The sequence below is a fragment of the Porphyromonas uenonis 60-3 genome (assembly GCF_000174775.1).
GTDB classification, from domain to species: Bacteria; Bacteroidota; Bacteroidia; order Bacteroidales; family Porphyromonadaceae; genus Porphyromonas; species Porphyromonas uenonis_A.
Map to the genome: position 1 here is coordinate 57,672 of NZ_ACLR01000123.1, position 57,671 is coordinate 115,342.

At 52.7% G+C, this 57,671-nt stretch carries 47 protein-coding genes and 8 tRNA genes (2 of these 55 cut by a window edge); 45 read left to right on the forward strand and 10 right to left on the reverse strand.

Annotation, left to right across the window (positions count from 1 at the left end):
• The 3 genes from secG to smpB form a co-directional block, all read left to right on the forward strand.
• On the forward strand, positions 1-243 hold the 3' portion of the coding sequence (gene secG / locus PORUE0001_RS04300; RefSeq protein ID WP_007365254.1) for a preprotein translocase subunit SecG. 153 nt of this gene lie to the left of the window's left edge; the window shows 243 of its 396 coding nt (coding positions 154-396); its start codon lies off the left edge, out of view; the stop codon is at positions 241-243.
• Between the two features lie 178 nt (positions 244-421).
• A complete protein-coding gene (serS, locus tag PORUE0001_RS04305) occupies positions 422-1,696 on the forward strand; it encodes a serine--tRNA ligase (RefSeq protein WP_007365285.1) in 1,275 nt (424 codons plus the stop codon).
• Positions 1,697-1,722: 26 nt separating this feature from the next.
• Positions 1,723-2,193, forward strand: a complete 471-nt coding sequence (gene smpB / locus PORUE0001_RS04310) for an SsrA-binding protein SmpB (RefSeq protein WP_007365298.1) — start codon at positions 1,723-1,725, stop codon at positions 2,191-2,193.
• A gap of 1,010 nt (positions 2,194-3,203) precedes the next feature.
• Here smpB and nadA read toward each other — a convergent pair.
• The 4 genes from nadA to PORUE0001_RS04335 form a co-directional block, all read right to left on the reverse strand.
• A complete protein-coding gene (gene nadA / locus PORUE0001_RS04320; protein ID WP_007365296.1) occupies positions 3,204-4,136 on the reverse strand; it encodes a quinolinate synthase NadA in 933 nt (310 codons plus the stop codon).
• 46 nt (positions 4,137-4,182) lie between these two features.
• Positions 4,183-5,040: a carboxylating nicotinate-nucleotide diphosphorylase gene (gene nadC / locus PORUE0001_RS04325; protein WP_007365229.1), complete on the reverse strand. Its 858-nt coding sequence runs from the start codon at positions 5,038-5,040 to the stop codon at positions 4,183-4,185.
• A gap of 12 nt (positions 5,041-5,052) precedes the next feature.
• On the reverse strand, positions 5,053-6,672 hold the full coding sequence (gene nadB / locus PORUE0001_RS04330) for an L-aspartate oxidase (RefSeq protein ID WP_007365217.1): 1,620 nt from the start codon (positions 6,670-6,672) through the stop codon (positions 5,053-5,055).
• A 396-nt stretch (positions 6,673-7,068) separates the two neighbouring features.
• Positions 7,069-8,064 carry a hypothetical protein gene (locus PORUE0001_RS04335; protein ID WP_039865591.1) on the reverse strand — a complete coding sequence of 332 codons (996 nt, stop codon included), beginning with the start codon at positions 8,062-8,064 and terminating at the stop codon, positions 7,069-7,071.
• A 409-nt stretch (positions 8,065-8,473) separates the two neighbouring features.
• Here PORUE0001_RS04335 and PORUE0001_RS04340 point away from each other — a divergent pair, with 409 nt between their 5' ends.
• The 16 genes from PORUE0001_RS04340 (at position 8,474) to rpoC (ending at position 26,380) form a co-directional block, all read left to right on the forward strand.
• Complete coding sequence (locus PORUE0001_RS04340; protein WP_007365222.1) at positions 8,474-9,133, forward strand: hypothetical protein; 660 nt, start codon at positions 8,474-8,476, stop codon at positions 9,131-9,133.
• Between the two features lie 22 nt (positions 9,134-9,155).
• Entirely contained in the window at positions 9,156-10,019 is an 864-nt protein-coding gene (gene yhdJ / locus PORUE0001_RS04345; protein WP_039865592.1) for an adenine-specific DNA-methyltransferase, read from the forward strand.
• The gene (locus PORUE0001_RS04350) at positions 10,016-11,128 is read left to right on the forward strand and encodes a hypothetical protein (RefSeq protein ID WP_007365226.1); all 1,113 of its coding nucleotides are present in this window, start codon (positions 10,016-10,018) and stop codon (positions 11,126-11,128) included. The genes yhdJ and PORUE0001_RS04350 overlap by 4 nt, the downstream gene beginning before the upstream one ends.
• 67 nt (positions 11,129-11,195) lie before the next feature.
• A complete protein-coding gene (gene hpf, locus PORUE0001_RS04355; protein ID WP_007365235.1) occupies positions 11,196-12,407 on the forward strand; it encodes a ribosome hibernation-promoting factor, HPF/YfiA family in 1,212 nt (403 codons plus the stop codon).
• Between the two features lie 269 nt (positions 12,408-12,676).
• Positions 12,677-12,759, forward strand: a tRNA-Tyr gene (locus PORUE0001_RS04360).
• A gap of 11 nt (positions 12,760-12,770) precedes the next feature.
• Positions 12,771-12,842 (forward strand) — tRNA-Thr (locus tag PORUE0001_RS04365).
• A gap of 104 nt (positions 12,843-12,946) precedes the next feature.
• Positions 12,947-14,134, forward strand: coding sequence for an elongation factor Tu (tuf, locus tag PORUE0001_RS04370; RefSeq protein WP_007365204.1), 1,188 nt, complete (start codon positions 12,947-12,949; stop codon positions 14,132-14,134).
• Positions 14,135-14,402: 268 nt separating this feature from the next.
• Positions 14,403-14,475, forward strand: a tRNA-Trp gene (locus tag PORUE0001_RS04375).
• 19 nt (positions 14,476-14,494) lie between these two features.
• Positions 14,495-14,695, forward strand: coding sequence for a preprotein translocase subunit SecE (secE, locus tag PORUE0001_RS04380; protein ID WP_007365267.1), 201 nt, complete (start codon positions 14,495-14,497; stop codon positions 14,693-14,695).
• 224 nt (positions 14,696-14,919) lie between these two features.
• Positions 14,920-15,462, forward strand: a complete 543-nt coding sequence (gene nusG / locus PORUE0001_RS04385) for a transcription termination/antitermination protein NusG (RefSeq protein ID WP_007365290.1) — start codon at positions 14,920-14,922, stop codon at positions 15,460-15,462.
• A gap of 197 nt (positions 15,463-15,659) precedes the next feature.
• Entirely contained in the window at positions 15,660-16,103 is a 444-nt protein-coding gene (gene rplK / locus PORUE0001_RS04390) for a 50S ribosomal protein L11 (RefSeq protein WP_007365287.1), read from the forward strand.
• A 15-nt stretch (positions 16,104-16,118) separates the two neighbouring features.
• Positions 16,119-16,823: a 50S ribosomal protein L1 gene (gene rplA, locus PORUE0001_RS04395; protein WP_007365237.1), complete on the forward strand. Its 705-nt coding sequence runs from the start codon at positions 16,119-16,121 to the stop codon at positions 16,821-16,823.
• 28 nt (positions 16,824-16,851) lie between these two features.
• Positions 16,852-17,382 (forward strand): 50S ribosomal protein L10, encoded by a 531-nt coding sequence (rplJ, locus tag PORUE0001_RS04400; protein ID WP_007365247.1) that lies wholly within the window; start codon positions 16,852-16,854, stop codon positions 17,380-17,382.
• A gap of 50 nt (positions 17,383-17,432) precedes the next feature.
• Complete coding sequence (gene rplL, locus PORUE0001_RS04405; protein WP_007365232.1) at positions 17,433-17,807, forward strand: 50S ribosomal protein L7/L12; 375 nt, start codon at positions 17,433-17,435, stop codon at positions 17,805-17,807.
• 337 nt (positions 17,808-18,144) lie between these two features.
• Complete coding sequence (rpoB, locus tag PORUE0001_RS04410; protein WP_007365278.1) at positions 18,145-21,987, forward strand: DNA-directed RNA polymerase subunit beta; 3,843 nt, start codon at positions 18,145-18,147, stop codon at positions 21,985-21,987.
• Between the two features lie 43 nt (positions 21,988-22,030).
• The gene (gene rpoC, locus PORUE0001_RS04415; protein ID WP_007365281.1) at positions 22,031-26,380 is read left to right on the forward strand and encodes a DNA-directed RNA polymerase subunit beta'; all 4,350 of its coding nucleotides are present in this window, start codon (positions 22,031-22,033) and stop codon (positions 26,378-26,380) included.
• 415 nt (positions 26,381-26,795) lie between these two features.
• On the opposite strand, the gene PORUE0001_RS04420 is transcribed toward rpoC, so the two are convergent.
• The gene (locus PORUE0001_RS04420; RefSeq protein WP_039865596.1) at positions 26,796-28,205 is read right to left on the reverse strand and encodes a CotH kinase family protein; all 1,410 of its coding nucleotides are present in this window, start codon (positions 28,203-28,205) and stop codon (positions 26,796-26,798) included.
• Positions 28,206-28,886: 681 nt separating this feature from the next.
• Here PORUE0001_RS04420 and PORUE0001_RS04425 point away from each other — a divergent pair.
• The 17 genes from PORUE0001_RS04425 (at position 28,887) to PORUE0001_RS04500 (ending at position 45,872) form a co-directional block, all read left to right on the forward strand.
• Entirely contained in the window at positions 28,887-30,032 is a 1,146-nt protein-coding gene (locus tag PORUE0001_RS04425) for a leucine-rich repeat domain-containing protein (RefSeq protein WP_007365252.1), read from the forward strand.
• A gap of 43 nt (positions 30,033-30,075) precedes the next feature.
• Entirely contained in the window at positions 30,076-32,001 is a 1,926-nt protein-coding gene (locus PORUE0001_RS04430) for an Omp28-related outer membrane protein (RefSeq protein WP_007365301.1), read from the forward strand.
• Positions 32,002-32,039: 38 nt separating this feature from the next.
• Positions 32,040-33,740, forward strand: coding sequence for a T9SS type A sorting domain-containing protein (locus tag PORUE0001_RS04435; protein WP_007365312.1), 1,701 nt, complete (start codon positions 32,040-32,042; stop codon positions 33,738-33,740).
• 634 nt (positions 33,741-34,374) lie between these two features.
• Positions 34,375-34,446 (forward strand) — tRNA-Gln (locus PORUE0001_RS04440).
• Positions 34,438-34,566: a hypothetical protein gene (locus tag PORUE0001_RS11055; RefSeq protein WP_007365269.1), complete on the forward strand. Its 129-nt coding sequence runs from the start codon at positions 34,438-34,440 to the stop codon at positions 34,564-34,566. Before PORUE0001_RS04440 ends, PORUE0001_RS11055 begins: the two co-directional genes overlap by 9 nt.
• Positions 34,567-34,588: 22 nt before the next feature.
• Positions 34,589-34,659 (forward strand) — tRNA-Gln (locus PORUE0001_RS04445).
• Positions 34,660-34,716: 57 nt separating this feature from the next.
• Positions 34,717-34,791, forward strand: a tRNA-Val gene (locus tag PORUE0001_RS04450).
• 282 nt (positions 34,792-35,073) lie between these two features.
• Positions 35,074-36,573, forward strand: coding sequence for a monomeric [FeFe] hydrogenase (locus PORUE0001_RS04455; protein ID WP_039865597.1), 1,500 nt, complete (start codon positions 35,074-35,076; stop codon positions 36,571-36,573).
• On the forward strand, positions 36,548-37,597 hold the full coding sequence (gene hydE / locus PORUE0001_RS04460; RefSeq protein WP_007365311.1) for a [FeFe] hydrogenase H-cluster radical SAM maturase HydE: 1,050 nt from the start codon (positions 36,548-36,550) through the stop codon (positions 37,595-37,597). Before PORUE0001_RS04455 ends, hydE begins: the two co-directional genes overlap by 26 nt.
• 12 nt (positions 37,598-37,609) lie before the next feature.
• Complete coding sequence (gene hydG, locus PORUE0001_RS04465) at positions 37,610-39,028, forward strand: [FeFe] hydrogenase H-cluster radical SAM maturase HydG (RefSeq protein WP_007365215.1); 1,419 nt, start codon at positions 37,610-37,612, stop codon at positions 39,026-39,028.
• Positions 39,029-39,042: 14 nt separating this feature from the next.
• On the forward strand, positions 39,043-40,239 hold the full coding sequence (hydF, locus tag PORUE0001_RS04470) for a [FeFe] hydrogenase H-cluster maturation GTPase HydF (protein ID WP_007365257.1): 1,197 nt from the start codon (positions 39,043-39,045) through the stop codon (positions 40,237-40,239).
• 316 nt (positions 40,240-40,555) lie between these two features.
• Positions 40,556-41,548 carry a glycosyltransferase gene (locus PORUE0001_RS04475; protein ID WP_007365211.1) on the forward strand — a complete coding sequence of 331 codons (993 nt, stop codon included), beginning with the start codon at positions 40,556-40,558 and terminating at the stop codon, positions 41,546-41,548.
• On the forward strand, positions 41,545-42,066 hold the full coding sequence (locus PORUE0001_RS04480; protein ID WP_007365261.1) for a nitroreductase family protein: 522 nt from the start codon (positions 41,545-41,547) through the stop codon (positions 42,064-42,066). Before PORUE0001_RS04475 ends, PORUE0001_RS04480 begins: the two co-directional genes overlap by 4 nt.
• A 15-nt stretch (positions 42,067-42,081) precedes the next feature.
• Entirely contained in the window at positions 42,082-43,083 is a 1,002-nt protein-coding gene (locus tag PORUE0001_RS04485; RefSeq protein WP_007365262.1) for an FAD:protein FMN transferase, read from the forward strand.
• Positions 43,084-43,150: 67 nt separating this feature from the next.
• On the forward strand, positions 43,151-44,782 hold the full coding sequence (locus tag PORUE0001_RS04490) for a hypothetical protein (protein WP_007365310.1): 1,632 nt from the start codon (positions 43,151-43,153) through the stop codon (positions 44,780-44,782).
• Positions 44,783-44,818: 36 nt separating this feature from the next.
• Positions 44,819-45,496 (forward strand): nicotinate (nicotinamide) nucleotide adenylyltransferase, encoded by a 678-nt coding sequence (gene nadD / locus PORUE0001_RS04495; RefSeq protein ID WP_039865614.1) that lies wholly within the window; start codon positions 44,819-44,821, stop codon positions 45,494-45,496.
• Positions 45,489-45,872 (forward strand): hypothetical protein, encoded by a 384-nt coding sequence (locus PORUE0001_RS04500; RefSeq protein WP_100067372.1) that lies wholly within the window; start codon positions 45,489-45,491, stop codon positions 45,870-45,872. Before nadD ends, PORUE0001_RS04500 begins: the two co-directional genes overlap by 8 nt.
• A gap of 156 nt (positions 45,873-46,028) precedes the next feature.
• Here PORUE0001_RS04500 and PORUE0001_RS04505 read toward each other — a convergent pair.
• Positions 46,029-46,102: transfer RNA gene (locus PORUE0001_RS04505), tRNA-Asn, on the reverse strand.
• A gap of 39 nt (positions 46,103-46,141) precedes the next feature.
• Positions 46,142-46,215, reverse strand: a tRNA-Asn gene (locus PORUE0001_RS04510).
• A 280-nt stretch (positions 46,216-46,495) separates the two neighbouring features.
• Here PORUE0001_RS04510 and PORUE0001_RS04515 point away from each other — a divergent pair.
• The 9 genes from PORUE0001_RS04515 to PORUE0001_RS04555 all read left to right on the forward strand — a co-directional run bounded on the left by PORUE0001_RS04515 (position 46,496) and on the right by PORUE0001_RS04555 (position 54,843).
• Positions 46,496-47,017, forward strand: coding sequence for a dihydrofolate reductase (locus PORUE0001_RS04515; RefSeq protein WP_007365205.1), 522 nt, complete (start codon positions 46,496-46,498; stop codon positions 47,015-47,017).
• The gene (gene hisS / locus PORUE0001_RS04520) at positions 47,010-48,389 is read left to right on the forward strand and encodes a histidine--tRNA ligase (RefSeq protein ID WP_007365272.1); all 1,380 of its coding nucleotides are present in this window, start codon (positions 47,010-47,012) and stop codon (positions 48,387-48,389) included. The genes PORUE0001_RS04515 and hisS overlap by 8 nt, the downstream gene beginning before the upstream one ends.
• Positions 48,390-48,466: 77 nt before the next feature.
• Positions 48,467-49,057 carry an FKBP-type peptidyl-prolyl cis-trans isomerase gene (locus PORUE0001_RS04525; protein ID WP_007365230.1) on the forward strand — a complete coding sequence of 197 codons (591 nt, stop codon included), beginning with the start codon at positions 48,467-48,469 and terminating at the stop codon, positions 49,055-49,057.
• A gap of 15 nt (positions 49,058-49,072) precedes the next feature.
• Complete coding sequence (locus tag PORUE0001_RS04530; RefSeq protein ID WP_007365293.1) at positions 49,073-49,798, forward strand: FKBP-type peptidyl-prolyl cis-trans isomerase; 726 nt, start codon at positions 49,073-49,075, stop codon at positions 49,796-49,798.
• Positions 49,799-49,842: 44 nt separating this feature from the next.
• Complete coding sequence (locus PORUE0001_RS04535; RefSeq protein ID WP_039865599.1) at positions 49,843-50,700, forward strand: FKBP-type peptidyl-prolyl cis-trans isomerase; 858 nt, start codon at positions 49,843-49,845, stop codon at positions 50,698-50,700.
• Positions 50,701-51,073: 373 nt separating this feature from the next.
• Positions 51,074-52,282, forward strand: coding sequence for an aminotransferase class I/II-fold pyridoxal phosphate-dependent enzyme (locus tag PORUE0001_RS04540; protein WP_007365277.1), 1,209 nt, complete (start codon positions 51,074-51,076; stop codon positions 52,280-52,282).
• A 5-nt stretch (positions 52,283-52,287) separates the two neighbouring features.
• Positions 52,288-53,001, forward strand: a complete 714-nt coding sequence (locus PORUE0001_RS04545) for a DUF452 family protein (protein WP_007365305.1) — start codon at positions 52,288-52,290, stop codon at positions 52,999-53,001.
• Positions 52,937-53,815 carry a methyltransferase domain-containing protein gene (locus PORUE0001_RS04550; RefSeq protein ID WP_232501416.1) on the forward strand — a complete coding sequence of 293 codons (879 nt, stop codon included), beginning with the start codon at positions 52,937-52,939 and terminating at the stop codon, positions 53,813-53,815. The genes PORUE0001_RS04545 and PORUE0001_RS04550 overlap by 65 nt, the downstream gene beginning before the upstream one ends.
• Positions 53,812-54,843 (forward strand): TlpA disulfide reductase family protein, encoded by a 1,032-nt coding sequence (locus PORUE0001_RS04555; RefSeq protein WP_007365231.1) that lies wholly within the window; start codon positions 53,812-53,814, stop codon positions 54,841-54,843. The genes PORUE0001_RS04550 and PORUE0001_RS04555 overlap by 4 nt, the downstream gene beginning before the upstream one ends.
• Before the next feature lie 453 nt (positions 54,844-55,296).
• Here PORUE0001_RS04555 and PORUE0001_RS04560 read toward each other — a convergent pair whose 3' ends face one another.
• The 3 genes from PORUE0001_RS04560 to PORUE0001_RS04570 form a co-directional block, all read right to left on the reverse strand.
• Positions 55,297-56,106: an MBL fold metallo-hydrolase gene (locus PORUE0001_RS04560; protein ID WP_007365203.1), complete on the reverse strand. Its 810-nt coding sequence runs from the start codon at positions 56,104-56,106 to the stop codon at positions 55,297-55,299.
• Complete coding sequence (locus PORUE0001_RS04565) at positions 56,103-57,158, reverse strand: asparaginase (protein WP_007365209.1); 1,056 nt, start codon at positions 57,156-57,158, stop codon at positions 56,103-56,105. Before PORUE0001_RS04565 ends, PORUE0001_RS04560 begins: the two co-directional genes overlap by 4 nt.
• Before the next feature lie 166 nt (positions 57,159-57,324).
• Positions 57,325-57,671 carry the 3' portion of a rhodanese-like domain-containing protein gene (locus PORUE0001_RS04570; RefSeq protein ID WP_050771559.1) on the reverse strand. The gene runs 46 nt beyond the window's last position, so only the last 347 of its 393 coding nucleotides appear in the window; its start codon lies off the right edge, out of view; its stop codon occupies positions 57,325-57,327.

The window sequence follows — 57,671 nt, forward strand, 5'->3', positions numbered from 1 at the left end:
AAGGCAACATGGACGCTTGCAGGAGCTATGGTCGTGCTCAGCATTGCCAGCTCATTCTTCATCAAGCCCCAAGTACAGGGTAATCAGGGCGAGAGCTTCATTGAGAAGTCTCAGCAGAGTGAGCCCCTGCTACCACAGCAACCAGAGGCTACGCTACCACTCCCAGGTGCTAGCACTCCAGCTCCCGCAGCTGAGACTCCTGCTCCTGAGGCACAGCCCGAGGCTACGCAGCCCGCTGAGTAAAGCCTGTCCAGGCATCGCCAGCTAGGTAGCTCGTCAGATATTGATGAGGGGAGGACTCACTCTTGTGTGGGTTCTTCCCTTGGTTGTGCCTATAAATGCAGAAGAAACTGTACCTTTGTAGCATAGCTTGTCGCTAGACGTGACAAGCACCTCACACGTAATCACTAAAGAATAGGTAATGCTTACCATCAAACAAATATTGGATGACCCTCAGGGAGTCATCGAGCGGCTCGCCGTCAAGCACTTTCCCGCTGAAGAGCCCATAGCAGCTATCATCGCTCAGGACAAGCTGAGACGCGACGCACAGCACAAGAAGGACGACAGTCTAGCTCAGCAGAAGCTCCTCTCACGCTCCATAGGTGAGAAGATGAAAGCAGGTGCCCGCGAAGAGGCTGAGCAGCTCAAAGCTGAGGTACAAACGCTCAAGGAGATCTCTAAGCAGGCCGAAGAGACCATGCGACAGGCTGAGGAGACTATGCGACAACTCCTCCTGTCCGTACCTAATCTGCCACACCCCGATGTGCCTCACGGCACCTCTGCCGAGGACAACCTATGCGTAGCTACGGGTGGTGAGATGCCTCACCTAGAGGGTACAGCCAAGCTACCACACTGGGAGCTGGCTAAGCAGTACGATCTCATAGACTTCGAGCTGGGAGTCAAGATCACGGGTGCAGGCTTCCCTGTCTACAGAGGCAAGGGAGCGAGACTACAGCGTGCCTTGATCAACTTCTTCCTCGACAGAGCCACCGCAGCGGGCTTTATGGAGGTGGAGCCACCTATCATGGTCAATGAGGCTTCTGGCATCGGCACTGGTCAGCTCCCCGACAAGGAGGGGCAGATGTACCACGCACAGCTGGACAACCTCTACCTCATCCCGACGGCCGAGGTACCTGTGACAAACATCTTCCGTGATGTCATCCTTGAGGCAGACCAGCTCCCTATCTGCTGCACCGCCTACACGCCTTGCTTCCGTCGTGAGGCGGGTTCCTACGGCAAGGATGTGCGCGGGCTCAACCGCTTGCATCAGTTTGACAAGGTAGAGATCGTCTCCATTGATCGCCCCGACCACTCGTGGCAGCAGCTCGACAAGATGATTGCACATGTCAAGAGCCTCGTCGAGGAGCTTGAGCTCCCCTATCGTATCCTTCGCCTCTGTGGTGGCGACCTGAGCTTTACGAGTGCGATGACTTACGACTTTGAGGTCTTCTCAGCTGCGCAGGAGCGTTGGCTTGAGGTGAGCTCCGTGTCCAACTTTGAGAGCTATCAGGCTAACCGCTTGATGTGTCGTTACCGTGACCCTGAGGAGGGGATCACCCTTTGCCACACGCTCAACGGTAGCGCCCTCGCTCTGCCACGCATTGTCGCTGCGCTTCTGGAGAACAATCAGACCCCCGAGGGCATTATCATCCCCAAGGCTCTGAGACCCTACACAGGCTTTGACAAGATAGACTAAGCATTCGCCCTTAACCCACAACTCCTATGGCTAAGAAAGGCAAGCAATCCGCCCGAGCGATCAACATACGCAACAAGCGCGCTACCTATGACTATGAGCTCCTCGACCAGTACACCGCAGGTATCGTACTCGTCGGCAGCGAGATCAAGTCTATACGTGCGGGCAAAGCGGCTCTCGTGGATAGCTACTGCTACTTCTCGCATGGGGAGCTGTGGATCAAGAATATGTATATAGCGGAGTACAGCTACGCTTCCTACAACAACCATGTGGAGCGACGGGAGCGTAAGCTGCTACTCAACCGCAAGGAACTACGCAAGCTCGAGGAGGAGATGAAGAACCCCGGGCAAACGATCATCCCCGTGCGTCTCTTCATCAATGAGCGCGGACTCGCTAAGCTAGTCGTTGCACTCGCTCGAGGTAAGAAGCAGTACGACAAGCGCGCCTCCATACGAGACCGCGAGGACAAGCGACGTCTGGAGCGTGCGATGCGCTTCTGACCGGCCATAACGAACAGATTCTAGCGAGGAGCGTCATCGCAAGCAAATAGGATAGTTCAACTAACGAAAGTGTGTTCTCTCAGACTGTATATGAGGCGTATTAAGTTTGCATTTACAATTATCGCTTGTCTCTTGACAGCGTGTGCTCCTGTTGCGACCAATTTAGATCATCAGAGCAAGCCCGTCTCGGAGGTCACACGATTGGATAGTATTGCGATAACACTAGCTGAAATTAGAGCACTAGATCAAGGGATTAGAGACAACTCCAACCTTTACCGGACAAACAGTCGGGCTTTCAAGCTCCATACTGATAGCCTCTGCTTTTCAAAGGCAATTTGGCTCATCGAGCATTATGGGTACATCAACGATTTGGGGAAGTACAACGATTCTTTCGGATACCTATTTGAAGCCCTGCCTGCCGTTTTACTACATAATCCTCAGAGGTTGATAGAGCCTCATACTTACGACCTATTGAAGCGAGAGGTAAAAGCTGGTAGACTATCTGCCGAGTTTGCAGCTACCTTGCTTGATAAGTATTATGTGATGAAAGAGAAACGCACGCTGTACTTTTCGGAGTTTCGAAAGTGGTTACAACCGCCCTATCCTCAAAAGAGAGATCAAGCATTGTCTGATAGTCTCAGACAAGACTTAGGACTACCTGTGCTTCCAGACAGCCTATTCGTGTATTAGTGCTGTACATCCAGCTATACATGACTCCCCTTTCAGACTTTTATCGGACAGCAGTAAGTCAAAAGGGTATTCCCCAGCCACTTCCAGTAAGCGCTTTGCGTTTTAGATTTCGCTAGTCTTGCTCCTCGTGTGAGCGTAGCGACTTCGGTCACAACGCACCATAAATGTTCCGATCGCGCTGGCTATCTAGCTGGAGTTTAGCCGTTTTGCTCGGAACAACCTTTGGGGGTAAATAAGAAACGGATTAACCGCCTTCTCTAGGGAAGACGACTAATCCGTTTCTTCTGTTTTTTGGGGGAGCTGGACTCCAGTACAGTCTTTTAGAACTGGAGCATCCGCTCAATCGAGCGCCACGCCTTCTGACGGAGCTCTTCGTCGACATGCACCTCGTACTGCTCGTAGAGGAGTGCGTCGCGTAGTCCCTCGAGGGTGATCATCTTCATATATTCGCAAGTCTGATCGGGGAGGATCGGGATCAGCTCCGTGTCAGGATAGCGTCGGGTCATCTCGGCTAGGATCTCAGGCTCGGTAGCTATGACATACTGCTTGAGGTGAGATACACTGGGCTGCTTGATGATCGTGGTGGTAGAACCGATGATGCAGCGAGGATTGTCGACGATCGACTGGTCGCTAGCCGCTACCGACTCAGGGTGTATCAATATCTCCGCCTCGGGATAGCGATCCAGCATCGTATGAACCAGCTCGGAGGTGATCTCAGCGTGCACGTAGCAAGCGCCCTGCCATAGATCCATCTCCCGTCCCGTCACATTCATAATGTACTGTCCGAGATTCTTGTCAGGACCAAAGAGGATAGGCTGCCCCGTAGGTAGAGCACGTACGATCTTCAGCGCATTAGCACTAGTCACACAGTAGTCGGTGACAGCCTTGACAGCCGCTGTCGTATTGACATAGCTAACCACAATGCCGTCGGGGTGCTTGACGCGCCAAGTGTTGATCCCCTCAGCGGTAGCTCCCTCAGCGAGAGTACAGCCCGCATGTGGTACGGGGCAGAGCACCTTCTTATTTGGAGAAATGATCTTTGCGGTCTCGCCCATGAAGCTTACCCCGCAAAAGACAATCATATCTGCGTCCGTCTGACCAGCAATCTGAGAGAGCGCCAGTGAATCACCTAGGTGGTCTGCGATGCGCTGTATCTCGGGGCGAGCGTAGTAGTGAGCTAGGATGACCGCATTCTTTTGCTCCTTGAGCGTACGGATCTCTGCGTAGAGAGCCTCTATCTGTTGTTGTGTCATGTGTAAATAGTCAGTTAGTGTGTAGTTGGTAGTGTGTCAAGTCTTTTTACTGAATCGGCTTGATCTTCATACTAATGTCGAAAGCACGTACCGAGTGAGTCAATGCTCCTATACTAATGTAGTCCACGCCGATAGCAGCAACGGCAGCTAGGCGCTCGGCCGTCATATTGCCCGAAGCCTCCACTTCGGCTTGACCATCGATGAGATCGACAGCACGACGCATCGTCTCCAGGTCCATATTGTCCAGCATGATGATGTCAGCACCCGCGTCTATAGCCTCCTGTACCTCCTCCAGTGTAGAGGTCTCCACCTCAATACGTATAGAGATAGGTAGATGAGGACGCACCTCCTCCACGGCAGGCAAGATACCACCCGCCATGGCGATGTGATTGTCCTTGAGCATCACCATATCAGAGAGCGAAGCACGGTGATTCGTACCACCGCCGTGGCGTACCGCCATCTTGTCCGTGAGTCGATGTCCAGGTACAGTCTTGCGCGTGTCTAGGATACGCGTCTTGGTCCCTGCCACGCATTGCACACATTGGTACGTATAGGTAGCGATACCACTCATACGCTGGAGGAAGTTGAGCATGATACGCTCAGCCCGTAGCAGGTCCGCATAAGGTGCCTCGATGGTGGCCAATATATCGCCCTTGCGCACCTCGTCGCCATCCTCATACTCTGAGGTAAAGGTCATCTCCTCCTCCGGAGTGCACCGACAGAGAACCATATAAGCGACATCTAGACCAGAGATGATACCGTCGTCCTTTGCTATCAACGTGGCGATAGCTCGGTCGCTCTCGCTCAGTAGGTAACGTGTCGATAGGTCTCCCGTTGGAGCATCTTCACGATAAGCTAGCTCTATGAGGGTGGCAAACTCCTCGCTGTTGTATATATCAGTCATACCTCTTGTGTACTAATTGATTGGTTGATGTGTTATCTGCCCATTGAGGAGCCTCGTTCGATAAGCTTCACTCTCAGGCAATGTCTCTGTGTAGTCGCTTCGGTAGTGACCTCCACGGCTCTCCTCACGCAGTAGTGCAGCGTGAGCCATCATGTGCGCCACCTCTACACGTCTGCGGGTCATGTAGGCGTGGATACTATGCTGCGCATCCTCTGCCAGCATATCAGAGAGATGCTGTAGCGCTTGTAGTGCTTCGGTCAGCCCCGCCTTAGAGCGGATGATCCCCACCTTGCTCATCAAGATGTCTCCTATCTGTCGATTGATCTTTGCCTGCTGCTCTAGCGCATAGAGCTGCTCTTTGTCTAGGCTCCACGACAGGTCGGGGAGGTTCGTCGGAGTCGCAAGCGCGGCAGTCTCAGTAGGCGTGGTCGGGTGTGCGATCGCATAGTCAGCGATCCGCTTGCCGAAGACGATGCACTCAATGAGCGAATTGGAAGCCAAGCGATTGGCACCCATGACTCCAGTCGAGGAGACCTCACCAACAGCATATAGTCCAGGTAGGCGAGTGCAACCATTGAGATCCACGCCGATGCCCCCCACCGTGTAGTGTGCTGCGGGGGCCACTGGTATCTCGTCCGTTATGTCTAGACCCAGCTGGCGGCAGTGCTCCGTGATAGTGGGGAAGCGCTGTAGTAGTCGCTTCGGGTCAATGTGTCTCAGCCTCAGCCGTACGTGGTCACTACCCTCCTCCTGCATCTTGAGGAAAATGCTACGCGCCACCACATCTCTCGGCGCTAGCTCCGCAAGAGGATGTAGCGCAGGCATAAAGCGCTCGCCACGTTTGTCCACAAGGTAAGCCCCTTCGCCACGTACCGCCTCACTAATAAGAAAAGAGGCATACCCTGGCAGATAAAGAGCTGTGGGGTGAAACTGGATAAACTCCAAGTCCATCAGCTCGGCACCCACTTCGCTGGCCAACCACAAGCCATCGCCCAGAGCCGTAGGAGGGTTGGTCGTGGGATAGTAAAGCGCCGCCGCCCCGCCTGTGGCTAGTACGACAGCCGATGCGAGGATCGTGTCGTAGTGGTGTGCGCGCTCATCATAGGTCACTAGTCCCTGACAGTGCGACCCATCAGCCGAGCGTAGTACCTGCACGGCACTGTGATGGTCAAAGATCGTGATGTGCTGCGCCTTCCTGACCTGCTCTATCATAAAGGTAGTCACCATCCGTCCCGTAGCATCTCCACCAGCGTGGAGTATGCGACGATGGTGATGCCCTCCCTCTAGACCGAGGGCTAGATGTCCATCCTCGCTGTCGAAGGTCATACCCATCTGGATCAACTCATTGATCCGATCGGGTGCTTCGTCCGTCAGCACCTTGACTGCCTCGGGGATACAGAGCCCACGCCCCGCTACGATTGTGTCCTCGTAGTGATCCGTCGGCGAGTCCTGCTGGTCGGTGACAGCAGCCATCCCTCCCTGAGCGTAGTAGGAGTTGCTCTCCTCGATGGTACGTCGAGCGATGAGGGCTACCGACCCATGCTGCGCCAGAAAGTAAGCACAGTAGAGCCCTGCTAGGCCACCACCTATGATGATGTAATCATATCGCTGAGGAGATTGTTGCAGTTTCATATTCCCATTATTGCCCGTTAAGTCGTACCGCGCAGAGTCTGTAGCTATATCCCGCAGAGTACTATTGCGGTGGCAAATGTAGTGAAATAATTCTTACCAACGAGCGACTACGGCACCACTAGCATATATTTCGCCACGAAAGCATTCGAATTTGCAAACCTCACAAAGCAATTGAATATATATAACAGCTTTTCTGGCATCCATGCAGAGCATTTCGCAAAGTCCGAAGGATTAGCAGATAGCTTCGCCTCTGGGAGTCCCTCCAGAGCTACACTCGATCACCAATCAAACCGAGTAGAGACCTTGATAAGTAATCCATGCAGTGGTCTCAGATGTAGCTTGGTATGGGGACTCACCAGAAGGAAGTCTATCCTAGGGGCAAATGAATTGCTGTAGCTAAGCCCCCTTCTTGGCGTGACGCTTGTGATGCCATGCGAGATAGCCACCGATCAGGAGGAAGGTGACGAGGATAGCGATCATCTCGCCCACATGGTCCAGCGGAGCGATCCAGATCTCGTTAAAGAGGTTGTTGCGCCCCAGTATCTCGACAGGTGTCCAGAGGACGATGACCGCAGGGATCGCCATACGTATGTTAGCGCCCCACTGCTTGCGAGCGAGCTGCTTGCGAAAGATGAAGAAGAAGCCGATGAAGCACCCCACCCCCACAGCGATAGTCACCGGATGGCTCTGCCCGAGGAAGCGCGGATCATAGCAAAACATCAGTAGCAAGTAGCAAGTCCACAGGAGCATCATCGTCTCCATAAAGGTCACCATAGCAGGGTGACGTGTCATGCCCGAGCGCACCACGAGGTCACGCTTCTTGCCAAGGAGCACCCGCTGACACCAGAGCATAAAGTTGCACCCCGTACGTACATTAAATATATAGAGTAGCAAGATAGACACCCAGAAGCCAAACGACGCTGGCATCAGTAGGTACTCAGGTCTGGTCACGACGATATCCTTGATATCATGCATGTGCTGTACAGGTACACCATCAATAGATAAGACAGGGTTTGCCGCGATCCCCTGCACATAGGTCGTCGTAGTGGTTATGACCCCATTGAGTATCTCTGGGTGTGCGCCAAAGCGCTGAGCGTAGTACATGAAGAGGAACTCGACCCAGCCAGTCCACAGGAGCAGCCCCCCGATGAGTCCGCAGAGCGTCTGAGGAGTATCTTTCTTAGCAAAGACGCCACACACAGCGATCACCAGTCCTAGTAGTCCCAGCCCGAAAGCACTATAAGGCAGTACGGCAGGCGCTATCAGGAGCTCCATAAGGATCATAAATGCGTGTCCTAGAGGCATCAAGCATAAGACTAGAAGGAAGGAGAGCAGCGACTGCCTCCAGGCAAGCTTAGAATGCAAATTTAATGATTGCGTAGAGGTGTTCATATGATTGTACACTAGTTTAATGTGAATAACGACACGAAGGTACGAAAACATTTCGATCTAAACCAATTTATGTACTGAAACGGCGTTTTCTTCGCAAGAATTACTCTTCGGCGAAGAGGGTGCGTGTTGTGACCTCTAAGCAAATCAAAGGATTCCTCCGTGGAGATCTTCGAACATCCAGCGAGGAAACGAAAAATTCATCGGAACTTCGAAATCTTTCTTCCGAAGTTTCATTTCATTCTTCCGAACTTTTATTTCCCGGTTCCGTGGAGAATTTTCGTTTCCTCCCTGGAGATTCCCAGATTCTCACCGAGGAAGCTGTCTCGGACACGAAAAGATGACCGTCCTCTCTCCCATCCGTTGACTTGATTTTACTACCTTTGCGTATGACATCTAGAGCGCTACGACTATGCAACACCTTACCATAAGAGCCATCCTACTGCCCCTCCTGCTACTCCTAGGGGCGATCTGTGCGACAGCACAAGTGCGCGCCATCACCAGCGATGGGGATCAGGTCATACTCTACCCCAATGGCACCTGGGAGAACCTCAATAGTCGCCACTCCCCCCACCAAGAGCCCTCGACAACTATCGGTGCCGGGGCTTCGGGCAAGCGTGTCGGCATATTACTCAATAGGCAGCTACTCTTTGTGCTCAGAGAGGGACAGCTAGAGGACCTCTTCATCTACGACTCGAGAGGACAGCTCGTCTACTCCTACCGTGAGGGCATCTACCAGATCCCCTACGGGTGGCGAGTAGAGTACGAGCCACTCTCCGAGCGTGTGCGCCAATTCGGCCCCTACCGCTTTAAATACCAGCTACTCTCGGAGCGCCTAGAGCAGGTCGGATCCTACCAAGTAGAGTACGAGCTCCTCTCGGAGCGTATCAGGAAGATCGGAGACTACAGCATCAGATACGACCTTCTCTCCAACCGCATCACCGAGATCGGCAACATACGGATCGAGTACGACCCCTTCACAGAGCGCATCAGAGGGGTCCGTGGCACAGCGCCAGGCGTTGACATCCGACTCATGCGTGATGGCGGTGGACGTCCACAACCCTTTCTGTAGCACCTAGAATAGAGACTAATATATGAGATTGTTCGGAAGTAGTGACAATAAGATAATACACGGAGACGCTCTGCAGGCTCTCTCTGAGTGTATCTCGGATAACTCTGTTGATTTAGTTTTTGCAGATCCTCCATATAATATAGGCAAGAACTTCGCAGGATGTCTAGACAAATGGGATAGTGACGAGTCTTACCTTCGCTGGTGCTATAGTTGGCTCGACTTATGCATCCAAAAGCTAAAGCCAACGGGAGCTCTCTATGTGATGACCTCAACTCAGTTTATGCCTTACTTTGACCTATACTTGCGTGAGCGACTAGACATACTGTCGAGAATAGTTTGGTCTTATGACAGCTCTGGAGTACAAGCCAAGCGATATTTTGGATCTCTATATGAGCCAATCCTCTTTTGTGTCAAAGACAAGAGACAATACACTTTCAACGCGTCAGATATCCTTGTGGAAGCTAAGACTGGTGCCAAGAGAGGCTTAATAGACTACCGTAAGAACCCGCCACAACCCTACAGCACAACGAAAGTTCCAGGCAATGTATGGGAATTTACCCGAGTAAGGTATCGTATGCCCGAGTATGAGAACCACCCTACTCAAAAGCCCATAGAACTCCTAGAGCGAATTATCAAGGCTAGCTCCAATGAGGGGGATGTCGTATTGGATCCATTCTCTGGCACCTTTACGACATCATACGTTGCCAGTCTGCTGCACCGCAAGTCTATCGGCATCGAGCTTCAAGAAGAGTATGTGAAGATAGGCTTGAGGCGATTAGGGCTCTCCTACTTCCCTACAGACTTGCCCATAAAAAGCCCTGACACATCGCTCCAATCAAGGCCTATGAGCGAAGCCGTCCATCCTTGTTTCAGATATAACGAATGAAAGAATACGCTTTTACATCCTCAATCAAGGAGATTCTAAAGAGTCATTTCGGGGACGAGGGGGAGGACATTTATGACAAAAGCCTTCTGCTCCAGTATGTAAATGAAAAGACGAAGTCTGCCAATAGAGGATCCAAATCACGCTCAAGCTTTGCCAATCTATATGCTATCTATGTTCTTGTCGAGGACTATCTCAATCAAACCATAAACAAGGAGATCGAATACAGCAAATACGAAGGGGCGCTATTTTCCGCCCTGAGTAAACGGCAGAGAGAACTTCCGTTTGGAGAGAAGCTACAAAACCATGCTCTAAACAATCGGGTAAATGCTGAGTTTCAGAAGTTTTTTCCGACTACAAACTTAATGCCTATCGTAAGGGATCTGAAAACCAATCGATATTGGGTTAATGAAAACCTTCTGAGAGTCAGGGTCGGTCGTCATACCTACAACATCGCAGAGAGCCTCATTGACATTCTAGATAAATACATTGAGGTGAAACAGCAGACGCTCAAACAGTTTATAGAGCAGTGCTCTCAACTACAAGCGATGGAGCGTCTAGGAGCAGAGGACATCTACACTTTTATCTCAAATCTACTGTCTCCAAAGCTTGATGCTCGACTGTTTGAAATCGTAAGCTATGCAATCCTCAAGTACTCTTACAAGGGGCAGACAATCATCTGGGGATATGACATGAAGAGTTTAACCAAGGAGCCTCTAACCCTATATAAGACTGGTAGGACCAACGCCAACGATGGCGGAATAGACTTTGTCATGAAGCCTCTTGGTCGATTCTTTCAAGTAACAGAAGATCTAGACTTTAGAAAGTTCTTTCTTGACATAGAAAAGGTGAGACACTATCCACTATCTTTTGTGGTCAAGACAGAAAAAGCAATCCCAGGGATTCTATCAGATTTAAGAGAAAAAGCGCTAGACACCTATGGCGTAGAACGAGTCGTAGAAGAGTTTATGGCCTGCATTGAGGAAGTGATAAACATCCCCACACTTCTAGACCGCCTCACTCAGATCATTGACAAAGATGGAGGGAGAAGTCTTTTGGAAGAGATTATCCTACAGAGTAAAGTCGAATTTAATTATAGTGACGACGATTAGCCCAGAATCACTAACCGAGGGACAAACAAAGTGGCCTCCGATGTAAATAAATTGGATACCTAGAGCCATGCTGACCCAAGAACTGGAACAGACACTGGATGCCTTCATGGAGTACCTGCGACTAGAGCGCAACGCCTCTCCGCTCACGCTCACTACCTACCGTCCTGCCATCGAGTCCTATATGGAGAGCGCCTTAGAGCTGGCTACCGATGAGTGGAGACCCAGTGATGCGGACCGAGACCTCGTGCGCAACTGGATCATGCAGCAGATGGACGATGAACTATCCAGCACGACGGTCAATAAGAATCTGAGTGCCGTGCGCTCATTCTATAAGTATCTCCAGCTACGAGGCCACGTCACCAGCAACCCCACACGCTACCTAAAGGGACCCAAGCGAGAGCACACGCTACCCTCCTTCCTCACGCAGGCGCAGATCGAAGAGGCTCTTGCGACGATCCCCATAGAGACAGACAACTTCCTCTCTGTGCGTGACCGACTAATCATAGAGACCATCTACCAGACAGGCTTGCGTCGTGCTGAGGTGGCTAGCCTGAAGACCCAGCAAGTAGACCTCACAGCCATGTCGCTACGTGTCGTAGGCAAGGGGCGCAAGGAGCGAATAGTGCCCTTCGGCACGGATCTTAGAGAGAAAATGCAAGATTATATCACCTTGCGGGACCAAAAGGTTGGCACATCTCAATATTTTTTTGTTACTTTGGAGTGCAGACCGCTCTCAGGAGCTGATGTCTATCAAGTGGTGCACAAAGCACTCAGCGTAGTGCCTGGATTGCCACGCAGAGGAGCACACACGCTGAGACACTCCTTTGCCACTGAGATGCTCAATGCTGGAGCCCCTATCACCTCCATCAAAGAGCTCTTAGGTCATAGCAATCTAGAGACGACCACAAGATATACCCACACCTCCTTCGAGCAGCTCAAACAATTGTATCACGCTCACCCTAGAGCACAAAGTCAAGTATCATCTATGATTAACGTACACATCCAGTCTCTACAGTTTGATGCCAGCGAGGCACTCAAAGATTTTGCAAAGAAAAAGATTGATCGTCTTGCACGCTTTGACGATACCATCAGCAAGGCTGAGATAACCCTACGGCTAGACAAGTCTGATGCTACGCGTGGCAAGATAGCCGCCATCCGACTCTTTGTCCCAGGGCATGACCACTACGCAGAGAAGGGTGCGACCACCTTTGAGGAGGCTATCGATGAGGCTATCGATGCACTCAAGCGTCAGATAGACCGAGCCAAAGAAAACAAATAGTAGAAAGGTGAGTAAGTAGATAGTGGACCACGACTAGTTTTCGGTGGTTAGTGGCTAGTCTGCGCGTGGTGAGGGCCACGCCATCCACTATCTACGCCTCTCTTCAGTTACCGATACCCCCACACGGAGGAGTCACTTCGGAGAAGATAATTCGCCCAAAAGTTTTGGTGTTTCCAAAATAGTTCGTATATTTGCACCCAGTTTGTGATGCCATCTACCCGTCTGAGGGTTCTCAAGGGGGAGTAGCAGTGCAAGCAAAGGACTCAAAAGGGCAGTTACCAGAGTGGCCAAATGGGGCTGACTGTAACTCAGCTGGCGTAAGCCTACGGTGGTTCGAATCCATCACTGCCCACGCAACAATATGCCTATGTAGCTCAGTGGTAGAGCACTTCCTTGGTAAGGAAGAGGTCCCGGGTTCAAATCCCGGCATCGGCTCTAAAATACTAACGTAGCAGCGCCAAACCCACAGTTCACTGAGACTGTGGCGGGGGGTTGCTCTTGTGACGAAATAAGACTAAGACAAACATAAGAACAAGGTTATGGCTAAAGAACATTTTCAAAGGACGAAACCACACGTCAACATTGGTACCATCGGTCACGTAGACCACGGTAAGACAACTCTTACAGCTGCTATTACCAAGGTATTGGCTGACGCAGGCTTCACAGAGGCTCGCTCATTTGACTCTATCGACAACGCACCTGAGGAGAAGGAGCGTGGTATCACCATCAACTCTTCACACGTTGAGTACGAGACCGCAAATCGTCACTACGCACACGTAGACTGCCCGGGCCACGCCGACTATGTCAAGAACATGGTTACTGGTGCTGCTCAGATGGACGGTGCTATCATCGTAGTTGCTGCAACTGACGGTCCTATGCCTCAGACTCGTGAGCACATCCTACTAGCACGTCAGGTCAACGTACCTCGTCTAGTTGTCTTTATGAACAAGTGCGACCTTGTTGATGACGAGGAGATGCTTGAGCTCGTAGAGATGGATATGCGTGAGCTACTAAGCTTCTATGAGTTCGACGGCGACAATACGCCTGTCATCCGTGGCTCTGCTCTTGGTGCTCTCAATGGTGAGCCCAAGTGGTGCGAGAAGATCATGGAGCTCATGCAGGCTGTAGATGAGTGGATCCCACTACCTGAGCGCGACATCGACAAGCCCTTCCTAATGCCTGTAGAGGACGTATTCTCTATCACAGGTCGTGGTACAGTGGCTACGGGTCGTATCGAGACTGGTGTCGTTAAGGTCAACGACGAGGTCCAGATCATCGGTCTAGGTGCTGAGGGCAAGAAGAGCGTCGTAACTGGCGTGGAGATGTTCCGCAAGATCCTTGATGAGGGTGAGGCAGGTGATAACGTAGGTCTTCTACTCCGTGGTATCGACAAGGACGAGATCAAGCGCGGTATGGTCCTAGCACACCCAGGACAGGTTAAGCCTCACGATCACTTCAAGGCTGAGGTCTATATCCTGAAGAAGGAAGAGGGTGGTCGTCACACACCATTCCACAACAAGTATCGTCCTCAGTTCTACATCCGTACGCTAGACGTAACTGGTGAGATCACACTACCAGAGGGTATCGATATGGTTATGCCTGGTGATAACGTCACCATCGATGTCAAGCTCATCTCTCCAGTAGCTTGTAGCGTAGGTCTACGCTTCGCTATCCGCGAGGGTGGTCGTACCGTCGGTGCTGGTCAGATCACCTCACTAGAGGACTAATTCTCTCCGCTGACCTAGCCTCTCACGCACTCTGAGTACGCTAGAGGCTAGACAGCTACTAGACTTCTCCTAACTCCCTCCCCCACTAAATATAGACGCACCTTCCAATCGGTGCAACGCTCATAGTGGGAGGGGGAGTTCCGAGGAGTTTTAATCACCACCGTCTTCATCTCAGACTGATTAAGTCGCTAGACGAGGAGGAAGGAACCTTCACTAGGTCTCACCTCCTATCTAGACTAGTCAGACAAATTCGAGACGGCACAAACATACGGGTTTAGCTCAGTTGGTAGAGCACAGGTCTCCAAAACCTGGTGTCGGGAGTTCGAGCCTCTCAACCCGTGCAAACTATAAGATGCTCTCATGAAATTTTTCAAGCGTACAGGTTCCTACATTAAGAACTGCTACAACGAGTTAGTACACAAGGTTAGCTGGCCCACTCGTAGCGAACTGATCAATAGCACGGTGGTCGTCATGATCGCTTCGGTGATTATTGCCATCTTTGTCGCAGGGGTAGACTTTGTCTTCCAGCAGCTGATGCAGCTTGTGTACGGTCTAGCCTAAGCTGGACCACCAAGCTCTAAGAGCATCCACACATTTTACATAAGCCCTAAGAGATAGACAGAGTCTAGAAACAAGTATCCTAGACATAGCTCCTGAAGCTGTCCTATCGCGACATCGTCTATCTTCAATCTTAGAGGGCTATATTGAGTAGTAACAAACGGATCAGCCGTATTCTATAGTCGAATCTAATCTAAAACAAAGACATGAGTCAAGATTCACAACCCATGAGATTTTACGTCCTTCGTGTCCTCAGTGGACAGGAAAAGAAAGTCTGTGAGTATATAGAAGCGGCAAAGTCCAACGGCACTTTAGGTTCGTACGTACGACGTGTCCTAGTCCCCACCGAGCAGGTGGTCTCTCAGCGCAATGGCAAGAAGGTGGTCAAAGAGCGCCCCTACATGCCAGGCTATGTGCTGGTAGAGGCAGCACTCGTGGGAGACACTGAGCACACGCTATGCACGATACCTAACGTAATAGGTTTTTTGACCTCTCGTATGAGCGATGGTCAGCTAGCTCCCGAGCCCCTACGCACGCAAGAAGTGCAGGATCTCTTAGGGCAGGCAGACCGCGATGCAGAGGGTGCTGGGCGCTTTGACATTGAGTATAGCGTCGGCGAGTCTGTACGGATCATAGATGGTCCGTTCTCAGACTTCTCAGCAACCATCGATGAGGTCAAGAGTGATAAGAGAAAGCTCAAGGTGATGGTGAAGATCTTCGGAAGGAAGACTCCACTGGAGCTTGATTACACACAGGTCGAGAAGGAATAGGAGATTGTTACGGATCGAGCATGCCGACTCATAGTTGCTCGCGATAGGTGTAGTGCTAATACTCTCGGACAGTGTGGAGATACAGTCTAGCTTCCAACCCTAAAGACCTACTCTCTCCACCCACCTCCACAAGGATGCTACCCTAGATGCAGTGATGACTCCGTGTGTATCTGTTTATAATATAATCGAATAACAAGATGGCAAAAGAAGTTGCAGGGCAGCTTAAGCTGCAAATCAAAGGAGGGGCCGCTAACCCCTCGCCTCCTGTGGGCCCAGCACTTGGTGCTAAGGGTATCAACATCATGGAGTTTTGTAAGCAATTTAATGCCAGGACTCAGGATCGCGCTGGTAAGGTATTGCCAGTCGTGATAACCTACTATGCTGACAAGTCCTTTGACTTTATCGTCAAGACACCTCCCGTAGCAATCCAGCTACTAGAGGCTAGTAAGGCAAAGGGTGGCTCAGCAGAACCCAACCGAATCAAAGTCGCTAAAGTCACTTGGGATCAAGTACGGACTATAGCAGAAGATAAGATGTCTGACCTCAACTGCTTTACTGTCGAGTCGGCCATGAAGATGGTCGCTGGTACAGCTCGTAGTATGGGGATTAGTGTGACGGGTACGAAACCTGAGAATCTCTAATCGCAATCAACTGAAATGAGTAAACTAACAAAAAATCAGAAGATAGCTGCGAGTAAGGTCGAAGCAGGCAAGTCCTATTCACTAGATGAGGCTTCCAAGCTTCTGAAGGAGATTACCTTCACTAAGTTTGATGCCTCAGTAGACATAGACATTCGTCTGGGTGTCGATCCTCGCAAGGCTAATCAGATGGTGCGTGGCACTGTCTCACTGCCTCACGGTATCGGTAAGGAGGTACGTGTCCTAGCACTCTGTACTCCAGACAAGGAGGCAGAGGCGCAAGAGGCTGGAGCTGACTATGTCGGCCTCGATGAGTACATCAACAAGATCAAGTCTGGATGGACAGACATTGATGTGATCATCACCATGCCTAGCGTCATGGGCAAGATCGGAGCCTTGGGTCGTGTACTAGGACCTCGTGGTCTGATGCCTAACCCCAAGAGTGGTACCGTGACAAACGATCTCGGTGCTGCAATCAAGGAGGTAAAGGCTGGTAAGATCGACTTCAAGGTAGACAAGGCAGGTATCATACATACCTCTGTGGGTAAGATTTCTTTTGATCCTAAGCAAATCAGAGAAAACGCTAAGGAGTTCATCGATACGGTGCTACGCCTGAAGCCTTCATCTGCTAAGGGAACCTATATCAAGAGCATCTACCTCTCTACAACAATGAGTGCAGGGATCAAGATTGATCCCAAGTCAGTCGTATCCGCAGTAGAATAACGTCTCACCAACTAAGAAGCACAGTTCTATGAAAAAGGAAACGAAATCAACTGTCATCGAGCAGTTGCACGCATATATAGAGAGTTACCCCAACTTCTACTTGACCAACATTGAGGCACTCAATGCAGAGAAGACGAGCGAGCTACGCCGTCTATGCAACAAGAGTGGCGTCAAGATGGTCGTAGTCAAGAACACACTGATGCGTCGCGCCCTCAGCGAGATCGACTCTGTCGACTTCGCAGAGCTCTACGAGTCTCTCAAGGGGAACACGGCCGTCATGTTCTCAGAGGTTGCTAATGCTCCTGCTAAAGCGATTAAGGCTTTTCGCTCTGACAATAAGGAACTCGGACGTCCAGACCTAAAGGCTGCGTACGTACAGGAGGGCTTTTACATCGGAGCTGACCAACTCGAGGCTCTCGTCAATATTAAGAGTCGCGAGGAGCTCATTGCTGATATCGTTGCTATGCTGGAGGGCCCAATCCAGGGTGTACTCGGGCAGCTTGACTCAGCAGCTGGCACTATCCATGGGGTCTTAGATACCCTAGCCGAGAGGCAATAAATATCTAAGCATTCACTTCAATTAGAAACAAACAAAACATCAATACAGACATGGCAGATATAAAGGCTATTGCAGAGACTCTTGTTAATCTCACAGTAAAGGAAGTAAGCGAGCTCAAGGAGCTCCTCAAGGAGGAGTATGGTATCGAGCCTGCAGCTGCAGCAGTTGCTGTAGCAGGTCCTGCAGCTGGTGCTGCAGCAGAGGCAGAGGAGAAGAACTCTTTTGACGTTGTACTCAAGAGCTTTGGCTCTGCTAAGCTTGCAGTCGTTAAGGCTGTTAAGGAGCATGCAGGTCTTGGTCTCAAGGAGGCTAAGGAGCTTGTTGATGCAGCACCTGCTAACATCAAGGAGGGTGTTGACAAGGCTACAGCTGAGGCTCTCAAGGCTGCTCTTGAGGAGGCTGGTGCTGAGGTTGAACTAAAGTAAACCCGCTTGACACCTGTCTGAAACAGGTCATATTGGTTAAGGATTCCCCCCTTGATACGTATGGGGGGAGTTCTTAGCCTTTTCGCATCTTTGCTCTATAGAGGCACCACTCACAGACGAAGCTGTCGCCATGCTGTGTGGCATGTCGCTGATACGCTGTGGAGGTGTCTTGGACCGTCAGATAGGATCAAATAAATACAAGCCTCTAGAGCTAGACACACTAGCTCAACTTTTGAGTAGTAGCTTACCTCTTGGGTGAGCCCCTACTCTATCCGCCTCTCTCTTTGAGAGTAGCTCCTCTCCCCCCTACATTTACCATTTCTCTCTGAAGCATACGATGGCATCCAAACCAACTAATACTAGAAAGAGCTTCGCATCTATTGCTCATCCAATGGAGTACCCTGACTTCTTGGAGGTGCAGCTCAAATCTTTTCAGGATTTCTTTCAACTCGATACTCCGGCCGAGAGTAGAAAGAAAGAGGGATTATTTAAAGTCTTCTCTGAGAACTTCCCCATCGAAGACACTCGTAACAACTTCAAGCTCCTGTTTGAAGACTACTTCGTTGATCCTCCCAAATACTCTATAGAGGAGTGTCTGCGTCGTGGTCTCACCTACAGTGTCCCCCTAAGGGCTAAGCTCAAACTAACCTGCGAAGATCCCGAGCACGAAGACTTTGAGTCCACCGTGCAGGACGTTTTCCTGGGATCTATCCCCTATATGACACCCGCAGGGACATTCGTCATCAATGGCGCAGAGAGAGTAGTCGTATCTCAACTACACCGCTCTCCAGGTGTCTTCTTTGGATCCAGCCTACACAACAACGGGACGAGACTTTACTCGGCTCGTATCATCCCATTCAAGGGGTCTTGGATTGAGTTCGCTACCGATACGAACAACGAGCTATACGCTTACATCGATCGTAAGAAGAAGCTACCCATCACAACGCTCCTACGTGCCATCGGCTATGAGACGGACAAGGACATACTTGATCTCTTTGGTATCGCCGAGGAGGTCCCCGTCACACTAGAGACTCTACAGGCTAACTATGGACGACAGCTAGCCGCCTCCGTCATCTTAAAGTACTACGATGAGGAGAGCGAAGAGGAGACTGGAGAGACTGAGACATTTGCTCGATACAACACGCTCGTAGAGCAAAATGCGATACTAGACGAGGAGAACGCTCAGGTCATCCTAGAGAATGGTATCGAGACCATCCTACTACGTCGTGACCTATCCACATCCGATCAGGAGTCTACTGACCAAGAGGTTATGGACTACTCGATCATCTTCAACACGCTCAAGCGTGACTCAGCCAACTCCGAGCAGGCCGCATACAACTTCATCTACAACCTCCTGCGCAACTCTACCCCACCCGATGACCAGAGTGCTAAGGAGATCTTCAACAACATCTTCTTCTCAGAGAAGCGCTATGACCTCGGCGATGTAGGACGCTACAAGATCAATAGCAAGCTCGGACTAGACATTGATCCCGACATCAGAATCCTCACGGCTGAGGATATCGTTGCTATCATACGCCACCTGATCAAGCTCGTCAATGGTAAGGCACCTGTCGATGATATCGATCACCTCTCGAACCGTCGTGTTCGAACCGTCGGAGAGCAGCTATACAACCAGTTTAGTATAGGTCTGAGCCGTATGGCCCGCACGGTCAAGGAGCGCATGAACGTTCGTGACAGCGAGGTCTTTACGCCCGTTGACCTAGTCAACTCCAAGACTATTGCATCAGTTGTCAATAGCTTCTTCGGGACCAACGCACTCTCACAGTTTATGGATCAGCAGAATCCACTCTCTGAGATTACGCACAAGCGTCGTCTATCTGCACTAGGACCAGGCGGTCTGACACGAGACCGTGCAGGCTTTGAGGTGCGAGACGTACACTACACCCATTATGGTCGCCTCTGTCCTATTGAGACGCCTGAGGGACCAAACATCGGACTTATCTCTTCTCTCTGCGTCTATGCTAAGATCAATGAGCTAGGCTTCATCACGACCCCTTATCGCAATGTTGACAAAGGCACCGTCAGCTTCAAAGATTCCCAGCTAGGCTACTATACCGCAGAGGAAGAGGAGGACAAGACAGTAGCTCAGGGTAATGCTCCTCTAAGCGAAGACGGACACTTCGTCCGCTCTCGTGTCAAGGCGCGTTATGGAGCAGACTTCCCCGTAGTAGAGCCCTCAGAAGTTGATCTGATGGACGTCTCTCCGACGCAGATTGCTTCGATTGCAGCATCACTCATTCCATTCCTTGAGCACGACGATGCTAACCGTGCCCTCATGGGATCAAACATGATGCGCCAGGCAGTACCTCTACTAACGCCCGAGGCTCCTATCGTAGGCACAGGCATCGAGCGCAGACTAGTCTCAGACTCTCGTACCCAAGTAGAGGCAGAGGGCGATGGTGTCGTCGTCTATGTAGATGCTACCAAGATTGTGGTCGACTACGATCGCACAGAGGAGGAGGAGCTCGTCAGCTTTGAACCCTCGGAGGTTACTTACAAGCTTCCCAAGTATCGCAAGACCAACCAATCTACCACGATAGACCTAAGCCCCGTATGTCGCAAGGGAGATCGCGTCACCAAGGGTCAGATACTCACCCAGGGCTTCTCCACACAAGATGGTGAGCTAGCACTCGGACGCAATATCCTGGCTGCTTACATGCCTTGGAAGGGTTACAACTACGAGGATGCAATCGTACTCAACGAGCGTGTCGTCGCTGAGGATCTCTTCACCTCCGTACACGTTGACGAGTACTCACTAGACGTTCGAGAGACGAAGCGAGGCATGGAGGAGTTCACCGCAGACATTCCCAATGTAAGCGAGGAAGCTACGAAAGATCTTGACACCAACGGTATCGTCCGTGTCGGTGCTCGCATTGTCCCTGGAGACATCCTCGTAGGTAAAATCACGCCAAAGGGCGAGTCCGATCCTACCCCAGAGGAGAAGCTACTTCTAGCCATCTTTGGCGATAAGGCTGGTGATGTCAAGGACGCTTCGCTCAAGGCTTCACCCTCACTCAAGGGTGTCGTCATCGACACGAAGCTTTACTCACGTGCCAATCGTAAGGGTGGCATAGTAGCCACACGCAAGATCAATCAGCGCTATGAGGAGGAGCTCTCCAAGCTACAGTCAGCCCTCAAGGAGGAGCTCGTCTCCAAGCTTCAGATCATCCTCAAGAAGCACAAGGCCACAGCGACAGACTTCGTCGACTACATTGGTATCGTCAAGGTCAAGGCTGGCACACGCATCACCAAGTCTCTGCTCCTCGAGCTAGACTATAATGACTTGAGGATGTCCGACTGGACCAAGGACGAACATACCAATCAGCTTGTCAAGCAGACGATCGCTAACTATATTAAGAAGGACAAGGTCACCATTGCAGATGTCAATAGGCGCAAGCTCGATGAGACCCTCGGTGACGAGTTGCCCTCAGGCATCATTCAGACCGCAAAGATCCTGATTGCTAAGAAGCGCAAGATACAGGTCGGTGATAAGATGGCTGGACGACATGGTAACAAGGGTATCGTCTCCAAGATCGTACGTCGTGAGGACATGCCTTATCTACCAGACGGTACGCCAGTAGACATCTGTCTTAACCCGCTGGGTGTGCCTTCACGTATGAACCTGGGACAGATCTTTGAGGCCGTCCTAGCATGGGCTGGACGTAAGCTCGGAGTCAAGTTCGCCACACCTATCTTCGATGGAGCTACACTCGATGACCTCAACGAGTGGACCGACAAGGCTGGTCTACCACGTGGCGGACAGATGAAGCTCTTTGACGGAGGTACAGGTGAGCCTTTTGACCAGGAGGCGACCGTAGGTGTCACCTACTTCCTCAAGCTCGGTCACATGGTCGATGACAAGATGCACGCCCGCTCTATCGGTCCGTACTCACTGATCACGCAGCAGCCTCTCGGTGGTAAGTCCAACTTCGGAGGTCAGCGCTTCGGAGAGATGGAGGTGTGGGCACTTGAGGCCTTCGGTGCGGCACACGTCCTTCAGGAGATCCTCACCATCAAGAGTGATGATGTCGTAGGTCGCTCTAAGGCTTACGAGGCGATCGTGCGTGGCGACAATATGCCCACGCCAGGTCTCCCCGAGTCTCTCAACGTGCTACTCAATGAGCTCAAGGGTCTCGCCCTCAGCGTACATATTGAGTAATCCCTCCCTATCCTTACACACTATATATAGTCAGACTTAAGTTATGGCATACAAGACAGCCCCTAAGAGCAAGACCACCTTTTCATCCATTAGGCTCTCCCTGGCATCCCCAGAGGAGATCCTAGCGGCTTCACATGGAGAGGTTACGAATCCGAATACTCTTGACTATAAAACATACAAGCCAGTACGTGACGGACTCTTTTGCGAGAGAATCTTCGGCCCAGTCAAAGATTACGAGTGTAACTGTGGTAAGTTCAAGCGCATACGTTTCCGTGGCACCATCTGCGACCGATGCGGTGTAGAGGTTACGGAGAAGAAAGTACGTCGTGAGCGGACTGGACACATCAAGCTCGCTGTACCCGTTGCGCATATTTGGTACTTCCGTAGTTTACCCAACAAGCTCGCAGCTCTACTCAATCTCAAGTCAAAAGACCTTGAGGCGATCATTTACTACGAAAAGTATATCGTACTGCAGAGCGGTGTCTCTGACCTAGAGGTCAATACGATCCTCACCGAGGAGGAGTATCAGGCCAAGCTAGACGAGATCGACCAGAGTCACCCAGACAACTACGACCTACCCGAGAGTGATCCAGACAAATTTGTCGCAAAGATTGGCGCAGAGGCACTCTATGAGATGCTCTCCAACCTAGATCTAGACACCCTCTCCTACGAGCTCCGTGATAGGGCACAGACTGAGACCTCACAGCAGCGTCGTCTAGAAGCACTCAAGCGTCTCAACGTCGTCGAGTCCTTCCGTGCCTCCAAGGATATCAACCGTCCCGAGTGGATGATCCTCAAGGTGGTACCCGTCATACCACCCGATCTACGTCCACTCGTACCGCTCGATGGAGGTCGCTTTGCTACAAGCGATCTCAACGAGCTCTATCGTCGTGTCATCCTGCGCAACAACCGCCTCAAGCGACTCCTAGAGCAGAGCGTCCCCGAGGTGATCATTCGCAATGAGAAGCGTATGCTTCAGGAGGCTGTTGACTCACTACTCGACAACTCTCGCAAGTCAAGTGCCTTCAAGGGCGAAAACAACCGACCCCTCAAGTCTCTATCAGACAGCCTCAAGGGTAAGCCTGGTCGTTTCCGTCAGAACCTCCTCGGTAAGCGTGTAGACTACTCCGCACGTTCCGTCATCGTCGTCGGCCCTGAGCTACAGATGCACGAGTGCGGACTACCTAAGGACATGGCAGCTGAGCTCTACAAGCCATTTATCATTCGCAAGCTCATCGAGCGTGGTGTCGTCAAGACCGTCAAGAGCGCCAAGCGTATCGTAGACCGTCGTGACAACGTCATCTGGGAGATCCTAGAGAACGTCATGAAGGGTCACCCCGTACTGCTCAATCGTGCTCCTACACTACACCGTCTAGGTATACAAGCCTTCCAGCCCAAGATGATCGAGGGCAAGGCTATCCAGCTACACCCCTTGGCTTGTACCGCTTTCAACGCCGACTTCGACGGTGACCAGATGGCTGTGCACCTTCCTCTAGGCAACGAGGCTATCCTCGAGGCTCAGCTACTCATGCTCGCCTCTCACAATATCCTCAACCCCGCCAACGGTGCTCCTATCACCGTCCCTTCACAGGACATGGTCTTGGGACTCTACTATATTACCAAGATACGCAAGGGATCCAAGGGTAGCGGACACACTTTTTATGGTGTCGAGGAGGCTCGCATCGCATACAACGAGGGCAAGCTAGACATCCACGCACCGATCAATGTCCTCATCGACAACGTCCTCGAGGACGGTCAGCTCGTCAGCAAGATCATCGAGACCTCAATGGGGCGTATCATGGTCAATGAAAACGTACCCACCGAAGTGGGCTACATCAACGAAACCCTCGGCAAGGGCGCACTCCGCTCCATCATCTCCAACGTAATCAAGGTGTGTGGCTTTGCCAAGACCGCACAGTTCCTAGACAAGATCAAGAACCTCGGATACCACATGGCATTCAAGGGAGGTCTCTCCTTCCGTCTGCAAGACGTCGTCATTCCTAAGGACAAGGAGAAGCTTGTCGCTGAAGGCAATGAGCGCGTTGAGGAGATCTTCGCACAGTACAACGAGGGCTTTATCACCAATACAGAGCGATACAACCAGATCATCGACACCTGGAGTAATGTGTCAAACAAGATCACCGCTTCGCTGATGAGACAGCTAGCTCAGGACGACGACGGCTTCAACAACATCTTCATGATGATGGACTCAGGAGCTCGTGGTTCGAAGGAGCAGATTCGTCAGCTCGCTGGTATCCGTGGTCTTATGGCTAAGCCTCAGAAGAGTGGTTCTGGCGGTGGTCAGGTCATTGAGAACCCTATTCTCTCCAACTTTAAGGAGGGTCTCTCCGTGCTAGAGTACTTTATCTCCTCACACGGTGCACGTAAGGGTCTAGCCGATACCGCTCTTAAGACGGCAGATGCGGGTTACCTGACCCGTCGTCTCGTAGACGTATCGCACGACGTCGTCATCTCTGAGGAGGACTGCGGCACACTGCGAGGCATCGAGATGTCTGACGTGATGAAGAATAGTACCGTCGTCGCCACCCTAGGCGAGCGCATCCTCGGTCGTACATCCGTCCATGATATCAAGCACCCCGAGACAGGCGAGTACATCGTACATGCTGGTGACGAAATCAACGAGACCGCCGTGGCAGCCATCACGGCTGCAGGCATTGAGACTGTCGAGGTGCGCTCCGTGCTCACCTGCGAAACGAAAAACGGTGTCTGCGCCAAGTGCTACGGTCGCAACCTTGCCACCAACAAGCTCGTACAGCGAGGCGAGGTGGTCGGAGTCATTGCTGCCCAAGCTATTGGTGAGCCGGGTACGCAGCTGACGCTACGAACCTTCCACGCTGGTGGTACGGCGAGCAACCAAGAGACCGATGCTACCGTACGTGCACGATTCTCTGGAACTGTCGAGTACTCAGATATCCGCTATGTAGACGTAGAGCGTGCTGGACGAGATGGCAATATGCGTTCCGCACACATCGTGGTCAACCGTACCGCCGAGCTACGCATCCTAGACCCCAAGACTGGTGTCATACTGCAGCACGAGCTGGTACCCTATGCTAGCACCATCTTCTTTGCAAACGGGGCTACCGTCAGCAAGGACGATACACTGCTCAACTTTGACCCACACAATACGGCTCTCATCTCCGAGTTCTCAGGTCGTCTAGTCTTTGAGAATCTTGTTGAGAAGGTTACCTTCGAGTACGAAACCGACGAGAGTGCCTCCCACAAGGAGATGGTCATCATCCGCAAGCAGGGTGTCAAGAACAATCTCATCCCGACCGCTCAGATACTGGACGAGCAGGGCAACGTACTTCGCTCGTACAACCTTCCTGTCGGCGCGCACCTTGTCAAGGAGGATGGCGATATGATCACTCAGGGCGACATTATCACCAAGACCCCTCGCGCCATCTCTGGTGCAGGTGATATTACGGGTGGTCTGCCTCGTGTTCAGGAGCTCTTTGAGGCACGCAATCCATCGAGCCCTGCTGTCGTAGCAGAGATCGACGGTACCATCGACTTCGCTGGTGTCAAGCGTGGTAATCAGGAGATCTCCATCACCTCCCGTCTGGGCGAGATCCGCAAGTACTTCGTACCACTTACGAAGCAGATCCTCGTACAGCCTGGCGACTATGTACGTGCTGGTATGCCCCTCTCCGAGGGCGCTGTCACACCAGCCGACATCCTCGCCATCCAGGGTCCCACGGCCGTACAGGAGTACATCGTCAACGAGGTTCAGGATGTCTATCGTCTACAAGGTGTGAAGATCAATGATAAGCACTTTGAGGTGATCGTCCGCCAGATGATGCGCAAGGTACAGGTCATCGACCCAGGAGATACCCTCCTGATGCCTCAGCAGATTGTGGACAAGAACGATGCTACCGAGGAGAACGACAAGCTCTGGGGTATGAAGGTGATCACCGACGCTGGTGACTCCACCACCATGAAGCCTGGACAGATCATCTCAAGCCGTAAGCTTCGTGATGAGAATAGCTCCCTCAAGCGTCGTGACCTCAAGCCCGCTGTGGCTCGTGATGCGATGCCTGCTACGACCAATCAGATTCTACAGGGTATCACAAAGGCTGCGCTACAGACGCGAGGCTTCATCTCGGCGGCTTCCTTCCAGGAGACCTCCAAGGTACTCAACGATGCAGCCATCTCGGGCAAGGCGGACAAGCTCGAGGGCATCAAGGAGAATGTCATCTGCGGTCACCTTATCCCCGCTGGTACAGGTCTGCCCGAGTATGACAAGCTCCTCGTAATGTCGCAGAAAGAGCATGAAGAGATCGAGGCGCAGAGCCGTCAGACAGGATCTGACGCTAGCTACCGTGCCAAGAAGCTCGACGAGGAGAAGACCTCCGAGACTGCACCCGCTAAGTAGCAAGCGCCTCACAGAGTCACTCGTATAGTAGCTCTAGCGAAAATACTATCTCAGGAGCGCCCCCCCATAGCCTCCTCATAGATACACACAACGAAAAGGAAGGCTCGCCTCAAAGGTCTACACGACCTCATGAGGCGAGCCTTCCTTTTGTTGTGCCCCCTCGCCAGCACCTAGATAACAGACTCAAACGTGATCGTGTTCAGTGACAAAGCGTCCGTTGTAGTACAGGAATACGAGTAACGGTTGTAGGGACGCTCGGTCGAGCGTCCGTTGTAGTACAGCAATACGAACATTGCTATCAAAGCATTGTCTCTGTCACCTTTGACACAACGGATGCGCTCCCGCTAGACACTATCCGAGCGTCCCTACCTCGGGCTACTCGTCTCGCTTTGACACAACGGACGATGCTTGGCTCTTACGGGACGATTACCTTGCTATTGTCCACGATATAGACACCTTGCGGGAGATCACGCACGGCTTCACTGTAGTCATCAGCAATGCGCACGACCTCGCCCGACATGGTGTAGACGATGTGACGACCAGCGGTCGGCACTACGAGCGCAATGGCATTAGGAGTAGCTGGCAAGTGTTTATCAAACCAGTCTACATTCCGCCGAAGGGCAGTCGTGAGTTCCTCTGCAGCACTGTGCAGAGGCTTGAAGTCACCCTTAGTCCAGCGCTGCTTGTCCCGCTCATAAGCCTCCTCATAAGGGGCAAAGCAACTCTCCAAGTAACGCATCCACTCGTCGGAGAGCACGGGGTGCTCCTCTCTCCACACCTTGCAGACGACTGAGCTAAAGTCTTCGTCCTTAAGTAGCTCCCCGATCCAGTGAGGCGCAAAGACATAAGATGTTTTCATCCTAAAGGTGTAGTCCGTCTTCTCCCGATTCATGCAGGTGAGATCCCAGATAGGTCCTGCCACCCACTTGCTTCCCTCGCCCTGATCTTTGTGCAGGTAAAAGCTCCCGTGGAAGCCATCTGGATTGTCCATAACCTCCTGAATGATGAAAAAGCGAGCCATCGCATCGACATCGATACGATCCTTCCAGCGACTGGTTGCTTTGTTCGGAGCATAGATATCATCGTTGAGCCCCTTAAACTCTGCAGTCAGCCAATTCTTCTGTGCCGTAGAGAGTACTTTTGGTGAGTGGTAAGTGATGTTGATGATCCAGCGGTCATTCTCTCTAAAGCTAATCTGGTTCTGCTCCTTATAGTTGTCCACCTCTACCAGCCAGCCACCAGGGATCGTAGCTGCATCCTCGTTATTGTCCGGCTGCTCGTAGATGTTGACCCGATTCTTCCCGATCCGTATCGTCTCCGTCAGCAAGTACAGACCGACATAGTCACCATTGAGCACCACCTCAATCGGCTTTGTGGAGGGTGTCCAAGCCATCCCCATCAGCTGGCCAAGCTTCATACCAGCCATCGTCGGAGGCCAAAACTTCAGTAGCGCCCAGTGCTTATTCTTTGGCATACCCATGAGTGAGAGTTTCTCGTCCAGCTTGAGCTTGTAGGGCTTCTTGTCCCCCTTCCACGAGGAGTGCCCTCTGCCACGAATGTTCATTCCTAGAGGCTCTGCGGCAGTGCCTAGACTCACCTTCCCTGCGGGATCTGCGATGTAAAACGTAGCTCGCTTATACTCTTTCTTCGTGATGATCGGCTTGCCATCGGCCGTAGTGATATACATGATGGGTATAGTCTGTGAAGGCCGCACCGTAGCATCGGAGGGTAGCTCCGCATCGTCCTGCCCACGACAGGGCAAAAGCGCCGTAAGCATCACGCCCAGCGTCAAAAGGATTACTCTACCAATAGAATCGTGTCTCATAGCTTTACAACTTTATGGCTCCCAGCTTGGCAGGAGGATTATGTCTCTAACAGTCGAAGACGATACGAAGGTCGTACTCTATCTTCTTCACATTCTGCAACAAAGGTAATAAATTATCCCTTTAATAAGCAAGCCCTTCAGAGCTGATGCATCATTCAGGATGAGTTCATCTATGGCACTATCAAGGAAATCGAAGGATTCCTCGGTGGAGATTTTGGACTATCCAGCGAAGAACGGAAAAATTCTTCGGAACTTTGAAATCTTTCTTCCGAACTTTCATTTCATTCTTCCGAAGAAAGATTTCAAAGTTCGGAGGAATTTGCCGTTTTCCCCGTGAATATTTTGAAATTCCTTGGGAAGAAGTCGGATTTGTCGGAAAAACTGACCGAAAAAAGAAGAATCCCTCAGATCTCATGCGTAGCGACATCTAGGACACACGGGAGGGTCGAGAGGGGGGGGAGGGTGTCCGTTGCAGGACATTGAGATGAACATCAATGCCAATGCATTGACAATGTAAGCTTAGAGACGATGAAGACAGCAATCGTACGTCCCTACATGTCGCCACCTGTCTCGCTGTAACAGGATTGGCAACCGTACGTTATAGTCTTACTCGGCTTAAGTTTTGGCTTGAATCATTATTTTCACTAACTTAGTGGCGTTGTACACAAATATAAGAATCCTATGAAGCAAAACTACTTATTTGTCTTTCTCTTATCACTCCTATGTGCAGTCTCGGCTCTAGCCCAAGAGGGTGGTGCCACGCGCGAGATAACACTCACAGAAGCTGGTACGCTCTCACAGCAAATACCTGAGAGCGAATATGCTACTCTCCAGCATCTCACCCTCAAGGGGGACATCTACCAGCGTGACATCGTCTTCATCCGGAAGAAGCTCACGGAGCTTCAGAGCCTTGACCTTACAGAGACTAAGATCCTGCGGGGTGAGCGTGTCGTAGGCTCTGGTACTTACTTTCCCGCAGATACTCTCGCAGACTACGCCCTCGAGAATATGCTCAAGCTCCAGAGCGTCAAGCTCCCTAAGGGGCTCAAAGCAATTGGGATGAAAGCCTTTCACAACACAGCACTCACAGAGATCGAAATCCCCGAGGGGGTTACCTTCTTAGGAGGGTACGCTTTTGCCTTTTGCAAGGCTCTCAAGAAGGCTACCGTCCCAGGCTCTGTCAAGATGATTGAAAACTACGCATTCCTCGGTTGTGTCGCTCTCGAGGAGATCTCCCTAGGCGAGGGGATGACGATGATCGGGGGAGATATGTTCAACGACTGCAAGAGTCTCCCCAAGATACAGCTACCTAGTACGATAGAAAGCCTCGGAGGACAGGCCTTCAAGGGATGCATCCAGTTCACCGAGCTGACGATCCCAGCAGCCTGCACCAAGGTAGGGGCACAACTCCTGAGAGACTGCCCCGCACTGAAGACTCTCACCTCGCTTGCCAAAACGGCTCCAGAGGCTTCGCCAAAGAGCTTCTACCCCGAGCAGTATGAGCAGATCGAGCTTCGCATCCCCGCAGAGGCTCTTGAGAGCTATCAAGACTCTCCCATCTGGAGCCTCTTCAAGACGATCCACGACCTAGAGGGCAAGCCTATTCCTCTGTCTATTGAGGCACCTCACGGAGTGGCTACGCCGACGGCATCTTGGCAGGATGGTTACCTACACATAGCTCACGCTGCTGGGCTCACTATAGCCATCTACGACACCACGGGTCAGCTACTACTACAGGACACCCCAGCAGAGGTGATAGCCTCCTACCCTCTACCACAAGGACTCTATATTATAAAGACTCCTTATGGTGCCCTACGCACACTCTAGGCAACATGCTATCCACATAACACTACTAACAAGCAACAAATAAATGAAGCGAACACTACTACTCACATCAGCTCTACTACTGATCCTCCTCGGGATAGGTAGCTCTCTACTAGCTCAGCAGACACTACGTACAGGAGCTCCTTACCTCCCCTTAGGACACTGTAAGTACACCGACCCAACCGACAAGGGGATCGGATGGCCCATCGGCACATTTGGAGATAGACCCATAGGCGTATGGGCTCGCGCTAGTCGCTCTATGCTCAAGCCCTACGAGGGCTACCAAGTGGTCGGCGTACGCATCGCCGTATCCAAAGGCGTCAAGGATGCAGAGGTCTCACTCCTCAACAACATCTCGGAGCGCAAGAAGATCGTCTCCAAAAAGGCAGACCTCGTATTCGGATGGAATGAGGTGCGCTTTGACAAGCCCATAGAGATTAACAGTAGTCTCAACGAACTCATCTATGGATACCAGGTCTTGGAGAAGAACATCTCTGACCAGACAGAGCCTTACTTCGTCGCTTGCGACAATGGGGTGGGAGCATCCAGTGAAGCTTTCTACGTTAACGTCTCGGGTGGAGCCCTGGACTCTCGCTCTAGAGACAATGGGGCGCTACTCTGCCAGCTCATGATTTCAGGTCCTGCGGACAAGATCAACGATAGAGCGAGCCTAACCGTCACGCGCTATGACAAAGCTCTTGATGCCTCTGGCAAGCTAGGCGTATCTTATGTCGCACGCAACGAAGGGGCCAACGATATCAACCAAATGGAGATCACTTACTCCGTCGGAGGAAAGGTCGTACTCACAGACTCTCGCACTGAGACGATCAAGCATATCCAGGAGCTACAGCTTAAGACGAAGGGTATCTCCGTCGCTAATGGCGAGACCCTGACAGCTCGTATCACCAAGGTCAACGGACGTGAGACCAATCTACCAGGCTTTCAGATCAAGATAGAGGGTGTCGCAGACAAGAGCTTTGCCCGTAAGGTGCTCCTAGAGCAATTCTCCACAGAAAACTGTTCTAGCTGCCCTGGAGCACACCGCTATCTTGACAAGGTCCTCGCAGAGGAGACTTACGCTGATCACTTCGTCTGGGTCACACACCACGTAGGCTATGAGCGAGACACCTTCTCTCTACCAGAGAGCGAGGCGCTTCTCTTCTTCTATGAGAAGCAAGAGAATGATGGCACCTACTCTGAGAGCGCTCCGGCTATGCTCTTAGACCGCACCCACACGGAGCTCAAGCACTCATTCGATGGGTACGACTACACGATGCTCCCCGTCTACCCCAGTCAAGACGAGTTCAATCGTAAGCTACTCGACGAGGCCATAGCACGCCCCGCCTTCGTCTCGGTAGACATCAAGGAAGAGTGCGACCCCAAGACCCGCAAGCTTGATCTGACCATCTCTGGACGAGCCTATAAAGAGTCTCTAGACGCAGACAATCTCTACCTTAACCTCTTCCTCATTGAGGACGACATATACTCCCGTAGACAGGCTGGTGCTGGCACGGCTGACGATGGTGGTCGCAAGCCGGTCTATCAGCATGGCGTAATCCGTCAGATCTCTCTCGGAGGTGGCGGGAAGAAGCTCACCCTCGATGACAAGGGCGAGTATACTTACAGTACCTCGCTCAATATTCCTAAGGAGTGGAGCGCTGCCAATATGCGCATCGTTGCTTTTGTCGCTAAGAGTCTCAAGGGCGGAGCTAGAAATGCTCAGGTCCTCAACAGCAATGAGACCAAGATAGCCGCCTATCGTAGCATAGCACCCACACCCGATCAGGAGATGACGGTACAGCTCTATGCACAGGACGGACGTATCTACGTCTCTGGCGAGGGCGCTACAATAGCTGCTGTATATAATATGTCTGGAGAGCTCATGCCCAACGAAGCGCTCCTCCCAGGCATCTACGTCGCGATGGTAGAGACCTCCTTTGGCTCTTACATGCGCAAGGTCATTGTCTACTAATACGCACACATCTACTATAAAGAATCAACCATCTACTTATGAATAAGGTAACAACAAAACTACTGCTCCTCCTCTGCACCCTAGTGACAACCTTGCTAGCCACCCCTAGGGCGCAGGCTCAGGACGAGACTATCCGCCTCCAATCGTCTAAGTATGTCGCCAAGGACATCAACGGCAAGGAGCACGATATTGATGCGATCCTCAGCTCTGGCAAGGCGATCCTCGTAGACTTCTCCGCCACTTGGTGTGACCCTTGCTGGGCTCTCCACAAGCTAGGTGTCTTGGAAAAGATCCATGAGATGTTCGGCCCCGATGGAACCAATCAGATCGAAGTCCTCTGGGTAGAAGCTTCGGGGGAGCCTCTAGAAGCTATCTATGGAGACGTCAGCAAGTTTAGAGATCAGCCGACTAAGGGTGACTGGAGAAAGGACAAGGGCGGAAAGCCCGTCCCCTATCCTATCATATCCGATCGACAGCTAGCTGTTACGACCCTCGGCCATGCCATCCCCTCCTTCCCCACCTTCATACTGATGGGACCAGACAGACGGTGGGTGAGATGTGACGATGCGGTATACGGTAGAGATGCCCAATCACGATACACATTTGATCCTGACTTCAAGGCGCTCAAGCAAACGCTCACGCTCTTCCTCACGCAGGACGACAAGCCAGAGAATGTCGAACTCATCGGTATGACTAAGGTATATCTCGGAGAGAAGCCTACACTCAACGTCCTCTATACGAGTGCTGCACCCATCACTTCCATCAAGTGTAGCGCACCCGAAGGGGTCACCGTCACCAAGATTAGCAACACAGAGTTTCAGATCGAGCCCAAGCAGGCTGGCACCTTTGAGATCACAGCAACGGTAGCTAACAAGAATGGTGAGGCAAGAGGCTCTGTCTCTATGACCGTATCTGCACCTATATCCAGCTTCCCCTTTGTCGCTACGATGGACAATCAGGAGCAGATTGACGAGGGCTGGCGCTCTATCGACTACGATGGAGATGGATATGGCTTTGACTCCATCCTAGGACGAGGACTCTACGGACGCCTTAAGGTCAATGTCCAGGAGGGGTACAATGCTGGTGCCGAAAATAGTAAAGACGCTCTCATCTCGTGGGGTGGCTTCTTCCCTATCCAGATGGACGATAAGGGACGTATACAGGGATACGAGATAGCTGCTAAGAATGAGCTACGCTCTGCCCCTATGGTCATTGACGCCAACGCTGCGAAGCCCACTTTCTCCTGCTACATACAGCACTATGTTGATGACGCCAAGCCAGACCAGCTGAAAGTCATGGTCGCTGAGCCTGGAGGAACTCCCGAAGAGCTACTAGCTCCTCAAACCTCGACAGAGGACTGGAAGCTCATCCAGGCGGACCTCTCTGCCTACAAAGGCAAGACTGTCTACCTCTCACTGATCCCTGTCGTCAATGGCGAGAGTGGTATCGCTGTAGACCAGCTCCGCGTCACGATGGATGGTACGACAGATGTTGAGACGCCTACACTCAGTCTCCAGACGTCCCTCTACCCCAACCCTGCTAGCGATCATATCACCATCCGCACGGCAGTGGGTAGTACCATTGAGCTCTTTGCCAGCGATGGCACGCTCGCAGCTACGGTTCAGACGACCAGTGCTGAGACGACGATCAGTGTAGCACAGCTACCCGCAGGGCGTTACCTAGCCCGCATCACAGCTCTTGATGGCGAGACCATACTACGCCCCGTCATCATCCGCTAAGCTTTAGATAGTATCACCATCCATTCTCTACCTAGGGGTAGAGAGTGGATAGGTACAGGAGCTTTTCTTTCAAGAGAGCTTAGATAACGATTGCTGCCTGATAAAAGTCTTTTATCGGGCAGCAATCGTTGTTATTAAGACTTGCTACATAGCGCTATAGACTCACATTATAGAGACTCCTAGATCTCCCCTAAATTCAATTTCTCCCGAGGAAATAGTGAATATCCAGGGAGCAAACAAACATTCTCCACGGAACCGGGAAATAAAAGTTCGGAAGAATGAAATGAAACTTCGGAAGAAAGAAATCAAAGTTCCGAAGAATTTTTTCGTTCCTCGCTGGATAATCAGAGATTCCTCCCGAGGTAATCGAGGATTTCTTCGAGGTAGGTAAGAATTAGAGATTAGCGACAAGCAGCCCGCTAGAGGCTATCCGGGCATCGCTACATGTCGCTACACGTCTTGTCTCGACGGAGGCGGAGACCCGCCCGATGTACTCGCCCATAGTCCCCCTACTGCAGACTACTTGTCAGCTTTGAGGAAAAAGTTTTTGGCGAAATGTTTGGTGGTTTGGTTTTTTCTTTCTACCTTTGCACTCACAAACGATGACAGAGGCGTCTGTCGGTAGTAAAGGATTTGTCCCATGGTGTAATGGCTAGCACTACAGGTTTTGGTTCTGTCAGTCAAGGTTCGAATCCTTGTGGGACAACGACTCCCGCAGGGGGTGGACGATAGTTCAGCTCTTTACTACAATATCGTGATACGACGCATTTACTTCTCTCTAGAGAGACTCTATGATTGGGTGTCACACACGATGGTGACGAGCTAATCGACAGGAGGTTGATACAGATTGTCCTATGGTGTAATGGTAGCACAACAGATTCTGGTCCTGTTTGTCAAGGTTCGAATCCTTGTAGGACAACTACCGATCAGACTTACACTGTCGCTGGAGTATCTCGGAGAGCTAAGATATCTGAAAGGGCCCATAGCTCAGCTGGTTTAGAGCATCTGTCTTACAAACAGAGGGTCATAGGTTCGAATCCTATTGGGCCCACGATTTCCTTACGATATATTATTACTTCAAGTTGGGAGAGTTTCACTCATTAGAGTGAGGCTCTTTTTTTTGTCTACTTACGTCACCGTTCTTGCGTAGGCACTCTTCTGTTTGACAGGCTCCTACTCGCTTTGCCAGTCAAGGCTCGCAATAATGAGGTATTTTGTCATGCGAGACTAGCAATATATGGTGATTGATTGAGATATTAGTCGTATCTTTGTGGAGCATTTAGAGATCCGACCTGTGCAGTGCGGGTCAAAAGCTGAAACATAACGTGACCCTATGACCTATATAAACAATGTAATGATCGTGCGCCACAAGCTCCTCTCGACGATGGTAGAGAGATGGCGCAAAGACCAGTTGGTCAAAACAATAGATCGCATTCCCCTAGAGCTAAGCCCACGTAAGAATCGCAATGTGCTGGGACGTTGTTGCCCCCATAAGGAGCGCGCCGTATGGAAGTACAAGATGTTTCCTCTCCTAGGCTTTGACATGCGGGACGAGGAGGATGAGCTCACACCACTATCAGAGTACGCTAATACAGCGCTACATCGTCCACAACCGACTAAGGAGAATGTACTCTGCGTCATCGATGAGGCGTGCACCTCTTGTGTACAGATCAACTATGAGGTGTCTAACCTCTGCCGTGGTTGCGTGAGTCGTGCTTGCTCGAGCAACTGTCCGAAGAGCTGTATCTCATTCCAAAAGAATGGTCAGGCTCAGATCGATCACGATGTATGTATCAGTTGCGGTCAGTGCCACAAGAACTGCCCCTATCATGCTATCGTCTACATACCTGTGCCTTGCGAGGAGTCTTGTCCTGTGGGTGCCATCAGCAAGGACGAGGATGGCATTGAGCATATTGACGAGTCTAAGTGTATCTACTGTGGCTCTTGTCTGAATGCTTGTCCCTTTGGCGCTATCTTTGAGATCTCGCAGGTCTTTGACGTGCTAGGCGCTATAGAGCGTGGCGAGCAGGTGGTGGCTATCGTGGCTCCAGCGATCCTTGGTCAGTTTAAGGCAACGCGTGAGCAGGTCTACGGAGCAATCAAGAAGATCGGCTTCCACGATGTCATCGAGGTGGCTCAGGGCGCTATGGACACTGTGAGCCACGAGGGTAAGGAGCTGGTGGAGAAGATAGAGGCTGGTCAAGCCTTTATGACCACTTCGTGCTGTCCTTCCTTCTACGAGTTGGTGGACAAGCATGCACCCGGGCTCAAGCCTTTTGTCTCTAGCTCACACTCGCCGATGGTCTACACGGCAGAGCGTGCGCGCAAGCTTTACCCCGACAGCAAGATCGTCTTCTTCGGTCCTTGCGTGGCTAAGCGCAAGGAGATCAAGCGTCCCAACGTAGATGTTGATATGGTGGTCACCTTTGAGGAGCTAGGCTCTATCCTAGAGGGACTGGACATAGACATCAATACAGTCGAGGGGTACAAGCCTGCCGTTGAGTCCGTCCGTGAGGCGCACGCCTTCGCTCGCAATGGCGGTGTCAAGGATGCTGTCATCTCCTATCTGAGCAATACGGAGGAGTACAAGGACTTCGTAGAGCGCCTCACCGCTGAGGAGATAGCAGGTATGGACAAGAAAGCGGTCGCCAAACTCAAGGCTTACGGCAAGCGTGGCAAGGCTGACACACAGTTCGTCGAGGTGATGGCTTGTCTCGGTGGATGCGTGACAGGACCCAGCGCCTTCAACGATGTACTCGCAGGTCGCCGTCAGCTACTCAAAGAGGTGGAGAAGATCGACCTCACCTATGCTAACTACAAAGAGCAAGAGTGATACGCTAGACCACGTAGCGACAGCCTCCATCCCTGAGCTGAAGGCTCTATTAGACAGTAACGACACGCACCTCGAGCATGAGCTTCAGGTGCGTGCCAAGACACTTGCGGAGCTACAGTTCGGTCGGAGGATCTATCTGCGCGGTCTCATTGAGATATCAAACGTTTGTCGCAACGACTGCTACTACTGTGGCATCCGCTCAGGCAATGAGCGCGTCACCCGCTATCGGCTCACAGCCGACGAAGTGATGTCGGCCTGCGAGCGAGGATACGAGATCGGCTTTCGCACCTTCGTGCTACAGGGTGGCGAAGATCCCTATTGGCGAGGCGAGCGCTTGGTCTCGTTGGTACGCAACATACGGACTAGCTATCCAGAGTGCGCTATCACGCTTTCGCTCGGAGAGATGGAGTATGCGGAGTACGAGGCGCTCTTTCACGCTGGTGCCAACCGCTACCTGCTCCGCCACGAGACTTACGACAAGGAGCATTACGAGAGCCTGCACCCCAGCACGATGGCTCAGGAGCATCGGCTACAAGCGCTACGAGACCTCAAGCAGATCGGCTACCAAGTGGGGACAGGCGTGATGATTGGTTCGCCAGGACAGACGACCGCCCACTTAGCGCAAGACCTAGACTTCATCCATCGCTTGCAGCCCGCGATGATAGGCGTAGGGCCATTCATACCACATGAGGACACGCCCCTGGGCACCTACCCAGCGGGGAGTCTGTCGATGACACTGCGCTTCCTCGCACTCTGCCGGCTCCTCAATCCACGGGCGCTGATCCCCGCCACGACCGCCGTCGCGACGCTTCACCCCGAGGGTCGCCTAGCCGCCATACGATCTGGGTGCAATGTGGTGATGCCCAACCTATCCCCATTAAACCACAGAGCCGACTACGCTCTGTATAACAACAAAGTCTACTCAGGGTCTGAGGCTGCCGAGGGAGTCGCTCTCCTGCAGGCACAGCTAGACACCATAGGCTACCAAATAGACTGGGGGCGTGGAGACGCTCCAGCCAGCTAAGAGAATGAATGTATGAGTTACAATAAGCAATCACACGATGCCTGTGACTTCATCAATCATGATGAAATCATCGACACCCTCCGCTATGCGGAGCAACACAAAGATGATGAGAAAGTTATCTCCGACATCCTACGCAAGGCTACGGAGATGCGTGGGCTAGACCACCGCGAGGCGGCCGTACTCCTCCTTGCTGAGGACCCTGCGACACGGCAACGAGTGTCACAGCTGGCCGAGCAGATCAAGCTACGCTTCTACGGCAAGCGCATTGTCCTCTTTGCGCCACTTTACCTCTCCAACTACTGTATCAATGGTTGTGTCTATTGCCCTTACCACGCTAAGAACCGCACCATTCCCCGTCACAAGCTGACGCAGGAGCAGATACGACAAGAGGTAATCGCCCTGCAAGACATGGGACACAAGCGTCTCGCCCTCGAGGCTGGCGAAGATCCACGCAACAACCCGATCGAATATATCCTTGAGTCGATCCAGACGATCTACTCCATACATCATAAGAACGGAGCTATCCGCCGTGTCAATGTCAACATCGCCGCAACCACCGTCGAGGAGTATCGTATGCTTCACGAGGCGGGCATCGGCACTTACATACTCTTCCAGGAGACTTACCACAAGGAGCACTACGAGGAGCTACACCCGAGAGGTCCTAAGAGTGACTACGCCTACCATACCGAGTCCATGGATCGAGCTATGCAAGGAGGCATTGACGATGTCGGCCTAGGCGTACTCTTCGGTTTGAGCACTTACCGCTACGACTTCGTCGGACTGATGATGCACGCAGAGCATTTGGAGGCAACCTTTGGCGTAGGTCCTCACACGATCAGCGTGCCACGCATTTGCCCAGCCGATGACATCTCGCTCGAATCCTTCCCCGAGGCAATTCCCGACGACACCTTCCTCCATATCATTGCGGTGGCTCGACTGGCGGTTCCCTACACAGGGATCATCGTCTCAACCCGCGAGCGTGAGGCGGTACGACAGCGAGCTCTCCACGTAGGTGTGTCGCAGATCAGCGGTGGCTCCCGCACCTCTGTGGGAGGATACGCACAGACGACAGAAGCTGCCCACTCGGAGCAGTTTGAGGTGAGCGACCCACGCACCCTTGACGAGGTAGTCTACTGGCTCCTCCAGCAAGGACACATACCGAGCTTCTGCACCGCATGCTATCGTGAGGGACGTACCGGAGACCGCTTCATGTCGCTCTGCAAGAGTGGTCAGATCTCCAACTGTTGCGGTCCCAATGCGCTTCTAACACTGCAGGAGTACCTTGAGGATTACGCTTCACCCACCACCCGAGAGCTGGGACTAGAGATGATCTCGCAGCAGCTCCCCACGGTTCCCAATGAGCGGGTTCGTGCTATCGCTCAGCAGCGTCTCCAGCAGATCAAAGCTGGGGAACGTGACTTCCGCTTTTAATCAACGAAAAGGGTATGGCTTCTAGAAAGGACGCATCCGAGCGCAAACGAATCGTTCTCGTAGGGCAGGTCAACAGTGGCAAGTCTACGCTCTACAACCGCCTGCTACGCCAAGAGCGGTCGCTCGTGTCTGACCAAGCTGGCACCACAACGGACAGCGTGGAGAAGCTCTTTGAGCTGCCCAGCGTAGGGCCCGTCCTACTGGTCGACACCCCAGGACTAGCCGACGAAACACCCCTCGGAGCCGAGCGACAGCGGGTCACACAGCACGCTCTAAGCTCTGCCGATCTGATCCTCTACCTACTCAGTTGCGAAGAGTCCCTCGACACTCCGATCATAACCGCTTTGCGAAAGGCCAGCGTGCCGACACTCCCGATCATTGCTCGTGCCGACCTGCCTGAGCAAAGCTCGTGGCTAGAGCGACAAGAGGAGATCATGCGATGCTTCGGTCACACTCCCCTCACACTACGTCAGGACGATGAAAAGAGTTTGGACACCCTACTTGAGGCAATCAAGCGAACGCTAAGCAATGAGTCGGAGCCAGCCCCCTCGCTCCTCGGCAACCTCTGCCAAGCGGGCGACCTCGTGCTCCTCGTCATGCCACAAGACAGCTCAGCTCCCGCAGGTCGACTCATCTTGCCACAGGTGCAGACTATCAGAGCATTGCTAGACAGAGGGTGCCACGCCCTATGCGTCACCCCCGAGCAACTCCCCGCAGCACTGTCCCAGCTAGCCACCCCGCCTCAGCTCATCATCACAGACTCGCAAGTCTTCGCCACCGTCGAGCCGCTGGTCCCCGAGGATTGTCGACTCACCTCTTTCTCCATCCTCATGAGCGCCCAGCGTGGTGACCTCCAGCGACTTGTTGCCGGGGCCGGAGCCATTGGTCGGCTCACGCCTGCCAGTCGTATACTTATTGCGGAGGCTTGCACCCACGCTCCCGAGGGCGAGGACATTGGCACCGTCAAGCTCCCCCGCCTCCTCCGCAAGCGCATCGGCGAAACGCTCACCATCGAGCATGTGTCTGGGCGAGACTTCCCCGAGGATCTCACGCCTTACGACCTCGTCATCCACTGCGGTGGCTGCATGTTCAACCGTCGCATGCTCATCTCCCGACAAGACCTCGCCACGGCTCAGCAGGTGCCGATGACCAACTACGGGCTGGCGATAGCCTACCTCACGGGCATCCTCGACAAAGTGACTCTCCCATAGCCGAAGCGTCTGCTTCCTCAATCAGGGCTGACGCATCATAGCGGATGAGTTTGTTTACATTTCCATGAAAAAACCGAGAGATGGAGGAAATCGAAAGATTCCTCCGTGGATATCGTGGAATATCCATGGAGGAACAAAAAAATTCTTCCGAACTTTGATTTCTTTCTTCCGAACTTTCATTTCATTCTTCCGAACTTTTATTTCCCGGTTCCGTGGGGAATTTTCATTTGCTCCGTGGAGCTTTTCGATTTCCTCAGGAGAGATGGAAATCAGCAGAGATTAGTATCTTTGTGGGACAGTACTACAAGTAGACCTCATGACTGATCACAACTCTCTCGAAACGACCGCCCCAGAGCGCCCCGACATCTCGGTGGTCATCCCCTTGCTCAACGAGGCTGAGAGCCTCCCCGAGCTCTACGAGCGCATCGTAGCTCACACCGCTGAGGTGGGACTGAGCTACGAGATCATCTTCGTCGACGATGGCAGTAGCGACGACTCGTGGCAAGTGATCAAGCAGCTAGCTGCTCGGGACGCAGCGGTGCATGCGATCAAGTTTCGTCGTAACTACGGCAAGTCGCCTGCGCTGCAGTGTGGCTTTGCTAAGGCTTGCGGACGAGTGGTCATCACGATGGATGCTGACCTGCAGGACGCTCCCGAGGAGATCGGCGGGATGTACAATATGATCGTCCATGAGGGGTACGATCTCGTAAGCGGATGGAAGAAAAAACGCTACGATCCGCTCTCCAAGACGATCCCCACGAAGCTCTTTAATGCGACCGCTAGACGGGTCTCGGGGATTAAGAATCTACACGACTTCAACTGCGGACTCAAGGCGTACCGTGCAGAGGTGGTTCATAGCATCGAGCTCTACAACGATATGCACCGCTACATTCCTTATCTAGCGAAGAATGCGGGCTTCGCCAAGATTGGCGAGCAGGTGGTACATCACGCGCCTCGCAAGTATGGGCACTCGAAGTTTGGGCTAGACCGATTCTTCAACGGCTACCTCGACCTGCTTACGCTTTGGTTTACCCATCGCTTCGGACGCAAGCCGATGCACTTCTTCGGGTTCTGGGGTTCGCTCATGTTTCTCATTGGATTCATAGCGCTCATCGTGGTCCTCTCGTTCAAGCTCTCCGCACTCATCAGCGGTACACCCGCTCCGCTCGTGACGGATCGCGTCTACTTCTACATCTCCCTGGCAGCGATGATCATCGGGGTGCAACTCTTCTGCGCCGGCTTCATCGGAGAGATGATCACACGCCGCGACCCCAATCGTGACATCTATAATATAGAGACAGAACTATGACTAAGACCTTCGACCAAATCATCTCTACAAGGCGTACGGTACGCCACTTTGACGCGACCAAGCCGATGACTCGTGAAGAGCTCATGCCGATACTGGAGGCTGGGCGACTAGCTCCCTCGGCAAAGAACTTCCAGCCCCTCCGCTTCGTTGTGGTGCTCTCCGAGGAGGAGCGTACGAAGCTCCACGCCATCAGTCAGCAACCGTGGTTTTACCATGCTCCGAGCTACATCGTCATCATCGGTGACCACGACAAGGCGTGGCAGCGCCCGCACTGTGACCTCACCTACGTAGATACCTCGATAGCACTGACGCACATGCTCCTCAAGGCTGAGGATATGGGACTAGGCGCTACGACGGTAGCTGCCTTCGATCAGGAGATATGTCGTGAGCTACTACAGATCCCAGAGCATGAGGAGCCGATCCTCATCTTAGCTGTAGGTCATCCAGACCCAGCCTTTGCCGGCAAAGAGGGCAACCCACGTCGCAAGACGATGGAGGAGCTGGTCACATTCATCTAAGCTAGTCGCACCGCTATGCGTCGTACCGTCACCCTATTACTGCTCTCGCTCATACTCCTGAGCAGTTGCCACCAGGAGGCACCCTACAGAAGTGCCGAGGGGCTCATCTTCGGCACGCTTTATCGGGTCACCTACCAGGCTGATCAGGACTTGTCCGATCAGATCAATGAGGCGCTACAGGAGGTCAACCGTGTGGCAAACCCCTTTGACTCGACCTCTATGATCTATGCGGTCAACAATAACTTGTCGATGGCGGTGGACAGCACTTTCTACGCTATCTACAGCGTAGCGCGGAGGGTCTACGAGCAGTCGGGTGGCACCTACGACGTGACCATTGCCCCTCTGGTCAATGCGTGGGGCTTTGGCTTCGAAAAGAGCTACCCACTCACGCAGCAACAGGTGGATAGTTTGATGGAGTTGGTCGGCATGGACAAGGTCTCCTGCACTCCTACAGAGCTAACCAAGGCAAACCCCGCAATGGAACTAGACTTTGCCTCCGTAGCCAAGGGCTACGCCTCTGACCTCGTAGGCGAGAAGCTGCGCAAAGCGGGCGTGACCAACTACCTGGTGGAGATAGGCGGCGAGATAGCTTACTCGGGACGCAATCCGCGAGGCGCTCCATGGCGTGTCGGCATCTCAAGGCCAGACCTGGACTCACTGGGTATAAGCCAAGAGCTACAGGAGATCATAGACCTACCAGGCGTGCGAGGAGGACTGGCCACCTCGGGCAACTATCGCAACTACAAGGTCGCAGCCGACGGACGAGTCTACGGGCACACGATCTCTGCGCTGAGCGGTTACCCAGCCGAGACAGACATCCTGAGCGCCTCGGTGATAGCTCCGACGTGCGCTGAGGCTGATGCTCTGGCGACAGCCTTCATGGCTTCGGGGTACGAGGGCTCAGAGGCGATGCGTAAGCGACTTTCGCCAGATATATCCTTCCTACTCTTCGTATCGGCTGGCGACTCCTTAACTTTTACCACCATAGCTAGTCCATCCTTTCCACGATCGCACTGATGCCAGCTCGCTTACTTAGCGATATCGGACGGACTTTCTTATCTTTGCATCATCTAGCAACTATATTATGACCCAATCATCGCTGCCCAATAGCGCTGTCAACGATCAGCCCAACTATCCCGACGAGGGCTCACGTCCCACTTTCTCACAGATCCTTCGCTTGATCCTGAGACAGTGGTACTGGTTTGTGATATTCATCGCCATCTTTGTCTGGCTGGGTTGTAGCATCGTGAAGTATCGTCCTCTAGGACGGCAAACCTACTACATGCAGCTCTCCTCACGCGAGCCTCACGAACCGACGGAGCCAACGATGCAGCTCGGGGACCCGATACCCAAGACCTCTCCGTGGGCGCCAGAGTACATTGCCTCTCTGCTCAATACGACGACAGCGGTCCTAGAGGCGGGCAAGCGAATAGACTTTCAGGTGGACTACTGGGTCAAGACGCCTTTTGGCATGCGGGACTACTATAATCAGACTCCGATCATAGTACGCTTTGGCAACCTCTTACCGACGGACAAGCTGTACTGTATTGCTCGGCTAGATGATCCTGTCCATCCGAAGGAGGTCACGATGAGTGCATTCTCAGGTGTCGTTCAGGGTCAGCCACTCTATGAGCCATACGATGTAGTCATCCCTGTCGGCACAACTCAGGAGACGCCCGTGGGTCCTATCACGGTGACTCTGGATGATCCCGCACAGCACTTCCCCTATCACATCGATCAGCAGTATACCGAGATCCCCATCACCTACACCTCTCTCGTTGAGGCACGAGACATCTACGAAACAGAGATGCAGGTAACGATGAAAAAGGCCGACCTCCCGCTCTCCTCCGTGATGCGTGTCGAGCTACTCTCCGGTCGCTCTGAGCGTCGCTGCCTCAGTCTCCTCAATGCGATGTACGTCGTCACCGACAGTCTAGGCTGGGTCGAGCAACTCACCGATGAGGGGCACGTGGACTCGCTAGGGCAGTTTGTCGGCACGGTACCTCCTACAGGGCTTTCGCCCTTTAGGCTAGTCGACAAGCCTCGTGAGCTGAGAGAGATAGAGCCTGACCTATTCGTTATCGTTGGTATGGGCCTCTTGGGATTCCTTATACCGCTCCTCCTACTGTACATTTACTGGGCTATACTAGGCGCCATCTACTATGTCTGCGAGCTGCCCCGCCTCCTACGCAGTCGACTCACACTAGATCTGCAACGAAGGCATAAGGGCAAAACCCTCTACCCCCACCTCGAGGAGCTGTGCGCTCTCGTCTCACCACAGGGTGAGCCACGCGCCATACAGCTCGTCACTCCCAGCGGGACGAAGTACCACCGCCAGCTAGCCTCGGAGCTGCAGCAAGCTTTACAGCAGAGAGGCATCTCTTGTGCTGTCTGGTACCTAGACTTAGCAAACCAAAAGAAGGCTAGCAAAGGGTCTAATGGGGTCTACCACACGACGATCACGCCTGGCCTGATAGGCTCCAGCGCCTTCGAGCAGCAACTCAAGCAGCTACAGACGCAGCACCAGCTCACGATCATTGTGCCTCCAGCACTAACGAAGGATCCGACAGCCTATCTCCTGAATAGCTTAGAGCAAAGCCTCTACTGCATCTATCGTGGTAGCACGAGGATTGGAGCGATCAAGCGTGTCGTCCATCAGCTACAGATCAGACAACAGCTAGACCGCTCCCACATACACACCCTATGGGTGGAGTAGTAAGAGTGGACGTCCAGCCTTTTTATGGATCAAGCTATGACAACTGAAGGTAGAGACTCTAAGGAGAAGCCTCCTGGGCTGACTAACCTACGCCCTGCGACATCAGACGTTAGCGGGGCTGTAGGACTCTTTGGCGGGAGCTTTGACCCGCTACACATCGGGCATCTCGCTCTCTGTGACTACCTTTTGGCTTATCCCGAGCTGTCAGGGGTAGAGCACATATGGTTCATACCTACTCCGCAAAATCCGCTCAAGGAGCAAGAGACCATCTTTTCTTACGAGTGGCGCTGTCGCATGATCGAGCAGGCGATTCAGTCCGATCCCCGCTACGAACTATGCACGGTCGAGGCTATACTCCCTGAGCCACACTATACGGTGGACACGCTCACGGCTTTGGAGGAGCACTATCCGCATTGCGCCTTCAGCCTCATCATCGGGGCTGACAGCCTAGCCTCGCTCTCGCAGTGGCATCGGCACGGAGAGCTCCTGGATCGTCTGCCACTCGTGGTCTATCCTCGGAGCGGGTACGACCTCTCACAGCTAGCCGCTCAATACCCCACAGCCGAGATACGACTGATGAGCGATGCGCCTCAGATAGAGGTCTCCTCAACAGCGATTCGTCAGGCGCTCCACGAGGGTCGCGACCTGCGCCACTGGCTTCCTCAGCCTGAGCTATACGATACACTCTCTAAAGTAACCAAGCATCATGAATGAAGACCGAATGGTACAGCTAGCCTCCTATCAGGTCGAAGAGGAGGCGCTCGAGCTACTGGACCTACTCTCTGACCATGGCATACCAGCCACTATACGCAACAGCTACAGCGCCCGGTTGCTCAGCTCTTTCATAGACATCGGGGGCTTCATCGTTGAGGTGCCCGAGAGTGCCCGTCCACAGATACAAGAGCTGATAGAGAGTGGCGAGCTCATCCTTCCCGACGAGAGCGACGAGCCTACGACACGCCTCACACAGTGGGTCTCCAAGCTACCCCTCCCAGATCAGTGGTCTCTAGAGAAGCGCCTCACCATGCTTCTCCTCCTACTCATCGCGATCGGTATCATCATCGCACTCGCTGTCCTCGTCGTCTCGTAGAGAGCCCATAGCTTACGAAACAAAAGAATCTCCTTTCGAAATCCGCATGGCGGATATTCGGAAGGAGATTTCTTCTGTTAACCACAAATATAAGGCTCAAAAGACAACCACGCCCTTTCGAGCCCCAAAACAAAACAACTCAGTGTAGCAACGTCGCGCTCCCTCTTGGGCTTGAACCAAGGACCCCCTGATTAACAGTCAGATGCTCTAACCAACTGAGCTAAGGAAGCAATACGAGACTTAACAGCCTCAGCGATGAGACAGAGTTGCGCTCCCTCTTGGGCTTGAACCAAGGACCCCCTGATTAACAGTCAGATGCTCTAACCAACTGAGCTAAGGAAGCGTTCCAAATGTGAGTGCAAAGGTACTACTTTTCTCCAACACCTGCAAATAGTCGCCACCCCAACTTTTGCAAATATCACTGCAAAGCCGACCAACGCCCTAATGTATAAACACTTACGACCGAGTTTGCATTATCTCTTTAGGATAATACAACGGCCCAGTGAGGAGACTTCTCTGTGGATATTGGGAAAAGGCTACGATTGTCCCAGCTTGTCAAGTAGGTCTATAAATGATATACGACATTTTTTCGTACCTTAGTCCCCAAATCAGTTCGTCTGAAGATGGAAATATGGATTATAGTGGCGACAGCCCGAGACAGAGCCATTGGACGTGACGGCACGATGCCGTGGCGTCTGAAAGATGATTTGCGCCGATTAAAGGCGACGACCACGGGGCATGCGGTCATCATGGGACGACACACGTGGGACTCCATAGGCGCTCGCCCACTGCCCAATCGCTACAACATCGTAGTCTCTCGCACTCTGCCCGAGGGCGACGCCGAGACGCACTATGTCGCCTCCACTCTAGAGCAGGCCTTGCAGCATTGCCAGCAGGCGGGCTACGATCGAGTCTACATCATGGGTGGCGGAGTCCTCTACAAGAGTGGCCTTCCCTACGCTACGCACCTTAACTTGACAATGGTTGACACGGTCGTACCTGATGCCGACACGCATTTTCCAGAGATTAACCTGTCGGAGTGGTCCAAGCTCGAAGAGGCTCACTATCCAGCCGATGAACGCAATGACTACCCTGTGACACAGACGCTATACAAACGAATCGAAACGGCTAAACGCTATGAATAAACCTTCGATACCTAAGGGAACACGAGACTTTGGTGCTGAGGAGATGCGCCGACGCAACTACATATTTGAGACGATACGCTCCGTCTTCGCACTCTATGGTTTTGAGCAGATTGAGACGCCCGCCATAGAGCAGCTTACCACGCTCACGGGTAAGTATGGTGTAGAGGGAGATCGGCTACTCTTTAAGATCCTGAACTCGGGAGACTATAAGGCGGGGATTGATGCGGAGACCTTTACGGAGGAGTCACCAGCAGCGCTGGCAGCTCGTCTCTGTGAGCGAGGCCTGCGCTACGATCTGACCGTACCTTTCGCCCGTTATGTGGTGATGCACCGCAACGAACTCACCTTCCCCTTCAAGCGCTACCAGATGCAACCCGTATGGCGTGCCGACAGACCGCAGAAGGGGCGCTATCGTGAGTTTTACCAATGCGATGCTGACGTCATCGGTACCGACTCGCTGATGCCTGAGGTGGACTTTGTCTATATGATCGACGAGGTCTTCCGTCGGCTCAAACTCCGCACGATACTCCTGCTCAACAACCGCAAGATACTAGCGGGCATCGCTGAGGTGATCAAAGCGCCAGACCGCTTGGCTCAGTTGACCATCTGCATGGACAAACTGGACAAGACATCCGTAGAGGCGGTCTTGGCAGATCTCGTCGAGAGTGGCTTTGCCCCAGAATCGCTAGAGCCCGTTCGCAAGGTACTGACGCTGGAGGGAAGCAATCTCGACAAGGTGGCTGTGCTCAAGCAACTACTCGCAGACTCCGAGATAGGACTCAAGGGTCTGGAGGAGCTCGAGTACGTCCTCGACCATGTCGACACGAGCGACCTGATGACCGAGCTAACCTTCTCTCCTTCGCTGGCTCGTGGACTAGACTACTACACAGGCGCTATCCTAGAGGTTAAGTCGCTCGATGCTCCGATGGGCTCTATCTCAGGAGGCGGTCGCTACGACAACTTGACTGGCATCTTCGGACTGGAGGGCGTCTCAGGCGTTGGTATCTCCTTTGGCGCCGAGCGCATCTACGACATCATGCTGTCGCTGGGTATGTTTGACACAGCCATGGAGCCCGAAGAGCGGATTATGATCGTGAACTTTGGCGAGGAGGAGCTCCAGAAGCTACTGCCCATAGCGCATCAGCTACGCCGTGCAGGACTCGCCACGGAGGTCTATCCTTCAGCGGACAAAATGAAGAAACAGCTCTCCTATGCCAATAGCCGAGGCTGTCGCCACGTCATCATCGCAGGTAGCCAAGAGCTTAACGAGGGCAAGGTCTCTATCAAGGACATGACCCTCGGCACACAGCAAGAGTGCCCGCTCAATGAGATCGTGTCTCGCCTGAGGGAGTCACTCTCCGTCAATCATTAGAAGGCTCATCTCGTGGAGAATTGCTACCTTTGCAGGAGTATTTTTCATCTAAAGATCAAAGACTGAACATTCCCCCTATGCCACAAGACGAAGTAAGCTATGCGCTAGGACTAAGCATCGGACAGAACTTCAAAGCGTCCGGAATCAAGGCTATTACCTCCGAAGACTTCATCGCAGGTCTCCAAGATGCTCTCGCAGAGCGTGAGCCTCAGCTGACCAACGAGCGAGCTCGTGAGGTGATCAACCAACTGTTCACGCGCCTACAGCAAGAAGAAGCAGAGCTCAACGCAGCTGCTGGCAAGGAGTACCAAGAGATCATGCGCCACAAGAGTGGTGTCGTGACGCTCCCTAGTGGACTACAATACGAGATTATTAAGGAGGGCAAGGGCGCTAAGCCTAAAGCTACCGACAAGGTACGTGTACACTACCACGGCACGCTCATCAATGGGGTTGTCTTCGACAGTTCCGTAGAGCGAGGCGAGCCCGCCGAGTTTCCCCTCAATGCGGTCATCCCTGGCTGGACGGAGATCCTACAGCTGATGCCCGTAGGCAGTAAGTGGCGCGTCGTGATTCCCTCGGAGCTAGCTTACGGGAGCCGTGGCGCTGGCGACGTAATCCGACCCAATATGACGCTCATCTTCGAGATCGAGCTACTAGACATCGTATAGACACACTAAAGACTTATGACACATCGCATCCTAACCGTTGCGCTGACGCTACTCGTGAGCGTAGGCGCACTCTCGGCAGCCGAGCCTCCACGTCTCATATCCTCAGCTGATACGGCAGCCTACGCACTTGGCGTAGCAAATGGTGTAGGCTTTGGACAGAACTTGACTCAAATGCCTGGAAATCCTATCAATAAGGAGTTACTCCTAGCTGGCTTTACGGCAGCTTTTCTAGAGCAGCCCACCGTCATGACCAATGAGGAGGCGCAAGCCTTTCTCTCTACCTACTTTCAGAAGCTAGAAGAGCAGATGGCACAGGAGACAAAGGAGCGAAACGAAGCATTCCTCAAGAGCAATGGTGAGCGCCCTGGAGTCAAGACGACCCAAAGCGGACTACAGTATGAGATCATCAAGGAGGGCAAGGGTCCCCGTCCTACGGTCGAGGACACAGTCCGTGTACACTACACGGGTACGCTCATCGATGGCACTAAGTTCGACAGCTCCGTGGATCGTGGCGAGCCTGCTAAGTTTGGTCTTCTACAGGTGATCCCTGGTTGGACCGAGGGTCTATGCCTACTACCACAGGGTAGCAAGGCTAAGCTCTACATCCCAGCACGTCTAGCCTACGGCGAGCGTGGTGCAGGGAGACTGATTCCGCCCAATGCTACGCTCATCTTCGAGATTGAGCTACTGGAGGTAATCAAGGGTCAGCCTATACCCCTTGCCACCCCGACTGAAAAGTAATCAAGACACTATAACGCAAACAAATATCCTAAATACAACTTACAATGAAGAAATCAATTCTCTCACTCCTCGCAGTGGTTGCAATGGTCTGTGCCTTTGCTAGCTGCAACAAGACAGCTCAGAAGAGTGAAACAAACGATGAACTATCAGCCATGAGCGATAGTGTAGCTATGATCCAGGGTTATATGACTGGTCAGCAGCTTGCTCAGCAGTTTATGATGATGGCTATGCAGGGCATGCCAGTAGACTCCATGGAGTTCCTCAAGGGCTTCAAGAAGGGTATCACTGACACCACCAAGTTCTCTTACTACGCTGGACAGATCCAGGGTGTCCAGACCGCTATGAGCCTTGTGAAGGAGGGCATTGACGTCAAGCTCTTCACAGAGTACCTAGAGGCTGCGCTCAAGGGCGACACGACCAAGCTAGGTATGGATCAAGAGGCTGCTTACACCTACGTACAGAACTACTACCAGAAGAAGCAGGAGATCGAAAACAAGGAGAAGTTTGGTAAGAACATTGAGGCTGGCAAGAAGGCCATCGCTGAGTTCTCCAAGCAAGAGGGTGTCATCACCACAAAGTCTGGTATCGCTTATCGCTATGCTAGCAAGGGTACAGGCAAGTCTCCTGTAGATGGTGACAAGGTCAAGGTCACTTACCGTGGTACGCTCATCGACGGCACCGAGTTTGACAAGAGCGAGGAGCCAGTTGAGCTTAGTATCAACCAAGTCATCCCTGGCTGGACAGAGCTACTCAAGCTGATGAAAGTAGGCGACCAGATTACCGCTTACATTCCTTACGACCTAGCTTACGGTGCCAATGGCAGTGGATCTTCTATTGAGCCATTCTCTACGCTCATCTTTGATATAAAACTCCTAGAGGTAGCTCCTGCTGAGAAGAAGTAATCTACGCGACGCTCCGTCGCCACGCATGACGACTCAAATAGGTTCATGCGTCTGACTATTCTGGACCTACACAGTATCTAGCGTTGGCACTCGTCGTGCTACTAGATCCTGTGTAGGTCTATTCATAAGGATAGAGAGTCTATCAAAGTAGGCTCACACGAACGCACCCGTAATAGACAGTGCAAAGGTAGAGAGAATGCCCACGAAGCGTGACCTGTGGTGCACTCACTAGCGGGCTGTAATCAGCAAGCGACCCAACAGTCCTTAGATAAGAGCTACACAACAAATGACTCAAACCTGTAGGACGAATCGCCCATAGGCTAAGCACTACAGCCCCCTCCCAGCAATAATTGTAAATCCTAAGCTAAGGCTTATGTCTCACTTTGAGTCACATATAGAGCAGATCCTCGCCACGCTACGTGACGAGCAGGCGCTCCGCACGCTCACCCCTATTGAGCCTCTAGAGAGAGGTCGCTACGCAGCGCTCGACGATGCGCACCCCCAGCCACTCATCAACCTCAACAGCAACGACTACCTAGCTCTCCACGACGCTAGCTGTCACTTTGCCGATGAAGCTGACCTGACCAATAGCCTACAGGCGCTCTCTGCGGGAGATCTAGGCTCTACCTCCTCGCGCTTGCTCTCGGGAGATCGGGCTGTGATGCACCAGCTAGAGGAGCTCATCGCTAAGTCACTACAGCACGAGACAGCCTTGCTCTTTAACAGTGGCTACCACGCCAACGTAGGCATCCTACCAGCGCTCAAGCTCCCAGGCTTGGTGGTGATAGCAGACAAACTGATCCATGCCAGTATGATCGACGGGTTACGGCTCTCGGGCTTGCCCTTCGAGCGCTTTCGCCACAACGATGTAGCACAGCTCCAGCGTCTCATCGAGAAGCATCACAGCGCCGAGAGTTGCCAGCATATCATCGTCATGGCGGAGAGCATCTACAGCATGGACGGTGATCTGGCTCCACTACAAGAGCTTGTGGCGCTCAAGCAGCAATACCCCAAGGTGGCTCTCTATATAGACGAAGCGCACGCCATCGGTGTCCGTGGAGCGCATGGCTATGGGCTGTGCGAAGAGCTAGGCTTGCTGTCCGAGATCGACCTCTTGGTCGGTACCTTCGGCAAGGCACTCGGATCTATGGGAGCTTATGTAGCCTGCTCCGAGGCTGTACGCACACTACTCATCACCCGCTCACGGAGCCTCATCTACTCGACCATGCTGCCCCCGCTCATCATCCAGTGGGTACTAGCTGTCTGGCAAGCGCTCCCCACATTCACGCAGCGCAGAGCGCACCTAGCTAAGCTACAGCAACTACTCACCGACGAGCTAGCCTCACTACCAGCGCAACTCCTCCCCACCCCTCACAGCCACATCATACCGCTCCTCTGCGGGAGTCGTGAGCGAGCTAGAGCCGTCGCACAGGCGCTCCACGAGGAGGGGTACTTCATCCGCCCCATCATGTCTCCGACCGTACCAGTCGGCTCAGAGCGACTGAGGATCTCACTGACCGCTGGACTCACCACCGCTGAGGTCAGGCAGCTCTGCCAAATCATCCTAACGCATCTTGCCTAGGTCCTATGCAGTATACCTTCCAGCGAAACAGTGACCAAGGTCCCTCCCGCCAACTCATCCTATACTTCTGCGGATGGGGCATGACACCTGACACAGTCTCTCACCTGACCTTACCAGATCAGTGTGACCTACTCTCGCTGTACGACTACCGCACCCTCGAGCTGAGCGACGACCTTGCAGACTTACCCTGGAGCTCCTACCAGACGGTCACCATCGTAGCTTGGTCGCTAGGTGTCTGGGCTGCCGAGCAGGTTCTACCGCACTGGTCTGCACTCCCCTCCGTACGACGCCTCATAGCAGTCGCTGGTTCTCCCTATCCCATGCACGACCTGTGGGGTATACCCAAAGCAATCTTTATAGGGACACTGGAAGGACTAACCGATGAAAACCGCCAGCGCTTCAACCGCCGTATGTGTGGGGGCAAGCGATATAAGCAGCTCTACGAAATCCTCTCCGAGCGCCCCACCGCAGAGCTTCGTGACGAATTGCAAGCGGTCTACGACAGCATCACTGCCACCGAAGAACCCGAGACGAAGCCCCACTCCCGCCTAGCTTGGGATCTAGCCATCATCGGAGCGCACGATCAGATCTTTCCAGCGATCAATCTCTCCACCCTATGGCAGGCTCTGCATGTACCCACTAAGCTACTCCCCGATGGGTACCACTACCTCTTTGATCTGTGGCACTCGTGGCGGGAGCTGTGGGAGTGCCTCGAGTAACCCGACGAAACCCAACGAGCTTTACCACTCATCTGTGCCTATGACCTCTCTCGCTCATCAGTTCGACCGTGCTGCTTCGCATTACAACGAAGCTGCAGAGCCACAGCGACTCGTCATCGATCGACTCGTTCAGTTGATCAAGGAGCATCTTCCTCAGGCAGAGCGTCACTTCGCACACGCCTTCGAGATGGGCACAGGCTCAGGACTGCTGACAGAGCGTATAGATCAGCTCCTCGAGGTAGACCACTGGACGCTTTCCGACCTATCCCCAGCACTCCTAGCGCAGGTACCTCGCCTGAGAGACCCATACCCCGAGATGCGAGTGGGTGATGCTTCCGAGCTCTCACTGGAGGGGCTCGGCATTGACCTCTTTGTCTCCAGTAGTGCCATACAGTGGCTGTCCGATCCCTGTGCCTACTTGCAGCGCATCGTCCGCGAGCTCTCAGGTGAGGCGACGATAGCCATCAGTACCTTCGGTCCTGACAACCTCCTCGAGATACGCCAGCTCACAGGTCAAGGACTACGCTACCCCTCGCTCGCCACCTGGCACTGCACCCTCCAGGAGCTAGGCTATCCCTATGAGATTCATACAGAGCGACTAGTCATCCCCTTTGCCGATCCTCTAGCTGTGCTACAGCACCTCCACCATACAGGCACCGCACAGTTGCCAAATGCGCCACAGCAGATACGCACCCCTAATCAGCTCCGACGCTTTACAAAAGAATATATTACTACCTTTGCAGACAAAACGGGGCAAGTGCCCCTCACCTTCCAACCGATTTATATCATCATCAACAAACATCACACCGTATGAAACGAATCATATCCCTCTCCTCTCTACTGGTCGTACTAGGCTCGCTCCTAATACTGAGTAGCTGTAATCGCGGCAAGAAGAATACGCTACAGCTCCATGGCCTCGAGGGCAACCTATCTGGTATGACAGCTTATCTCTACGATGAGACTGACACCACCAAGACGCCCATCGACAGCATCGTCATCCGCGACACCGTTGCTAGCCTCTCGCTGGACAAGCTCAAGAAGGGCTACCTCTACCTCCTCTCTTGCGAGGGCACACCGCTCAACGCTCAGTTTGTCTACGAGGAAACCTCTCTAGACTACAACCTCAGCGACGGACGCATCAGTGGCTCTCCCGCCAACGATGCCAGCAACGCTTTCGAGCAAGACATCCAGGTGATCATGCAGGCCGACTCCATCGATCAGGCTGCTGGTCAGAAGATAATCCGTAAGTACGTCGCAGAGCAAAAGAACAACCCCCTCGTACTCCGCGCCATACAGTACGCTATGTACCTCTTTGACGACCTCTCCGAGTTTCAGAAACCTCTTGAGGAGATGGGCGAAAACGTCAAGCGACTCCCCGCCTATACAACGCTAACGGAGATGATCCAAGGGATGATCAACACCAAGCCAGGCAAGTCCTTTGCAGACTTTGAGGGTATCACCACAGATGGTGAGCGGGTCAAGCTCTCGGACTACGTCGGTCAGGGACAGTATGCGCTCGTGGACTTCTGGGCCTCTTGGTGTGGTCCCTGCCGTCGCGAGATCCCCACGCTCATCGAGATGCACAAGAAGTACAAGGACAAGGGTCTACTCGTACTCGGTGTCGGCGTATGGGAGGATAGCCACGATGTTCACCTACAAGCAGTCAAGGAGCTACAGATCCCCTACCCACAGATCTACGACGATCAGAATAATCACGCCACCTCACTGTACGGCATCATGGGCATCCCACAGATTATGCTCATAGGGCCTGATGGCGTCATCATGCAGCGTGACCTACGCGGAGAGCAGATCGACGAGATCCTCAGCCAGATATACAAGTAGAGACTGTTGCAAAAGTCAACAGTCTCAAGTAGTGCGTCACACGCTAGCTGCGTAAGCCACTAGCACAGCACAGTAATCATAGAGTCTCCACTTGGCGCTTGCCAGGTGGAGACTCTTTTTTCTGCCGACAACGGACAAGGACCCTAGAGATTGGAGCACTCGTCACCGATCACTCTAACCTCTAATTTCTAATCTCTAACTTCTAACCTCTAATCTCTTTCCTCCCTAGAAAATTCCCAATAGCCCTATAGAAATCAAAAAATCCTCACGGAACCGGGAAATAAAAGTTCGGAAGAATGAAATGAAACTTCGGAAGAAAGATTTCGAAGTTCCGATATTTTTTTTGTTCCTCCGTGGAGGATAAAAAACAGCCACGGGGAGATTTACTATTTCCTCCGTGGCTCTATACGGGCTGCATGCCAAATCCAATCAAAGATTCTTAAGACTAGACACTTAAGTCTCTAGCAGATACATAGGGCTACAGTGATTCCGCTGCAAGGGGGTGACGTAGACATCCTTGCCGACACGGATCCCCTCAGCGAAGAGACGAATGTCGAAAGTCTTGCGCACCAGCTCCGGGTGGTTATTCTCCTTGCTCAGGTGGCAGAGGAAGACATTGCGCATCGTAGGCTTCCAGATACGACAGAGGAACTCCACCGACTCAGCATTGCTCAGATGCCCGAGCGGGCCACTGATCCGCTTCTTGAGAAAGGGCGGGTACTTGCCGATCCGTAGCATCTCGGTATCGTAGTTTGACTCCAGCACCAGATGATGCGCCATACTAGCGTAGCGCTCTATCGTAGGGGTCAGGTGCCCTATGTCTGTCGCTAGTGTAAAAGAAAAGCCATCCTCCGAAGAGATATGGTACCCCACATTGTCAGCACTATCGTGTGGCACAGAGAAAGGGGTCACCACCAGTCCAATCAGTTCAAAGGGCACCTCAGGCTCGATCGCATAGCGCCTATCGTGCTGAATGCGCTCCATACCTCTCATATGATCCAGACCACACTGCACAGGCAGCGTCGCATAGACTGGCAGCTGGTAGCGATTCGCCAGTTTACCCACAGTACGCGCATGGTCGGCATGATTGTGCGTCAGGAGGATCGCCTGCACATCGTGCTCTATAGAGAGCGACGCTTGTTCTAGTCCAGCCTTGATATCATAGAGTGCTATACCCGCATCTATGAGGAGACCCTGCCCGTCATGCTCGAGGTAGTAGCAGTTGCCCGTGCTACCACTCGCCAGGCTCATAAAGCGTATCATATCGTCAGCTCGCCACGCAGAGAGACTTGCATCAGACGCGCCACCTCCGCTTGAGATAGATCCTGCGCTAGGAGGTACATCAGCTTCGTCGTGGCACTCTCAGTAGTCATATCGCCACCACCTATGACACCCGTCTGACTGAGCACATTGCCCGTCTCGTAGCGTCCCATGACGACAGACCCAGAGTAGCACTGCGTCACATTGACGATCGTGATGCCACGAGCTACAGCCCCTTTGATGGCAGAGAGGAAAGCTTCGTCCGTTGGCGCATTGCCACTGCCGAAGGTTTCTAGCACCACCCCTCTAAGGTCTGGCATGCGGAGGATATGATCTAGGAGCGAGGCCGATAGACCAGGAAACAGCTTGAGCACGACCACATGCCCATCGAAGGCTGGTCGCCACGCTTGCGATAAGTCAGGCTCCTCAAAGCCTATGACACTCGGACTATACTTGATATCAATCCCAGCGAAGGCTAGGTGCGGATAGTTTGGTGAGGCAAACGCTTCAAAGTGCTCGGCACTATACTTGAGCGTGCGGTTGCCACGGTAGAGGTAGTCCTCAAAGTAAACGGCCACCTCGGGAATCATCGGTGAGCCGTCAGCACGTCTCGCCAAGGCAATCTCAAAGGCTGTGATGAGATTCTCCTTACCATCCGTCCGCAGTCGCCCTATGGGTAGCTGCGAACCCGTCAAGATGACAGGCTTGTCAAGTCCCTGTAGCATAAAGCTCAGCGCAGAGGCCGTGTAGGCCATCGTGTCGGTGCCATGAAGGATGACAAAGCCATCATACGCCTCCATCTCCCGCTGTATCATCTCACCCAGCCAAACCCATAGGTCGGGTGTGATCGCCGAAGAGTCTATAGGAGGATCGCATTGCTCTATGTCAAAGGTGCAGTGGAGCTGATCCAGCTCGGGCACATGCTCCCGTAGATAGTCAAACTGAAAGGCCTTGAGCGCACCCGTCTCTATATCTTGTACCATGCCGATGGTCCCGCCGGTGTAGATAACCTTCAGGTGGGGCAAAGCGGTGGTCGTATCTTGATCTGTAGTCATGGAGGAGGAGAAATCTTCTGTAAAGCTATACCGCACACTCTTTTTTCTGTGCGCTTACAAAGATACGGATATTTCGCTTTGCCCTAGATCAGTGTGCGGTGGGCGCGTCTCAATAAGGCTCGTACGCTCTCTTTTATAATGATCAATTACAATGGAGAGAGCAGGGCTACTCTTGAGCAGGATAGCCAGCATCCAACCAGCCGAGGAATCCATCTTTGAGATTGACGATTTGGTAGCCTTCCTTTGCTAGTGCCTGAGCCGCCATCATGCTTCTCTTGCCAGACCGACAATAGAGGTATATGGGCTGGCTTTTGTCAAATCTCTCTTTGACCATTTCAGTGAAGTGTGACTCGTGCACATCTATATTGATGGACTTCTCGAGATGCCCTTTGGCAAATTCATCTGCTGTGCGTACATCAAGTAGCTGTACGGTGGCGCTACTTACTTCCGCTTTGAAGGTGGCTGCATCTACCGATTTGATCTCCCTTGCTACACGGCATGACCCTATTAGCA

What these genes read in the sequence shown, in the direction of transcription:
- serS (WP_007365285.1), top strand. Translation starts at nt 422, where the DNA reads ATGCTTACCATCAAACAAATATTGGATGACCCTCAGGGAGTCATCGAG.
- smpB (WP_007365298.1), top strand. Translation starts at nt 1,723, where the DNA reads ATGGCTAAGAAAGGCAAGCAATCCGCCCGAGCGATCAACATACGCAAC.
- nadA (WP_007365296.1), bottom strand. Translation starts at nt 4,136, where the DNA reads ATGACACAACAACAGATAGAGGCTCTCTACGCAGAGATCCGTACGCTC.
- nadC (WP_007365229.1), bottom strand. Translation starts at nt 5,040, where the DNA reads ATGACTGATATATACAACAGCGAGGAGTTTGCCACCCTCATAGAGCTA.
- nadB (WP_007365217.1), bottom strand. Translation starts at nt 6,672, where the DNA reads ATGAAACTGCAACAATCTCCTCAGCGATATGATTACATCATCATAGGT.
- PORUE0001_RS04335 (WP_039865591.1), bottom strand. Translation starts at nt 8,064, where the DNA reads ATGAACACCTCTACGCAATCATTAAATTTGCATTCTAAGCTTGCCTGG.
- PORUE0001_RS04340 (WP_007365222.1), top strand. Translation starts at nt 8,474, where the DNA reads ATGCAACACCTTACCATAAGAGCCATCCTACTGCCCCTCCTGCTACTC.
- yhdJ (WP_039865592.1), top strand. Translation starts at nt 9,156, where the DNA reads ATGAGATTGTTCGGAAGTAGTGACAATAAGATAATACACGGAGACGCT.
- PORUE0001_RS04350 (WP_007365226.1), top strand. Translation starts at nt 10,016, where the DNA reads ATGAAAGAATACGCTTTTACATCCTCAATCAAGGAGATTCTAAAGAGT.
- hpf (WP_007365235.1), top strand. Translation starts at nt 11,196, where the DNA reads ATGCTGACCCAAGAACTGGAACAGACACTGGATGCCTTCATGGAGTAC.
- tuf (WP_007365204.1), top strand. Translation starts at nt 12,947, where the DNA reads ATGGCTAAAGAACATTTTCAAAGGACGAAACCACACGTCAACATTGGT.
- secE (WP_007365267.1), top strand. Translation starts at nt 14,495, where the DNA reads ATGAAATTTTTCAAGCGTACAGGTTCCTACATTAAGAACTGCTACAAC.
- nusG (WP_007365290.1), top strand. Translation starts at nt 14,920, where the DNA reads ATGAGATTTTACGTCCTTCGTGTCCTCAGTGGACAGGAAAAGAAAGTC.
- rplK (WP_007365287.1), top strand. Translation starts at nt 15,660, where the DNA reads ATGGCAAAAGAAGTTGCAGGGCAGCTTAAGCTGCAAATCAAAGGAGGG.
- rplA (WP_007365237.1), top strand. Translation starts at nt 16,119, where the DNA reads ATGAGTAAACTAACAAAAAATCAGAAGATAGCTGCGAGTAAGGTCGAA.
- rplJ (WP_007365247.1), top strand. Translation starts at nt 16,852, where the DNA reads ATGAAAAAGGAAACGAAATCAACTGTCATCGAGCAGTTGCACGCATAT.
- rplL (WP_007365232.1), top strand. Translation starts at nt 17,433, where the DNA reads ATGGCAGATATAAAGGCTATTGCAGAGACTCTTGTTAATCTCACAGTA.
- rpoB (WP_007365278.1), top strand. Translation starts at nt 18,145, where the DNA reads ATGGCATCCAAACCAACTAATACTAGAAAGAGCTTCGCATCTATTGCT.
- rpoC (WP_007365281.1), top strand. Translation starts at nt 22,031, where the DNA reads ATGGCATACAAGACAGCCCCTAAGAGCAAGACCACCTTTTCATCCATT.
- PORUE0001_RS04420 (WP_039865596.1), bottom strand. Translation starts at nt 28,205, where the DNA reads ATGAGACACGATTCTATTGGTAGAGTAATCCTTTTGACGCTGGGCGTG.
- PORUE0001_RS04425 (WP_007365252.1), top strand. Translation starts at nt 28,887, where the DNA reads ATGAAGCAAAACTACTTATTTGTCTTTCTCTTATCACTCCTATGTGCA.
- PORUE0001_RS04430 (WP_007365301.1), top strand. Translation starts at nt 30,076, where the DNA reads ATGAAGCGAACACTACTACTCACATCAGCTCTACTACTGATCCTCCTC.
- PORUE0001_RS04435 (WP_007365312.1), top strand. Translation starts at nt 32,040, where the DNA reads ATGAATAAGGTAACAACAAAACTACTGCTCCTCCTCTGCACCCTAGTG.
- PORUE0001_RS04455 (WP_039865597.1), top strand. Translation starts at nt 35,074, where the DNA reads ATGACCTATATAAACAATGTAATGATCGTGCGCCACAAGCTCCTCTCG.
- hydE (WP_007365311.1), top strand. Translation starts at nt 36,548, where the DNA reads ATGCTAACTACAAAGAGCAAGAGTGATACGCTAGACCACGTAGCGACA.
- hydG (WP_007365215.1), top strand. Translation starts at nt 37,610, where the DNA reads ATGAGTTACAATAAGCAATCACACGATGCCTGTGACTTCATCAATCAT.
- hydF (WP_007365257.1), top strand. Translation starts at nt 39,043, where the DNA reads ATGGCTTCTAGAAAGGACGCATCCGAGCGCAAACGAATCGTTCTCGTA.
- PORUE0001_RS04475 (WP_007365211.1), top strand. Translation starts at nt 40,556, where the DNA reads ATGACTGATCACAACTCTCTCGAAACGACCGCCCCAGAGCGCCCCGAC.
- PORUE0001_RS04480 (WP_007365261.1), top strand. Translation starts at nt 41,545, where the DNA reads ATGACTAAGACCTTCGACCAAATCATCTCTACAAGGCGTACGGTACGC.
- PORUE0001_RS04485 (WP_007365262.1), top strand. Translation starts at nt 42,082, where the DNA reads ATGCGTCGTACCGTCACCCTATTACTGCTCTCGCTCATACTCCTGAGC.
- PORUE0001_RS04490 (WP_007365310.1), top strand. Translation starts at nt 43,151, where the DNA reads ATGACCCAATCATCGCTGCCCAATAGCGCTGTCAACGATCAGCCCAAC.
- nadD (WP_039865614.1), top strand. Translation starts at nt 44,819, where the DNA reads ATGACAACTGAAGGTAGAGACTCTAAGGAGAAGCCTCCTGGGCTGACT.
- PORUE0001_RS04500 (WP_100067372.1), top strand. Translation starts at nt 45,489, where the DNA reads ATGAATGAAGACCGAATGGTACAGCTAGCCTCCTATCAGGTCGAAGAG.
- PORUE0001_RS04515 (WP_007365205.1), top strand. Translation starts at nt 46,496, where the DNA reads ATGGAAATATGGATTATAGTGGCGACAGCCCGAGACAGAGCCATTGGA.
- hisS (WP_007365272.1), top strand. Translation starts at nt 47,010, where the DNA reads ATGAATAAACCTTCGATACCTAAGGGAACACGAGACTTTGGTGCTGAG.
- PORUE0001_RS04525 (WP_007365230.1), top strand. Translation starts at nt 48,467, where the DNA reads ATGCCACAAGACGAAGTAAGCTATGCGCTAGGACTAAGCATCGGACAG.
- PORUE0001_RS04530 (WP_007365293.1), top strand. Translation starts at nt 49,073, where the DNA reads ATGACACATCGCATCCTAACCGTTGCGCTGACGCTACTCGTGAGCGTA.
- PORUE0001_RS04535 (WP_039865599.1), top strand. Translation starts at nt 49,843, where the DNA reads ATGAAGAAATCAATTCTCTCACTCCTCGCAGTGGTTGCAATGGTCTGT.
- PORUE0001_RS04540 (WP_007365277.1), top strand. Translation starts at nt 51,074, where the DNA reads ATGTCTCACTTTGAGTCACATATAGAGCAGATCCTCGCCACGCTACGT.
- PORUE0001_RS04545 (WP_007365305.1), top strand. Translation starts at nt 52,288, where the DNA reads ATGCAGTATACCTTCCAGCGAAACAGTGACCAAGGTCCCTCCCGCCAA.
- PORUE0001_RS04550 (WP_232501416.1), top strand. Translation starts at nt 52,937, where the DNA reads ATGGGTACCACTACCTCTTTGATCTGTGGCACTCGTGGCGGGAGCTGT.
- PORUE0001_RS04555 (WP_007365231.1), top strand. Translation starts at nt 53,812, where the DNA reads ATGAAACGAATCATATCCCTCTCCTCTCTACTGGTCGTACTAGGCTCG.
- PORUE0001_RS04560 (WP_007365203.1), bottom strand. Translation starts at nt 56,106, where the DNA reads ATGATACGCTTTATGAGCCTGGCGAGTGGTAGCACGGGCAACTGCTAC.
- PORUE0001_RS04565 (WP_007365209.1), bottom strand. Translation starts at nt 57,158, where the DNA reads ATGACTACAGATCAAGATACGACCACCGCTTTGCCCCACCTGAAGGTT.